This window comes from Burkholderia sp. JKS000303, from assembly GCF_002563755.1.
Lineage (GTDB): Bacteria > Pseudomonadota > Gammaproteobacteria > Burkholderiales > Burkholderiaceae > Burkholderia > Burkholderia anthina_B.
Map to the genome: position 1 here is coordinate 1 of NZ_PDBZ01000006.1, position 56553 is coordinate 56553.

The following is a 56553-nucleotide window of genomic DNA, read 5'->3' on the forward strand; positions in this document are numbered from 1 at the left end:
TGTTGACTTTCAACGAACGCTTCACCTGTACCCCGTTTACATTCCCGCTTGCGCCGGTGCGGCGACCATCTCGTCCGCTGGATAGAGCTGCAGCATCGCGCGCGGCTTCTACGTTCGACGTCGTCAACCATTCTTCCCAGTCGTCGGGCCGCAGGATCACGACCGACCGTTTCTCGTCGAACGGCTTGTGCATGTGGGACGCGAGCGGATACCTTCCACTGACGGGACCGCGTTTGCGAAATACGGAGAACAATCCACAAATGCGGCGGCCCAATCGATCTGAAGTCTTGAAGGAAAAAGCCCGCATTGAGCGGGCTTAACAGAGCCAACAGCACGATGGCGCTCACAAACCATTCGTTTACCCTACGCGATTATTTCTAATTTCGTACGGAATTGCGGGATGCATTCAACAATTATTTCACAATATTGTGCGGGGATCTATACTACGCATGCACCACCCTCGTGCCAAGAGAAGGTGCTTTTTGCCCCTACCACCGCCCCTCGTGTGGTAGGGGATTTTTTGGCTACGCGACTAGAATATAAGCCTTGTGGCAATTTGATGATGTAGACGAAAGCCTCCAAACGGGATTGGGGAGATTCCGGCGTAACGGAATCACTTGGGCTCCGCCGCCATATCCTCTGACGGATAGAGCTGCAGCATCGCTCGGGCAACCTCGACGTTCGGCGTCGTCAACCATTCTTCCCAGTCGTCGGGCCGCAGGATCACGACTGACCGTTTCTCGTCACCTGGCCGATGCATATGCTTCATGATCGGGTGCTCGTCGCCGTTGACCGTGATCATTGCCATGGTGTGCTGCTCGGTGCCATCCGGGTGCTGCAAAGTACGCCAGATGCCGGTGACGCACATCGTCGGGTTACTGACCACGCCGATCTTTTGCCACACGCAGGGACCGGGAATCCGCTTCCCGTCGTTGTCCTGCCGCGCCTCTGGATAAGCCGGCCCTATCACATATCGCGCTGGAATCAGATAGCGGCATCCTGACCGCCAAGCCAGCCCGTACAGCGGTGATTTTCAAAAAGTCTTCGTGCAAGGTAACTGTGTCCGCGCAGGGCCAGAACACTACTCCGCATCGAATATATGGTCGCCACGACCAGTGGATCGACTGGTGTACTGAATGCCTTGAGGGTGAAGGTGAAGCAGCGCCCGTGATTAACATAGTGCTCGACTGCTACGCTCTTCTGTTCTTCTGAGTACTTCGGCTTTACGCGAACATACTCTTTCTGCAGATCGCCACTCTTCTCGAATGCTTCACACCACGCCTTGAGAGAATTTTTCGTCGGGTAACCCAACTGGCGGATCGTGGCCTTGATGCGCTTGCCGAGTTTCAGGTACAGCTCGACCGCCCGAAGGCGGTCTTCGTATGAATACATGGACTACCTCCAAAGTAGTCCAAGATTTTGTCCGCATCCCCTTTGGGTCAGTTCTGCGTGGACATCAACATCCGGGGGCTTCAGCCATCCGCCGCGCTGCGCGCGACAACGCAATACACGCAGCGAGTCTCGCACCTACGCCCCCCGGTCCCCACCACGCCAACGACTCGACGCGGCGATTTGTCCACGTCGACTTGTCACAATGCGGGCGGCAGGAGTTTCCGGTCTATGAAAGACTGGAGCGCGTCGCAAAATGCGTCTCGGGTGTCGACGGCCGCATTGAATCCTGCTTTACGAAGCTTGATGGTGCTGACGAAAGCAACCGGGCCCGCCGGTGCGCCGTATGCAAACGCAAAGTCGGCATGCTGATCGCCCTGTCTGACGAACGCCTGGAGATCGCCGCTCGCAAGGCTGTACTTCTCGACGATCTTCGCCCACACGTCAGCATTGTCCCGAATGTATTGCGCGATGCTCACAGGTTCATCGGCTCCGACTTTCACGCCCAGCGTCTTCGCCATCGCGGGCCAAACGCTCCGCCATTCGAAGACATCTCCGTTGGTGACATTGAAGATCTCGTTTGCCGCCTGTCGGGATTGCGCCGCCCACACCATCACCTGGCCGACGAGGTCGGCGTCGGCCATTTCCCACACGAACGATGGGCCACCCGGAAAGCCGAATGCTTCGCCCTTTTCACGGCGGATAGCCGCGTAGACGCCGATGGCAGGCAGCACGTTGAGCGCGCCAGCCGTCTTCCCGGTGACAAGTTGCGGGCGTAGCACGGTGTAGGTGAAGCCGTACTTTTCCCCTGCGTCGCGGACATAGTCCTGTTGGTCGAAGAAGAAGTTTGCGTGATTGTCGCGTGGGTCGCTCTCACGCGCAGGAATAGCGATAGGGTGAAGGTGCACGCCGTATGCCTTCGTCCCCTGCAGGATAGACACGTGCTTGAGCGTCGACTTCCCTGCAACGAGAGGTTCGATCACGTTGCGCAGCATCGCAATGTTGACCTCGACCTGCCCTGGGTTCGACCAGCCGCTCACCAGATCTTCCGCGTTCTCGTAGATCGCCGCATAGGCAACGTGCGTGACGCCGTCGAGCGCGGACAGCGCTTCACGGGCGGCGTTCTCATTGCGCAAGTCCGCCGGGATAAAGTCGAAGTCGCGGCCGCTCGGCAGTTTCGGCTTGCGTCTGGAAATGCCTGCAACATCCCAACCTGCAGAGAGGAAGCCTTCGATAGCGGCTACGCCAATGAGTCCGCTTGCACCCACCACCAGAACCTTATTGCTCGTGTTCATTCCGTTGCTCCGATTCGATCGTTCATGTACTCGCTCAAAGCTTTTGCGCCGCATATCGTGCGCTATGTTTGAGTGACTTTCCGACATCCAGTCGGTTAAACGAAATTTAGTCTTGAGCCGGAGTTGGCAGTAGCAGGCGGCACGGAATTTCGGTTATTCCATTGAGCAATGGGTTTGGCCGATACGACTTGCTATGACGCCTGAGCGAGCGTCTCTTCCACGAAATCAACGAATGCGCGCGCTCTCGCCGTCACCAGCCGCCCTGACGGAAAGACGGCCCACAGATCGAGCGCGGGTAAAGTCCAGTCGGTCAAAACGGCTTTGACCTTGCCCGACGCCAGATCGGGAGAAAACATCCAGCGCGACGCAACGGCAAGCCCCATTCCGCTGAGGACCGCCGTCCGTATTCCTTCGGCCGCGCTCACGCGTATGCGTCCTGATACCGTCACGTCCACGTCGACACCGTTCCTGCTGAACGTCCACGATTCACCGCCGCCTCGCTGGGAATAAACGATTGCTTGATGCTGGCTCAGGTCGGCGGGCGTCGTGGGCACGCCGGCACGCCCGAAATATTCGGGCGTGCCAACGACGAGCCGGGGGCTACGGCCGATGCGCCGCGCCGTCATGGTGGAATCGGCCAGCGATCCCATCCGCAAAGCCAGGTCCAGGCCCTCTTCCAGCAGGTCGATGTTGCGATCGTCGAGCCTCAGGTCAATTTCCAGCTGCGGATGCCGGCTCATGAGGGCATCCAGTGCCGGTAGCACGTGAAGACACGCGAACGTCACCGCCGCGCTCACGCGCAGCGTGCCTGATACGCTATCGGACGCATCGCGAACCAGCTGCTCGGCCTCGTCGGCCTCCCTGATCGCGCGCTTCGCACGCTCATAGAAACGCTGGCCGGCGTCCGTCATCGTCAGACCTCGCGTCGAGCGCAAGATGAGCCGCGCACCCAGTCGCTCTTCGAGTTGCGCAACGGCCTTCGAAATGGCGGGCTGCCCGACATTCATCCGCTTTGCGGCCGCCGAAAACGATCCCGCCTCGGCGACGCTCACGAAAATTTCCATTGCAGCCAGTCGATCCATACTGGGCTTCCCTTACATGTTTCGCGGTAGTCATTTCGCCGCCCGCGGCATGCGCAACGACTAGTCAGTCGCCGAAAAATTCGATCGCCTGCCCGTTCAGCCGAGGATGATCGACGACCATGCCGAGGCAGTGCCCGCTTTCATAGTCGAACGCGATCACGCCATCCTGCGAGGTGCAATACAGATGGCCGTCCGGTCCGAACCGCAATCCGCGCGGACGGCGAAACGGCAAGTTGTCCGGAGCAGAAAACACCCGCGCCAGTGCCCCGCTGCCTGCGTCGTATTCTCTAACAGATGTAATAGCTGCGGGTGAGCCGAACGGAAACTCGCTCGACACCAGAATATTACCCTGAGGCGCGATAGCGAGATCCAGTGGACTCATTGTGTCGTCGGCTGCGAATGCCCCGATCCGTCGCATGTTGCCTGGCGCGAACCGCAGAATCGTATTTTCGCCGCGTCCGTCCGGTCCGACACCCGACGCGAGGAACAGCGCGCCATCGCAGGCGAACGCGAAGCCGCGCGGAAACGGGACAACGCCCGGCTGCAGTATGGGCGTGCCGATCCCGTCGAGATCGGGCGGGAATGCAGCAATGGTTCTTTCTGTGCGCAGTCCCACGTAGTAGCGTTCGTCCGGGCCAAGATTGCCGCCACCGGCGTTCAGGTTCGGGATATTGCACGTGTCGTACTGAACTTCGCCTCGCGGGTCGAGCGCGAGAATGCGGTCGTCGCCGCTGTTCACGTAAAGTAACTGGCGGTTCGCGTTCACGCGAAGTCCACGCGGATCGACAATACGCAAGTCGTTGCTGAAAGCGCCTTGCGCCGCCCCATCTATCGAGAACGCCAGAAGCTGACCGTATCCATCGCCGTTCGCGCCGCTGGCACTCGTCACCAGTATCTTCATGTCGCTGCTCCTTTTGCACATTGACCGCCGTAATTGCCGCTCAGCGCGCGACGAACATGGTGCGTCGACGGCAGACATCCGGCCCTGCACCGTTACATGACCCGACGCGCCGATCATGCCTGGATGTCCAGCTTCGCGACAGGCGCGCATCGGGAATAATTGACATTCCGCCGAGGCATGGCGATCCGGTCTTGGATCACGAGATGCCCGCGCGGAATGACTGTTATCGCTGGCAGTCGTCTTCCGCACCGCCACCCGGCGGTCGTGATTCGCTCATCTTGAACGCCCACCAGAGGGATGAACGAATGAACAAGCTCTTCAGTCGTATCCACGTCGGACCTTTCGAACTCAATCATCGTGTCGTTCTGCGCCTGTCGCCAAGCGGCACATAGCGGATAAGGTGGCGGCACGAGATGGCCGGGCGCCGCAAGTAGGTTGGGCGTGCCGACGCAGGTGATGGGAACGGGGATATTCTGCGGTGCCGAGGTCGCGGGTCCATTCCCGCGAGGAATGACAGTTATCGACACCGCCTGTCTTCTTGTTGCGTGCATTGCGCCTCATCATCTGCTCACCGTCAACCAACGAGGAGCAGATGATGACTTCCTTCGAATCTTTCACGATCGACACCGCACCTGCAGAGTCGAAGCCGACTCTTGAAGAAGCGAAGCGTACATTCGGTTTTGTGCCGAACCTCCAGGCGCACATGGCCGAATCACCGGAACTGCTCGCCGGCTATACGGCGCTATGGGATCTCTTTGCGAAAAGCACGCTCACGCCTCACGAGCAGCAGGTCGTCTATCTGACGTCGAACTTCGAAAACGACTGCCACTACTGCATGGCGGGCCACAGCACGCTCGCGAAGATGATCCAGATGGAGCCTGCAGTGGTCGCCGCGCTTCGCGCGGGCACGGCTTTGCCGGACGCGAAGCTGGAGGCGCTCCATCGCTTCACGACGATAGTGGTGCGCGAACGTGGATTCGTTCCGGACGCGGAAGTGGACTCTTTCCTCGCGGCCGGTTATACGCGCCGCAATGTGCTTGAGGTGGTTCTCGGTGTCGCGACCAAAGTCATGAGCAACTACACGAATCACATCGTCCATACGCCGTACGACGCTTTCATGAAGGGCAACGAGTGGACGAAGCCCGAGCATGTGTCTGGCAAGCAATCTGCCGCGTGAGCAGGACGCGCCGCAGCGTGGGGCGCTTCAATTTTTAAAGGGCATCTTATGAACAATCGGACCTTCCTGATCACCGGCGCGACCAAAGGCATCGGTCGCGCGTTGAGCGAGCGGCTAGCGCGCGCGGGCCATCGCGTCGTCGGACTGGCGCGCCAGAACGCTGCGTACCCCGGCGAACTTGTCTGTGTCGATCTGGCTGACCGCGATGCTACCGACGCAGTCCTCTCGGACCTGACACAGCGTTACCGCTTCGACGGTGTCGTCAACAACGTCGGTCTCGTCAAGCCCCAGCGTCTCGGCGAGATTGACCTGAGCGAACTCGATGACGTGCTCGCGGTCAATCTGCATCCCGCAGTTCAGACCGTTCAGGCGTTGCTCCCTGGCATGCGCTCGCGGGGCTGGGGCCGGATCGTCAACATCTCAAGCCTGACGATTCTTGGCATGACGCAACGCACGGCTTACGCGGCAGCGAAGGCGGCGCTGGTGAGCTTCGCGCGCTCGTGGGCGCTTGAATTGGCTGACAGCGGCATTACGGTAAATGCCGTTGCACCCGGGCCGACTGAGACCGAACTGTTCCGGGCGAACAATGCAGCGGGCAGTGAGGGCGAACGGCGCTACCTGTCTGCCATTCCTATGGGACGATTCGGCAAGCCCGAAGAAATCGCGGCGACGGTAGCATTCCTGCTGTCGGATGAGGCCGCGTTCACGACCGGACAAACGCTGTACGTGGATGGTGGCGCATCAATTGGCAAGAACGGTTTCTAACCGCGCTCCCATGCAATATCGGGAATGGTTTGCAACCCACTACGCGAGGGCCGTTCGATTAGGATATTTTCGAAGGAGGACAACGCCTCGTTCGGAGCATCATCAGGCAACGGATGTCCACCGGATAGTCCTTAACCCGCAATATGGATCGATCGTCAAACTGGCACATTCGGTACCGACCTCTTGTTGCGAAGATCGACACGCAGGCTGTTCTATTCCGGCGTAGCGTGTGATGAGGTGACGGCAACGAGCGAGGACAGAATGGCTTTTCCCGGTTGAGTTGCAGACGTTCAGATGTACCAGGCCGCGGCGGCATGAACGGCGCCTCATGGCCGGCTAGCTGCGCCCGACGCGGCGGACCGTCATCGACCCATCTCGGTCATACGGACTTTTTTTAGCAATGTCCGCTTCACTCCTTTGATCGGGTAACCGGATGGCCGATTCGAAGACGTTGGCAGGCGGCGTCATAGTGATCAACACCTAAAGGTACCCGGATGGGTCTTGGCGCGACGTTATAGGGTAGCGATCCGCTCAGACATCGAGCATGTCCCACTCGTCGCCGAGCCTGAGCGATCGGGTAACCCTTGTGCCAGCCGGCAGGCCCGGACGCGTCGTGCGTTGCTGTCCGGTCGCGCGAAGCGCAGCAGACGGGGTAGACCTGCTGGAGCGGTTTCGCCGGCCAGCTAGTCCATTGGGGTAGCCAAGATTTCATGCAGCTCAGTTTGTAAGCAAGGTCTTCGGTTCCAGGTAGGCGCTCATACCCCATCTGCCCATTTCCCGCCCGAGCCCTGAATGCTTGAAGCCTCCGAATGGCGCGCGCGGCTCATGGGCCAGCGTGTTGACGAGCACCCGGCCCGAATCAATCTGGCGTGCCACACGTTCGCAGCTCGCCGGGTTCTTGCCCAGCACCAGCGCACTCAGGCCATAGCGTGTGTCGTTGGCAATGGCGATTGCGTCCGCCTCGTCCTCGTAGGGGATGATCGTAAGCACAGGCCCGAAGATCTCCTCGCGCGCGATGCGCATCTGGTTGTTGACATGCGTAAAGATGGTGGGCTTCACAAACCATCCGGCGCGCATTCCCTCGGGCCGGCCTTCACCGCCTGCCAGCAGCGTTGCACCTTCTTCCTGTCCGATTCGGATGTAATCCTGTACCCGCTCCCATTGCTTGCGGCTCACCATCGGGCCGATGTCGGTGTCGGCATCGCGCGGGTCGCCAGACCTGACGTGCGAAACAGCCTCCTTTGCCACCCGCTCGAACTCGGCCAGGCGGCTGCGCGGCACCAGGATGCGCGTGCCCGCGATGCAGGCTTGACCACTGTTCATGAACCCTGCCTGAAGTACGAGTGGCATGACGGCCGCAAAGTCCGCATCATCGAGTACGACAGTGGGCGACTTTCCACCCAGTTCCAGTGTCACGCGTTTCATCGTAGCGGCGCCCGCGGTCACCAGATGTTGGCCCACGGCAGAGGAACCCGTGAACGAGATCTTGGCGATGCCGGGGTTGCGCGAAATCTCTTCGCCGACGACATCGCCGCGGCCATTGACGATGTTGAATACGCCCGGAGGCAGGCCCGCTTCGTGCAACGCTTCGGCGATGATCTGCGTCTGCATCGCGCTCATCTCGCTGGGCTTGATGACGGCAGTGCAACCGGCTGCGAGCGCGGTGGCCAGCTTGTTGCAGATGAAACCCGCGTTGCTGTTCCAAGGTGTGATCAGACCCGCAACGCCCACGGGCGTTTGGATCACCTTGGCCGCGCCGACGCACTCCTCGAATGCGAAGGATTCGAGGGCATCAATGGCTTGGGCAATGACGTCAGCAGGATAAGTTGCCATCCAGCGCCCCCGTACCAACGGCGCGCCGTATTCCGTCAAGATGGCTTCCATCAGCTCATCTTCACGCGCCGCTACGGCCCGTCGCATGCGCTGCAGCGCAGAGATACGCTCCTCGCGCGTAGTGCGTGACCAGGCAGGAAATGCAGCCTGGGCCGCCGCGATGGCGCGCCGCGCGTCCTGCTCATCGCCCAGCCGTACCTGACCGATGACTTCCTCGGTGCTCGGGTTGTGGAGGTCGAACCATTCCTGGCCGTGTGGCGTGACGAATTCGCCGTTGATGTAGATGTGCTCAATGCGGTGCATGTCGGCTTCCTCTGAGTGTGATGCAATGAAGTCTAGGATTGGTTTATTGTTCTGATAAGCCATCTTGTGACGGATGATATATCCGCAATTTCAGGACAATCCATGCACAGAACAGGAATGACCGAGCTGGAGGCAGTTCTGGCTGTCGCGCGCCGAAGCAGCTTCCGAGGCGCTGCGCAGGAACTGGGCATGTCCACCACCGCAGTGAGCAGCGCCGTGGCCGGGCTGGAGGCGCGCCTGAAGGTGCGTCTCTTCAATCGCTCGACGCGCAGCGTGGCCCTCACCGATGCGGGGCAGCGCTATGTGGAGCGCATCGCCCCGGCGTTGGCGGAAATCCGAAGCGCCGGCGAAGAAGCGGGCACCGGCCCCGACGTGCCGAGCGGTACCCTGCGCATCAATGCACCGCAGGGCGTCGCAACCCTGCTGCTGGAGCCGCTTTTCAACCCCTACGCCCAGCGCTATCCCGAGGTACGGATCGACATCATGAGCGAGTCACGCATGATCGACGTCGTGGCCGAAGGATTCGATGCAGGTATCCGCCTCGCCGAATCCGTGCCGCAAGACATGATCGCCGTGCCGCTTTCGCGCGACGTCCGCATGCTGGTGGTGGCAACGCCTGAGTATCTGGAGCGCCACGGCACCCCTGGACACCCGCGCGATCTGCTCCAGCACCAGAGCATCGGCATGCGTATGTCCCACGGTGGCATCTATCACTGGGAGCTGGAGCACAAGGGCCAGAAGCTCCAGATGGATCTGCCAGTGCGCATCGCACTCAATGAATTGCTGGCCATCAAGCAGGCGGTCCAGCTCGGACTGGGCATCGGCTTTATCTCCGAATGGTTCATCGAGGAAGAGTTGAAGACTGGCGCTCTGGTGCCCGTGCTGGTTCCGTGGTGCCCGTCGTTTGGCGGACTGAGACTTTACTATTCAGGTCATCGCTTCGTGCCCGCACGGTTGCGCGCCCTTGTTAGCCTGGTCCATGAGTTGCGCTTGGCTGAAGCGCCGTAGCGAGAGACGTATCGACCAAGCTGACGAGACAATTCGCCAAGCGGCGCCTTCTGCCCCATGCGCTCACTTCAGGACACGTCGTTAAATTCCCCTACTTCTGGCGGGCTAGTGTCCGGTCTTGAATTGTTGCCGGACGTCGACCTTCATTACGTCGATGGCTGTACCTGGCCGAGAGCCGACGGATTCCACCGCCCCCCGAGGAACACTGAGTTCAGACGGAAATCGTGGAGGCCAACGGGTTAAGCAGCGATCTGATTCAGATAGAAACGCTGCGTGAACATGACGGGCGATTGGTAGTTCAGACGCGCCTGCGTGCGTTGCCGGTTGTAGAAGATTTCGATGTATTCGGTGATCGCCAAGCGTGCCTGCTCGCGCGTGGCGAAGCGTTGATGATAGACCAGTTCGTTCTTCAACGTTCCCCAGAAGGATTCGATCGGGGCGTTGTCGTAGCAATTGCCGCGGCGGCTCATCGATGCCCGCATATCGAACTGGCTCACGAGCGATTGATAGGCCAGCGCACAATATTGCGACCCGCGGTCGCTGTGATGAATCGGGCCTGCCGGCGGCCGTCTGGTCGCGACGGCGCGAAACAGCGCCTGCATGACCAGATTTTTCGTCATCCGTTCGCTCATCGCGTAGCCAACGATTTCACCGCTGTATAGATCCTTCAGGCCGGCAAGATACAACCAGCCCTCGTCTGTCGCGATATAGGTGATGTCACCGCACCAGGCTTGATTGGGCGCCGTCACCGAGAAATCCTGGTTCAGCAGATTCGGCGCGATAGGCAGGTCGTGCCTCGAATTCGTGGTGGCCTTGAACCGGCGCTTCTGCTTGCAGCGCAGCCCCAGTTTTCTGCGCAGCCGCCTGATCCGGTGCACGCCGATTCGCACGCCACGGTCCTCGAGATGTTGCTGCAGGCGTTCGGGCCCGAAACTTTCCCGGGTTCGCTGATGGGCCGCGAGCACCTCTGCTTCCAGGCGAGGCTCCTGTTTCGTTCTTTCGGATGGCTTGCGATTGCGCCACGCATAGTACCCGCTCACCGATACGCCCAGCACGCGGCACATCGGCGGCACCGGATCGTCCCGTCGCATGTGTTCAATCACGCCGTACTTCACCGCGACTCCTTCGCGCAGTACGTTGCGAATTTTTTTAGGAGATCGCGCTCCATTTTGACCTCGGCCAATTCACGCTTGACTTGCGCCAGCTCGACTTCCATTTCCGTCAGTGGCTTCTGGTGCCGACCGACATCTTTCAGCTTGCCGGCCTTCGCCGCGCGCACCCAGTTCGCCAGCGTCTTGATCGGGATCGACAGCCGCCGGGAAGCTTCCGATACCCCAACACCTTCAGTCAACGCTAGCTTAACCGCTTCGTCGCGAAGCTCCTTCGTATAGACCGCTCTTGGAATTCGATTCATTCATGCCTCCGTTTCTCGATTTTACGAAACGTTGGCTTCCATTTTTTCCGGCTGGCCTCACGGAAAACCCGCATGCTTTCGATGTAATCCATGACCGCATCTCAATGACGAATTGAAATGGAATTGTCACGATCGCATCCTCTCGTCGCTGATGGTCAGGCGGCGACTGACAATGTCCGGCTTGTCGTTGGCTACCGGCTCCACTCGGGCAGCGTACGCAACCGGCAACATCGTGCCACATTCGAACGGGAGGGGTTTCGGAACGGGCCAGACTTCGAGAGCCGGCACTCAGGAAGTGCCAAGGCAACATGCCGATCTATAACGTTTCTTTGTCACGGTAAACGGAATTTCTTGTTGGACGCCGATTTTCGGCGATCGAACACTACGAGGCATCGCGTCGAAGGTCGACCGACTCAATACAAGCCCCCGATTTTCACCGCAGGAGACAGCCATGGCGGCAGCAGGAAGATCCATCAACGTCCGGGAGTTCATCGACGACCGCGCGGTCAGCCCATTTCAGTGGCTCGTCGGGTTCCTGACGTTCGTCGTGATCTCGCTGGACGGCTGGGATACCGTCATCATCGGCTTCGTCGTGCCCGAGCTTATCAAGGAATGGGGCGTCACCAAGAACGCACTCGCGCCGGTGCTCAGCGCCGCGCTGTTCGGCCTGGCGGCCGGCGCGCTGCTCGGCGGGCCGATTGCCGACCGGTTCGGGCGCAAGCGCGTACTCGTCGCCAGCGTGCTGATCATCGGCCTCGGGACCCTGGCCACCGCGCACGCGACGTCGCTCGGCACGATGCTGCCGATCCGGTTCGTCACCGGCCTCGGCCTCGGCGCCGTGATGCCGAACGTCGTGACGCTGTGGTCCGAGTACGTGCCGGAACGCCGGCGTTCGTTTCTCGTGACGGTCGTGTACAGCGGGTTCACGGTCGGTGCCGCGCTGTGCGGCTTCATCGCGGCATGGATCATTCCGGCTTACGGCTGGCGCACGATGCTCACGGTCGGTGGCGCGCTGGCCGTGGCATGCGTGCCGGTGCTCATGCTGTGGCTGCCGGAGTCGGTCGCGTTCCTGACGGTTCGGAACGAGCACCCTGAACGGATTGCGAAGATTCTTTCGGCAATCGGGCGCACGCTCGTGCCTGCCGATACGCATTTCTTCCTGCCGACGCAACCCAAGGTGAAAGGCGGCGCGATCGGCACCATCCTGTCGAAACGCTACATCGCCGGCACGGTCCTCATCTGGCTCTGCTATTTCGTCGGGCTGTTCGTGCTTTACCTGCTTTACAACTGGCTGCCCACGATGGCGAAGGACGCCGGCTATACGACCGCCCAGGGGGCGATCCTGGTCGGCTTCCTGAACTGGGGCGGCACGCTGGGTTCGATCGCGATCGGCTGGCTGATGGATCGCTTCGATCGATACCGGATGATCGCCGCGAGCTTTTGCCTGGCCGCCGTGTCGCTGTGGGCCGTGCACGGCATGCAGTCGACCTTCTGGGCATTGCAGGTCCTCGCCTTCGCGTGGGGATGGTTCGTGCCCGGCACCAATACCGGGATGAACGCGTTGACCGCGCGCTTCTACCCGACCGTTGCACGCTCGACCGGCCTGAGCTGGATGCATGCATTCGGGCGGCTTGGCGCAATCGGCAGCGCGTTCGCCGGCGCAGCCATCCTGAGCGCGGGACTGGGGCTCGGCCAGATCCTCCCGATCATGGCCGTCGCGCCGCTGACCGGCGCGGTGGCCGTGCTCGTCATCGCGCGGCTCGTGAAGCGCTGGGCGCTTGCCGACGAATCGGCGACGGCGGCCGAGCCTGTAACGGCAGAGATTTCGCCCAATACCTGACGAGACACCGACCCCGGGGCACCGGAAGCGCGGGCGTGCGCCATCGGTGCTCAAAATCGGAATTCCGGTCGCCCGCAAGATCCGTCAGCCCCCCGCACTCGACGCCGTGCAGGTCCGGCAAGGTAGCTTGCCACCGGTGTCTCGACCGAGATTCGAGGTGACGCCCTCAGCCTGCGGTCGCGCGCCGCCGGTCGCCCGCGCCGGGTTCAGCTCGCGCAGCACGCTGGCGCGGCCGCCATCGTCGTCGGGTAGCTGTGGTTGCCCGCGCGCAAAGGCCGGCGCGACCGCCGCCGCGAGCAGCGCGGCGATCGCCAGTCGGGAAAGGCCCATCATTGCCCGACTCCCGTTTCACTGCGCGCTGACGGCCGGAACGGCCGTCGACGCGGTCGCGGTGGCCGGTTCGCCGTGCGCGATCGCATACAGCTCGCGATTGCGGGCGACCGTTTGCGCGCTCGGCGGATAGTCCCAGTTCGGCGCCGGCACGGTGCCGTCGCGCTGCGCCTGCACCAGGTCGGCGATCACGTCGGCGCGCGTCAGGCCGGACGACGAGGTTTGCGCGAAAGCGGCAACCGGCGTGCCGATGACGACGGCGAGCAGCGCGGCGGCTGCGATCAGTCTGCGATTCATGATGAAACTCCCCAGAACGGTTCGATGAGGACGCATCGTCGATGCGCCGCCGGCGGGAGCGCGGATGCGTTTCGCCGCCTGACGCATTCATTCTGGTGATCGCGGCCGGCACGACGCTGACCGCCGGATGACGGTTTTGAAATCTGCGGGGCCGCGCACAGATAACGGTTTCGTAATCCTCGAGTCAGGGCCGGGTCAACGCGCCGCCGGCAGACTGCACGCACGTCGCATCGGTTGCGGCGCCCTTGCCCTGCTTCGAGGAAAACATCATCTGGATCGTCCGGCTGGCGTTGCGCAGACCCTATACGTTCGTCGTGCTCGCACTGCTGATCTTCATCGCGGGGGCGCTCGCGACCCTGCGCACGCCGACCGACATCTTCCCGAACATCAATATTCCGGTCGTCAGCATCGTCTGGTCGTACAACGGCTTCTCGGCCGAGGACATGGCCAAGCGCATCACGTCGAACTACGAACGCGCGCTGACTTCCGACGTCGACGACATCGAACACATCGAGTCGCAATCGCTGAACGGCGTGTCGGTCGTGAAGATCTTCTTCCACCCTGGCGCGGACATCAATCGCGCGATCGCGGAAGCCTCGAGCAACTCGGCGTCGATCCTGCGGATCCTGCCACCCGGCACGCTGCCGCCGAACATCATCACGTACAACGCGTCGACGGTGCCGATCCTGCAGCTCGGGCTGTCGAGCGATACGCTCGCCGAGCAGCAGTTGTACGACCTCGGCAACAGCTTCATCCGCACGCAGCTCGCAACCGTGCAGGGCGCGGCCGTGCCGCTGCCGTTCGGCGGCAAGGTGCCCGAGATCGTCGTTGACCTGAACATGCGCGCGCTGCAGGCCAAGGGGCTCGCGCCGATCGACGTGGTCAACGCGATCAATGCGCAGAACCTGATCCTGCCCGGCGGCACCGCGAAGATCGGCGCACGCGAACACAACGTGCAGATGAACGGCAGCACGCAGACGGTTGCCGCGTTGAACGACCTGCCGGTCAAGACCGTCGCCGGCAACGTCGTCTACGTGCGCGATGTGGCCCACGTGCGCAACGGCTATGCGCCGCAGACCAACATCGTGCGCAGCGACGGCAAGCGCGCGGCGCTGCTGACCGTCGAGAAGACCGGCAGCGCGTCGACGCTCACGATCATCGGTCAGGTAAAGGCGATGCTGCCGAAGATCGCGGCCAGCCTGCCGAAGGCACTGCACATCACGCCGCTCGGCGATCAGTCGGTGTTCGTGAAGTCGGCGATCCAGGGCGTCGCGCGCGAGGCCGTGATCGCCGCGTGCCTGACCGCGCTGATGATCCTGCTGTTCCTCGGCAGCTGGCGCGCGACGCTGATCATCGCGGTGACGATTCCCCTGGCGGTACTGACATCGCTGTGCGCGTTGTCCGCGCTCGGCGAGACGATCAACATCATGACGCTCGGCGGGCTTGCGCTCGCGGTCGGGATTCTCGTCGACGACGCGACCGTCGCGATCGAGAACATCACGCATCACCTGGAGCGCGGCGCGCTGCTCGAGGAGGCGAACTTGACCGGCGCGGGCGAGATCGCGGTGCCGACCTTCGTGTCGACGCTGTCGATCTGCATCGTGTTCGCGTCGATGTTCCTGCTGACGGGCGTCGCGCGCTACCTGTTCGTGCCGATGGCCGAAGCGGTGATCTTCGCGATGATCGCGTCGTACTTCTTCTCGCGCACGCTGATCCCGACGCTCGCGATGGTGCTGATGCGTGCCAAGGGTCACGGCAAGCCGCCGCGCGGCGTGTTCGCCCGCTTCGCGCGCTTCCAGGCCGGTTTCGAGCACCGCTTCGAAGCAGTCCGCGCGCGCTACCGTGCGCTGCTGTCGGCCGCGATCGAGAATCGTCGCCGCTTCGCGGCCGCGCTCCTGCTCGCGTGCGTCGCTTCCACCAGCCTGTTCGCCATCGCCGGGCAGGATTTCTTCCCGTCGGTCGATACCGGCGAGATCAGGCTGCACCTGCGCGCGCCGACCGGCACGCGGATCGAGGAAACCGCACGCCTGACCGACGAGGTCGAAGCGCGGATTCGCGCCGTGATCCCGCCGAACGAGCTGGCCGGCGTGCTCGACAACATCGGCGTGCCGGTCAGCGGGATCAACCTGACCTACGACTCGTCCGACCCGATCGGCTCGGGCGACGCCGACATCATGATCACGCTGAAGCCGAACTACCGCCCGACCGCGCAGTACGTGACGAAGCTGCGCAACCTGCTGAACCAGGCGTTCCCGAGCGTGACCTTCGCGTTCCTGCCGGCCGACATCGTCAGCCAGATCCTCTACTTCGGGCTGCCCGCGCCGATCGATATCCAGATCGTCGGCAACAAGCTCGACCAGAACCGCGCGGTCGCGAACCGGCTGCGCGCGCAGCTGCGCGGCGTCGTGGACGCGCAGATCCAGCAGCCCGGCGACGAACCCGCGATCAACGTGGACGTCGATCGCACCAAGGCGATCCAGGCCGGGCTCCAGCAGCGCGACGTGTCGCAGAACCTGCTGATCGCGCTGTCCGGCAGCTCGCAGACCACGCCGAACTTCTGGCTGAACCCGGCCAACGGCGTCAGTTATCCGGTGCTGGTGCAGACGCCGCAATACGACGTGAATTCGCTGCAGTCGCTCGCGAACATCGCGATGCCGACCGCCACGCAGTCGCCGCAGACGCCCGCCGGCGGCCCGGCGGCCGGCGCACCCGCGCAGAACCTGCTCGGCACGCTCGGCACCTTCACGCGCGCCGAGCAGCAGGCCGTCGTGTCGCACTACAACGTGCAGCCGGTGCTCGACATCTTCGCGTCGGTCCAGGATCGCGACCTCGGCGGCGTCACGGCCGACGTGACGAAGCTCGTCGACGACGCGCGCGCGCAGTTGCCGCCCGGCTCGTCGATCGTGCTGCGCGGCCAGGTGCAGGCGATGCACCAGTCGTTCGCCGGGCTGCTGAGCGGCCTCGTGCTCGCGATCGCGCTGGTCTACCTGCTGATGGTCGTCAACTTCCACCCTCATACGCAGGAGGACAACGACGCCGGAAACCCATACACTTATCCACAACCGGTCCTGCTTTAGACCGGTCTCCACCCCGGCTCAAAATTCAATCGGCCCGGTGGCTCAAAATTCCGTCGGCGCGGACACTCGACGACCGCTCGGACAATTGCACCGGCACCATGTACGACGTCGCCACGCTAAGGTGGCGCGAGACCCTCGGCGGTGCATTCGCGTACGAGGGGGCCCTCGATATGGACCTGCGCTTCCCGCTCGATCCAAAGCAACTCGCGACCGACACGTCGGGCGCGCCCTGGTTTGGTACCGTCTCGGCCAGCGGCGAAGTCCGCGTGCGTGCTGATTGGCGCTGAGAGGTCAGTTCAAAATGGGTGCTCGATACGCCTGAGGATGTTCCGGCAGACAAGCGATCAACCGAGTTTCAGGAGTGCTTTGTGAATGTCGGCACGTCTCTCGAAGCGTATGCGTAGACGACGAAAATTGTGGAGCAACGAGTGGGTGCGTTCAACGACCTAACGATATTTTCCGAGTCCGCTGCCGTGTTCGGCCCGGCGCTTTGCGATCACCGGTTGGATACCTCGATTGCGCAGGGCTCGCCGATGTCGCTCGGAGTCATATCCGCTATCAGCATAGACCACGCGAGGTCGTTGAATCGGGTGGCCGCGCAGGCCGTGAACCGATGGAATCGCGTCGATCAGCGGCAGCAACTGCGTAACATCGTTGACGTTCGCGCCAGTCAGGATCGCGGCGAGCAGTGTGCCGTTGGCGTCGGTGACAAGGTGATGCTTGGAACCGGGTCGTGCGCGATCGGTGGGGTTCGGGCCGGCTTTTGGCCCGCCCCAACGGCGCGAATCGATGATGAATCGGGAGCGGCTCGCGAGAGGTCGACCTGGTCTGCTGCGCGCAGCTTCGCGAGCAGCAGCTCGTGCAAGCGGTCCCACACGCCGGCAGCCTGGCAATCGCGTAGTCGTCGCCAACATGTCACGCCCGAGCTGCACCCCATCTCGGCAGGCAGGTCACGCCAACGCAGCCCGGTCTTGAGAACGAACAAGATACCGGTCGGCGCGGCGCGATTCGAAACAGGCAGGCGGCCCGGGTTCATCTCGCGCGGCGGCTTGGGCGGCGGCAGTAACGGCTCGATCAGTGTCCACAATTCATCGTCGATGATCGGCTTGCCCAATTGCTCAGCCTCGGTTGTTCCGATGCCTGAGGTTAACGGCTCGGCGCGAAAGTTAACAGCCCCAAAGCATCTTTTTGAAACAGTTTCTTAGGTATACGTCAGGATGTTGCGGCGAAGCTCGAGGCGGGCGAGCTTCCACTCATTATTTATCCGTTCCCACGTCTCGTGGTAAAAGCCATATCCATGCATCGTCTTCGACGGGTTGCCATCTTTTGCCGCATAGACGTGCCAGTCCTCCATGGACCAGATCGCAGTTGCTTCGGTAGCAGATTTGAACTCGATCTCGGCGTTGTGCGTTTGATGGATCGTCCGCGCATTGGCGAACAATTTGCGAGACATTACCGACAGCTCGGCGATCGAGTTGAACTCAGCCATCACCGAGTTATCGAGATTGTAGAAAGTGATCTTTGCGTCGGGCTTGAAGATACCCTCCCAAGCATCGAACTGCTTTGTGTCCACATAACGACAGTATTTAGCTTTTTGCTGCCGAATCTGCTCTGCCGCCTCTAAATCAAATGCCATTTTTAATCTCCGGTGTCATCGCACGCAGGTCACCAAGGCACGCTTGCGCTTGTTCGCGTCATACCCGGCTGCGTAACGTCGTAACCATAGTACGCGTGCAACGTCGATGGATAAATGGCCTTTCTCAATACAGATTGTGCAATACAATTGCACAATCAGACACTCGGATCGCGAGGACTCACGATGGACAGATTCGACAGCATGCGTGCCTTTGCTCGGGTCGTCGAGTTAGGAAGCTTTACCCGAGCAGCCGACTCGCTCAATCTACCGAAGACCACGGTTTCCGCCCAGATTGGCGCATTGGAGCGCAGGCTCGGTGTGCGCCTGCTAAACCGGACGACGAGAAGCGTGACGGCAACGCCCGAGGGAGGCATCTACTATGAGCGGGTCGTATCGCTGTTGTCTGACCTAGATGAAACAGAAGCTGCGGTAACAGCGTCCAGGGTCGAACCGAAGGGTCGGCTCCGCATAGACATGCCTCCTGCGATTGGCCACCGCATCGTCATCCCGGCCCTCGGATCGTTTATTGAGCGTTACCCAGGCATCGTTCTGGAAGTGGGATGTACGGATCGCCCCGTCGATCTTGTCGGGGAAGGCATCGACTGTGTGATTCGCGGCAATCTCATTCATGACGAGGGACTCGTCGCGCGACCGCTCGGCGTCTTCGATATCGCGACCTGTGCATCACCAGCCTATTTGGAGAAATACGGTACGCCAGCCACGCCCATGGAAATGGAAAATCATCTGGTCTGCCGATTGTTTTCCCCGAAGAATCGACGCTTCTTCGAATTCGATTTCACGAAGAACGGCGTCCGGACAAACGTGAAAGGCCGACACGTTGCCGCATATAACGACATAGAATCATCACTCACCGGCGCCCTCTCGGGACTCGGCATTGTCCAGTTGCCCCTCTACATTCTGGAGGAGCATCTCGCTACAGGCCGTCTGACAAGGATCCTCACGGACTACGCGACTGAAGGTGTTCCCGTCAACCTTCTTTACCCTGAGAACCGGATGCTCTCCGCGAAAGTAAAGGCGTTCGCGTCGTGGTCAAGAGATCTGTTTGCTTCGACCAAGCACGTGAACGTCGCTGGCTAACGGAGCAATACCGCTTTACAGAAACCGTTATTAATTACGAATCAACTGCTTACCTAAATGGATCACCTCAAATTACCATCCGTCCACAAAATGCTCACGTCAGCACGGTTGCGGTTCTGGCACATTTATTGCGAACAGAGGTGGTCTCGCTCGTTCGGACAGGTTTTCGATATTTTTAAGTGGAATGTCCGAGGCAGTCATGCTGCCGATTTGATCGCAGGCAGCGTCGCGAAGTATGCTTCATCCGGCGTCTGATCCGCCAGGCTCGAATGGGGCCGTTTCCGGTTGTACAGCTCGATGTATTCGCCAATGGAACGCCGGGCATGGCTGACCGACTCGTAGGCCTTCAGGTAGACCTCTTCGTACTTGATGCTGCGCCATACCCGCTCGACGAACACGTTATCGCGCCAGCTTCCCTTGCCGTCCATCGACAGCCGGATGCCCCGGCCCAGTACGGCCGCGGTGAACGCGCCCGCCGTGAACTGGCTACCCTGATCGGTGTTCACAATGTCCGGCAGCCCGTAACGGGTGAACGCTTCTTCCAGTGCCTCGACAGCGTGTACGGCTTCCAGCGTGATGGCGACCCGGTGCGAGAGTACCTTGCGACTCGCCCAGTCCACCACCGCCGTCAGATACACGAATCCGCGCGCCATCGGAATGTATGTCGCGTCGAGTGCCCAGGCCTGGTTGGCCCTCTCGATCTTCAGGCCACGCAGCAGATACGGCCAGATCTTGTGCTGCGCGTTGCGGCGGCTCTTGTTCGGCTTGCAGTACAGCGCCTCGACACCCATGCGTTTCATCAGCGTGCGCGCGCGTCGACGGCCAATCTCGTGCCCTTCCCGGCGCAGAAGGCATGCCAGCATCCGCGCCCCGGCAAACGGAATCGAATCGGTAATCCCCCCGTTTTCCACGGGGTTCAGAAGTAGAAACTAAGCGGCCATGGCCAACCGCTGCTTTGGCGTAAATCCGCCCAGGGCCATGTTCGGGCGGTCATGATTGTAAGTCCACATCCAATCGGTCGCGAAGCGCTGCACGTGGTCCAAGTCTTCCCAGTGGTACTGCGACAGCCATTCGTACCGTACGGTCCGGTTGAATCGTTCGACATACGCATTCTGCTGCGGCTTGCCCGGCTGGATGTAGTCGAGCCTGATGCCGTACTGTCGGGCCCATTCGATGATCGCCGCGCTCAGGTACTCGGGCCCGTTATCGCACCGAATCGCTTTGGGCCTGCCGCGCCAACCGATGATCTGCCGCAGCGCACGGATCACGCGTTCGGACGGCAATGAGAAGTCGATCTCGATGCCGAGTGCCTCGCGGTTGAAGTCGTCGATCACGTCAAACAGCCGGATGCTACGTCCGTCGGCAAGTTGGTCGTGCATGAAGTCCATCGACCAGACCTGATTGACGGCAGACGGCACCGCCAGCGGTTCCGGGACCTGCCTGACCAGTCGCTTGCGCGGCTTGATTCGCAGGTTCAACTCCAGTTCGCAATAGATCTGGTACACGCGCTTGTGATTCCAGCCGAAGCCTTTCACGTTGCGCAGGTACAGGAAGCACAGTCCGAAGCCCCAGTTCCGGTGGTTGTCCGTCAGGCGCAGCAGCCAGTTCGCAATCTCGTCGTTCTCGGCGCTGCGCCGACCGACGTACCGATAACAGGCCTGGCTGATCCCAAATGCCTCACATGCCAGCCGGATCGATACGCCCCGGCTGCACACCGCATGCATGGCCATCTCACGCCGGCAAGATGGCCTCAATCTTTTTTTGCGAGCGCCTCCGCTACGATCTCGGCCTTGATCTTCTCCTCGACGTACATCTTGCGCAGCCGGGCGTTCTCGGCCTCCAGTTCCTTCATCCGCGCGATCAGCGAAACGTCCATGCCGCCGTACTTCGAACGCCATTTGTAGAACGTCGCCGTGCTGATTCCCAGCTGCCGGCACAGGTCCGGCACCGACAGCCCCGATTCCACGCGCTTGAGCGCGTCCATGATCTGGCTGTCCGTGAATCTCGATTTCTTCATTCGGTAGAACTCCCTCAACAAGAAAATTCTACTTCTGATCACACCGGTTTCTCGGGGGGATTACCTCATCCAGTGCTCGCGCGCGTAATTGAGGTAGAGGTGCATCTGTCCGGCGTCGGCATAGCTGAAGCGCCCGACCTTCAGGTCAATAATGAGCAGACATCGCAGTCGTCGGTGAAAAAACACCAAGTCGACACGGAACCAGGTGTCATCGATCCGGAGGCGCCGCTGCCGACCGATGAAAGCAAAATCATCGCCGAGCTCCAGCAGGAAGTCGGCGAGATGCTGGATCAAGCCGGCCTCGAGATCCGACTCCGAGTACTCGTCCTTCATATCGAGGAACTCAAGGACGAATGGATCGCGAATCGCCTCCTCAGGTGTGAGTAACTCTCCCGGTTGCGGTTCAGCGGCTTTTCCGAGCAGAGACGCCTTGTTGCGGGACAATGCCAGTCGCTCGTAGAGCTGACTGCTCACCTGGCGGTCGAGTTGACGCACGGACCAGCCTTCACGCAGCGCCTCGGCTTCATAGAAATCGCGCGCAGCGGCCGCCTTCACCGAAAGCAGGCGCACATAGGCTGACCAGGGCAACGGAAACGCCTGCGCGACCGTGCTGAGTTCAAGCGGCGTGGCCTCGGCCCCTGCAACGGACAATCGCTTGGTCGATTTTGCAGACGGTGTCGGGACAATTTTGGGGGCAGTGGATTGTGCAGACAGCGTCTGCACAATCCGATCGGCCGGCCATGCCAGATAGAAAGCACGCATCTGGGCAAGGTTGCGCCACCCGAAGCCGCGGCCGAATCGCTGCGACAAGTCTGCACCCAAGCGCCGGATCACAGCCTCGCCGTAGGCCGCCCTTTCGTCACCACCCTGCTCGAACAGCACGATCCGCCGCCCGATTTCCCAGTACGTGGCCGTCATCAATGCGTTCACGCTGCGGGCCGCGGCCGCGCGGGTGGACGCGACCACCTCAGCAATCTCACGGTGCAGGCCCGCGTAAGTGGCTTTTTCAACCTCTCGCTGCGTCACGACGCGTTCACCACATCCTTAAAGGCCTTGCCGGCAGTGAACTTCACCGTGTTCGCTGCGGCGATCGCGATCTCAGCCCCCGTCGTCGGATTGCGACCGGTCCGCGCCGCGCGCTGCCCCCGCGAGAACGTGCCGAAGCCGATGAGCTGCACCGCCTCGCCACGGCTCACGGCCCCTGTGATGACGTCCAACGCCGCCTGGACCGTCTTACTTGCTTCATTCTTGCTGACGCCGGCACCTGCGGCAACGGCGTCGATGAGTTCCTGCTTGTTCATGAACACTCCTGCTCACCAAGTCAAAGCCGAACCCTACCGCACACCACGGCCGACACGCAAACCCCGGAGAGTCAATACGGTCGTGCCGCCGGTGACCGCCTGCCATACAGAAGCCAGGCTTGCGCCTCACGCTTCGCGACTTGGCCGACACCCGGTGCCCGCTGTTGCAGATATCGAGCACGCGTCGTCGGCCTGCGCTCGCCGCCCCACCGCCGACAGCGCAGCCCAAACGGAGACGATCACCATATTAGTCAGACCCCAATTAATTTAACCGTGATAAGTCCTATTATTAGGGTTACGCTTAATGGCTTTAAATAGGGGGAAGATTCGTTGCGCCTTGCCGGTTAAGTGATCACCGACTGTTGATTTGCACGGAATCCCCCGTGGGTCAGGATTCCGTGCAAATCAACAGACAGTGGTCATCGTCGCGCAAAGCGGAAGTCCAACGCGCGAACCACATTCCCATCCTTGATCGGTTGCCAGCTAACCATGACGTTGGTTTGCAGATTGAATTTTTCGACAGCCGGATCGATCGCGCACGGCCTGATCTTGTGAAAACGATAGTTCGCCGGCATCCGCAGCATCGCACGCAAACCCTCAACGCTGACTTGCCACCGCCCGTGCTCGGCTTCACGCACCAGGTATTCAAGAGTACGCGCCGCGTACGTTGACGATGATGGATCGGGCCCCAGGCGGACGTCGTCGTCCTTCTTCGGCGGATGGCGCCGATTGAAGCGATATCGATTGAGCCCGTTCTTTACGCGGCAACGCAGCCACGCCTGCTTGCATAGCGTGTTCAATGCAACACGCACTCGTTTCATTTCCCCCGATTGGGGATCGACATCTCGTGCGTACAGCATTGTTGCAATCTCTCGGCCGGTACTTCCCGGATTCTCGATGACGAGATCGACAATGAGTCGCATGACAATGTTCGGTCTTGCCAAGACAACCTCTTCTCCCAGGTGAACGACAGAAATGCTAACCCTGGCGTCGCTATTTCAGAAATATCACGCAGGATCGCATTGACTGCGCGCCCAGGAGAAGGCTGACATCGGGCCGATAAGAACGCAACTAACGATCAACCGCACTCCACTCTTCGACAAATCCCCTCGCACTTCACAGCCCCTGTCTACAAAAACGGGGGCCTCTGACTGCCAGGCGCCCCTCACCCTAGATTTGCTCGAATCGGACGCGTCTGCATGAAGACGTAGAGCGAAAACGCCGCTCGCAGCGACTCATGTTGCGAAAGCAAAGCCTCATTCAAGTCGGCCATTGGATCGATACTCAACCGACGCATCGTCAGCTTCGCAGCAGGAGACCGTTTGTAGTTGCGACGCCAATCCTCTCTTTGTTCCGGCGTCGCGGCCTCGTACGCGTCCCAGCCCTGCCGAACCTCATCGCCCATCCGCTCCTGCGCACTCACCTCCTGTGCTGCGGCCTGCAGTGCCACGCGGTTTTGAGCTTGTGCCTTTGCTTCGGTCTCTTGTTGCTCACGCTCAATGAGAGACTGCTGAACCTGCACCATTTCGCGCTCAGCATCGGAGACTGCCCAACCTTCTTTGAGAGCCTTCATGAAAAAGCCAGCCGGACTCTTCGTCACCTTGCCCAACTTCAAGCTGAATCGAGTACGGTCAATCGCTTGCTCGAGACGTTCATCGGTGTAGGTGTCTCGATCGCCAACGATCTGATTGAACTGCGCTGTCGAAAGCCCAAACTCCTGCTTCAGGGCTTGATAGATCTCCTTGGCGTGCTCGTGCGTATGCAACACCCGTTCGGCGAGATCTTTACGGCTGATTCGGAACCGGAGACTGCCAATTTTTCGCGAGCCCGGCAGGTTCCGCGTTTCGTACGCAAGGGAGAGGTCAGAAACTTCGTTGATCTGCTGTACGGCCGGTTCGAGCCAATCTCGTTTGAAGTACTTGAACACCTGCGCATTCGCGCCCATCTCTCCCTGCCATCCACGCAACTCGTCGAGTGGGATCCAGTCGGTCTGCCCTTCATCCGCGTGCGGAAGCAAGTGGTCGTACATCACCCGCGCGTAGGACAAGGTGAACATCGAGGTGATGCGCAGACTCAACCAATGCGACTTACCCTTCCCTCGAATAATTCCAATCAGATCGGGCGGGACGCGGAATTGAAAGCGGCCACCCTGGTAGGAGATACGGCCGATCAGTTGCGTCGAACCGAAAGGCCGCTCACCGTCAGCGTCCGCGGGCGCCGTCGCCTGGATAAGGGCTTTTTGCGCCTCGGTGATGACCTGCTCGAGGTGGGTGTTGTTGCGGCTCGAGTAGCGCATGAGCCATTTGAAATAGTCCAACTCCACGTCATAGAGGTCACGGGGCCGTTCGTCGTAGGCGACAATGAAGTACGCTGCATCGATCAAGCGGCGAGCGGCCACACCTAGGTCGACGATTCGAATGAGGACGTTGTTACGAGAAAAACCAATATCTGACCTTGCGCTATCGACTGGCAGCCCTTCTGCCGACGCATCATCGAACAGGGCAAGCGCCAACTGCTGAGACGTCGCCAATTGCCCTCTTTCCGCCATGCCGCCCTCCGCCATCTCGCTGCATTTGTCATATTGGAGCGTAATGTACCGGCGGCAAAGTGACCCGTCAACACACACTACCTCACCTTCGGCATGCAACGCCCACATTTCACCTCACCTTTGAGCCCATTCGCCTCACCCCCGCGCCCAAAAACCTCACCTTAGTCGCCAATTACTCTCACCATTCTGTGGACTTTTCCTCACCTTCGGTCTCAATCCACAGCGCCTTCAGCACACAACCCCTCACCTTTCTAACCTAACGCATTGATTTATAAGGAGTCTGCCTATGCTGTTTGTGGTTGGTGGGTTTTCTTCGTTTACAACAACAACCAACCCGGCAAACAAGAGAGGCGGCCGGGTGAGAAAGCCTGTGTGCGACGGTCGAATTCCACAAGGGCTCAAGGCGCTGTACTCCCTGGTACTTCCAAGGTTCTTTTAGCCTAAAGACCGCGAACGATGGTGAGGTGAATTGTGTATTCCGCCTAAACGATGCCAATTCACCAGGGGCATGGATCGCCTAAGGTGAGGGAAATTGTGTGTAGGGGCGCTGCGAACAAGGCCATACGGCGAGTTCCCACCGCACAATTCACCTCACCTTTCGCTGCCCCGATGCTTCTGCTCCCTGCGAAAAGCCGATGGGCGCCGGTATTTGGAGCCGAGCGGGCGAATAATCAGATCCCGACGCGAATTACATAGCGATTCTTCGGTCTTACTAGTATTCTACGGTTCGTGTTTAAAAACTGCAGAACCGTATAAATCTGCGGTGAGCGTGAAAAAAGCACCTCACCGTTGAACTCAAGAGGAAGCGTCTAATGAAAATGAGCGAGTTGCCAGCAGTTGCGCGGCAGGTGAAGCTATCTCAGCTTGGCGAGTTCGCAAAGCGGTTATCTGTGATGACCGACGAGCTTCGTGAGGACATCTTGGCCCCGCGGCCTCGTAAGAACCCGCCGGTATTTACGATCGGCGAACTGAGCGAGATGTGTGGCCTCGATCGCCAGAAGATCAACTATATGGCGACGAAGGAAGGCGGCGATCTGCCGCCTGGCGAAGCTCACGGCTCGGGCCGCGCTCGCATCTTCACGTTGGCTGAAGCGCGCACGTGGGTGCAGAAGGCTTCGAACATCTTTCAGACCGCTCTCGTCACTGGTAAGGGCGAGCATCGCGGCCGGGTCCTGATCACGGCAAACTTCAAGGGCGGCTCGACCAAGACGACAATCACGATGTGCGAGGCCCAGGCGCTTAGCTTGCGTGGCCGCCGGGTCCTCGTCATTGATCTCGACCCGCAGGCTTCGCTCTCGGAGCTTTGCGGGCTGTATGCAGAGAAGGATGTGACGTGGGAAGACACAGTGCTTCCGTTTATCTACGATCCCTCCATGGAGGGGGGGCTTGCGTCAAAGGTCCAGTCGACCTATTGGGATGGGATCGACGTCATTCCGGCGCACAACTATTTGCATGACGCGGAATTCCACCTGCCGACAGCTCAGGCGGAAAATCCGGGATATGAATTCTGGTCAGTTCTGCGTCGCGGCATTGAACCGCTTCGTTCCGAGTATGACTACATCATTCTCGACACCGCCCCCTCCCTGTCCTATTTGACGCTGAACGGGCTCATGGCTGCTGACGCGATGGTCATGCCGCTTGTTCCGGAAAGCCTCGACTTCATCTCGTCGGTGTCGTTCTGGTCACTGTTCTCCGAAATTGCTGCAGGCTTTGTCGACCACGAACTCGACAAGACCTATGACTTCATTTCGGTATTGCTCTCGAAGGTTGACTATGGTGCGGTGTCGTCCGCACCAGCGGTCCGAGTCTGGGCTCAACGAGCGTACGGCGACTGGCTTTCGGCGACTGAAATCCCTGCGAGCTCGGTAATGAGCAATGGTGCGCTGGCGCTGTCGACCGTCTTCGATCTTTCTCGATCCGACGGCGTCGCGAAGACCTTGGCGCGGGTGAAGCAACCGTTGATGGACCACTGTAAATGGATCGACGACCAGTCGGTCGCACGCTGGAGGGCGGAGGCATGAGTAACTTGCGAGAACGGATGATGAGCAAGACAGCGGGCTTGCGCGCGGCCAAGGACATCGAGCTCGCAGCGCAGCCTGAGAAGCCTGCTACCCCAAGAACTGCACCTGGAATGGCGGCCGCACTCGCGACCGCTCAGGCTCGGATCTTGGACCTCGAGCGGAGCACCACTTCGCACGAATTGGCGGTTGCGGATATCGTTCCCAATCCGTGGCAACCTCGCCGGATCTTCAACGAGGCTAAGCTCACCGAGCTCGCGGAGTCAATCCGCGAGTCGGGTTTGATTCAACCTATCGTCGTCCGAAAGACGGCGTCGGGTTACCAAATCGTGGCGGGGGAACGACGCTGGCGTTCCCACAAGATGATCGGGAAAGACACGATCAAGGCCGTCATTACCGACATCTCAGACCAGGATATGGCGATGCTTGCCTTGGTCGAGAACGTTGTGCGCGACGGCCTCACCGACTACGAGATCGCTCGCTCGGTACGCGAAACAGAGAAGGAGTTTCCGAATCGGAAGCGGATGGCCGAGGGCCTCGGAATTTCTCGTTCCGAGCTCTATCGGTATTTGGCGTTCGCGGAATTGCCCGCCTTCATCATCAAGGACCTTGAGCTTCAGCCTCGGCTACTCGGTGCCCATGCTGCAGAGGCTGTTGTCGCCGTGCTTCGAAATCGTGAAGGGCGTGCGATTGAGATTGCCCAAGAGCAATGGGCGCAGGTGGTTGCCGGTGAGCTCGATCAGACGAAGCTTGCGAAGGCGATGAAGCTCGCGATCGAAAGCGATGGTAAGGGCGGCGCTGTGAGCGATCGCCAGATCGATAAGATTTTTGCGGGAAAGAATCAGGCGGGCTCCATCACAAGGGACGCGGGCAATTTTACGGTGAAGATCAAGGCAGGAATGCTCACCGTAGAAAAGGAAGAGAAGATCCGGGCTCTTATTTCGCAGCTATTTTCCGCTCCAGACTGAGGCCCCGCGACGTCCAGCCAAGCCCGCGATCCGCGGGCTTTTTTTACGAGCTTTCACGTGTCCCCATTGGGGACACGTGCGGTCTCAGCGGTCATCGCTCGAGAAGGAAACTGGGCAGTGTCCCCAATGGGGACACCCAATACTTGGGCCGCTTCGCGCTAGAAACCTCGAATATTCACGCGTGCGGGAAAGCATCGCACCGCCGGGAATGCACTTGAATTCCCGAATTCGGCAGGCGACTGGGCTAGGCTGCCGACCTCACTCGCCCCTATGGCTCTTCCTCGCACCCCCTACTTTGATCGAGTTTTGCGGATGCCGTACGATCGTCTGCGCGCATCCGATCTCGCGACCCAATATCTCTCCGGCGTGTTTCGTCAGGACGGCGTCCAGTTCGACGCCACAACCCAAGTGACACTCGATGGCGTCGACATCAGCAGCGCTGAATACGCGCAGTTGCTGATGATATTCAATGGCGCCCGTGTACATGCTCAAGCCGAGTACGAGCTTGGGAGCGATCTCTCACCGCCGTTCAGCCAGCGGTCATTCAACACCCTCACAAAAATCGCATCGGTATGTATAAAGATGTCGAGGGTGGCCTGTCACTTCACCTTGAAGATGGCATCGATAGCGTCGATGAAAATGAACAGGAACTAGCTGGTGATATCGAGGAAGCGGGCCGACAAGCGTTGCACATCGATCATGTGTTCCTCCGCCGCCAAGCCCCTGACTATCTCGGTACAGTCGCGTTTGCGTTGTGCGCGATAACTGCACATTGCCTTGGCTATCGTCGGATTACCCTTCTCGCCGGAGGTGGGGAGGGTTACGACGAACACCTGATTGGTTACCGCTACTGGCCTAAAATTGGCTTCGACGCCCCTACAGAGCCACATGAGCGGGCGATTCCAGCGTTTGCAGATTGTTGGACCGCGCAGGATCTCATTGCCTGCGATCACCCTTGGTAGGAAGTCCATGGGTCGCAACGGTTGATGGAGTTCGATCTTGGCTCGGGCAGTCGATCCTGGGCAAAGCCGCTAGACTATTTGCTGGAGAAGGATCTGATATGAGCGAAGTCACGAAACCCGAAAAGGCCGCTACCAAGCTCGCTGCGCGCAAGGTTGTAGTGGAAGTCGCGCTTCGGAAGAAGAAGCCATCCCCGCTCACGGCGGAGACAAAGGCACATTTGCGTCTGGCTGCGAGAAAGAAAATCGTGCGCTCTGCGCCTGAGCTGCCGGAGTGGCGAAAGTCGACCTAATAGCAGGACGGGCCTTCTGGCCCGTTTCTTTTTGGAGTGACGAGACCTATCGGTTTTCCAGCGAGGCAGTGCTTTGGACATCGCTGTGCGCCTATCACCCTTTCTGGTCCTCTCACACGCTTGCGCGGGGTAGGCGGAACCCGCTCACCATAAACTCGCGGGTAGTGAACTGCGTCCGCCGATTATCTTGTGCGGGTCGACCCGTTCGAGAGCCGCAAACGTATCACGATGCTCAGATGGGGCCGAGTGGGTTAGTGGTGTCCTCGGCCTTTACGTTTCGCCGACGCCGAGTCAGTGCCCGCACTTTTCCCGCATGCAGGAAAAATGTTCCTGACAATCAAACGCCGTGATTTGTAAGCGATGCTGCTGCGTCTGCGCAAAGCGCTGGCTGGCCGCATCGTCAATATCTCAAGCGCGGGGGCACTCGCGCTGAAGGACAATTCGGCGGATTGCTCACGTGGGTATATTGGCGTCGACTAGGCATCGAAAATCTCACTCGCCATCGAACTCGATGGCACCAACATCAAAGTCAACGCAGCGTGCCCGGGCTTCACGGCAACCGATTTGAGCAACTACGCTACCGCGGCGCGGGAAGCGTTGAGGAAGCGGCGCGCAAGCCGATCCGCCTGGCTCTGCTCGGTGCGGACGGCCCACTCCGTTGGAGAGGTGTCCAGTCCGAGCTTTGACAGGAAGCGGACCGTCCGACGGTAGACGAGCGGCGACTGCGGCAATACTACGGATACTCTCGCTACGCGTGGCCTGCACCATCTTGAATACGCTGGGCTCGACTTGGCCGGATCCGCCACAGGTGAACTAGACCACGCGAAAGACCGCCGGCATTTGAATGGCACACGCTTTCACCCACGATAACCCGGCTGCGGCTTGGCCTTTCATGGGCGATTCAATGTTGTATACAGATATATCTCCAAACAGCATTGCGCCTGATCCGCCATCAGGTATAGACGCTTAGGCTTCGCCGCGTCGTCCCGGCCGACTGGCGGTACGGATCTCGCCGGCCGCCTCTGCGGCCGCCGCCGTGAACTGCTGCCAGGCGCTCTCCAGCTCTACCATCCGGGCCTCGGCCGCGGCCGCCAGCCGTTCCCGGTGGAGCGCCAGCCAGGCGGCCAGCGCCGCGAGATCGGCTCGATCGTTGGCCCGGCGGCCGGGCGTGGCGAAGTTGCGGTGCAGGTCGTTGACCGAGACCGCGTGACCGAACAGCGCGTGCATCAGCTGCCGCGTGGTCGCGATCGTCGTATCGGGCGGGGGCGGGGCGATCGCCTGGACGAACGCGATCACCGCGCGCGCCCGGGCGCGGCGCTTGATGCCGCTCATCAGGCCGCGCAGGTGACGGCTGCCGATCTCGGGGTGGTCGAGCATGGCCTGCACGGCCGCGTCGTGATCGGCCGAGGTGAAGAAGGGCATCATCCCATCGGGCTGTATAGAGATATATCTTTATACAGCCCGATGTTCGCCGTGTCGAACCGGGGGCAAAAGTGCCACATCTGATAGCTCTACTTACGAGACGCGCCTCGGCGATGATTGCGAACTGAACCAAACGAGGATATGCTGTGGCATATGCCGTTTCGTTTGAATAGGAGTTGTCCCATGCCAACCCATGACACCCGCCACGCGCGCCTGTTTCGCAATGGGCGCAGCCAGGCCGTGCGGATCCCGCGCGAGTTCGAGTTGCCGGTCTCGGAAGTCACCATCCACCGGGAAGGCCGGCGCTTGATCATCGAGCCCGTGGAGGCCGCGCCGTTGCGTGAGCTGTTTGCCCAATGGACTCCGCTGGACGAAACGTTTCCCGACATCGATAACCTGCCGGCTGAACCGGTCGACATCGAATGACGCTGTATCTGCTCGACACTAACATCTTGTCGAACGTGATCCGCGACCCACGCGGCGCCTGCGCCACCCGCATCGGACAGACGTCGCCCGAACAAGTGTGCACCTCGATCATCGTGGCCGCGGAGCTGCGATTTGGCGTCTGGAAGCGTGGTTCGTCGACGCTCGCGCAGCGGGTCGAGCAACTGCTGGCGAGCCTGACCGTGTTGCCGTTGCAGCCCGACGCCGACCGATGCTACGGGCGGTTGCGGGCCGACCTCGAGAAGCAAGGCCAACTGATCGGCGCCAACGACATGCTGATCGCCGCGCACGCGCTGGCGGTCGACGCCGTCCTGGTCACGGACAACACGGCCGAATTTACCCGTGTCGCCGGCCTGCCGGTCGAAAACTGGTTGCGGCCGACGACGTAACGCCCACGCCGGCGGGCCGGTGGATTCGGCCGGCGCGATAGTCCACCGTGTGAACCCAAAGGAACTCGACGATGACCCTGGTAGCGATGCAGTTCAAGAAAGGCGGGTGGGGCAGGGGCCTGGCGGCCGCAGCGTGGTTGATCGCGTTGGCGGCCGTCGACCGCGGGCTGTCGTCGCTCTGGCCGGCCAGCTATGGGCTGGTTCACCCGCTGGCGGCGATCGCCGCCCTGAACATGCCTTGCTGGCGGTGTACCTGATCCTGTGCGCGTGAACGCGCTTGGGCAACCCGGCCGCGGCCGGGTTTTTCAGGCGCGTCGCTAAGTCCGCTAATTCGTATTAGCGGACTTGCAGTTAATGGCCTAAAATCCGCTATGACCCGATTACGACTCGGCGAGGAGGGGGCAGAGGGGGCGCGTTCATCGCCGGTGCCCGCGCTCGCTCCCGCATGCGGGAAAGCGGCCGGGCGAGCGTGGCGGCCACGCGGTTTGTGTGCGTTTTGAACACCTATAGCGGCACCTTGGACCTCAAAGGAGTCGCTATGCGCCCCCACTGGCGTCGCCGAGCCGTTTGGCTCGTTGTGGTCGGTGTGGCTTGCCTGCTGGCCAGCTGCCCGCTTCACTAATCCAACGCGCCCGCCCCCTGAGGGGCGGGCTTTTTGAAGGGACGCACGATGGTGTATTGCACGGAGGCGTGGTGCGGGACCGCTGCCTGGTGGTGTGCCGCCGGCGGGCTGCTGGTCGGCCTGGCCGCAGCGCTCGCCTGGGTCTGGTCGACCCACGTGCCGCTCGATCCGATGGAGGACAATCCGGGCGGCATCATGCCGGTGATTCCCGAACTCGAGGCCCTGGCCTGGCGGAGTGCCGCATGGCGACAGAATGAACGGGCGGGCCAACGCAACCGCATCGCGGCCGCGCTCACCGCCGTCGCCGTGGTGCTCAGCTCGGCGGCGTCGCTGTTGAGCCTCACGCCCCACGGATGATTTTCCTGATAAACGTGAACTCGCCGGACACCGGCGCAACAACCACATGGACAAGCCGATCAACGCCTTGTTGGCGCAACGCCAGCGTCTCGAGCAGAAAGCAGTCGTACTGCTGGAACGCGTCGAAACATTGATCGCCGATTTGACGGCGGCGGTTGGCCAACACGCGATCAGCGCCGTGAGCGACATCGCGAACCTCGATCACTGGGGGGAGGACGATTGGGTTTACGGCCGGCTTCACTTCGCGGATGGCCGCTTGAGCGTGGACTTCCGGTATAGCGGGGACGACCAGGCAGACGATTACCACGGCGTCGAGATGGACTGCAGGCCGTGGCAGCGTGTCGACCTGACAACGTGCGACCCGGTTTGGCGCGAGAAGATGATGGAAGACGCGATCCTCGCTTCGCTCTTCAAGCAGATCGCGGAGCAGTTCGGCGCACGGGAGACCCGCATCGACGGCTCGTTGGCCGCAGTAAAAAAGGTTATTGAAGACGAGTCGACTGTGATCGACGCCGAAATGACTTCGAGCCTCGCGGCCGTCGGTGACGAGAATCTGGGGCGGCTGTGGCAAGACGCGGTCGAAGCGACGCACCACGACACCGCCGATGCGCTGACGCGTTGCAGTCGATTCCTTGAAGCGGTCTGCGTGAAGGTGCTGCGAGAGCGAGGCGTTGAACTGCCGGACGACAAATCGATGGGCCCGCTCGTCAAGGGGTGCCAAAAGAGTCTGGATTGGCCGGACTCGCGGGAATTGAAGGGCGATGTCGAGCAGATGCTCGGTGGCATCCGGTCGATCTGCGGCGGGATCGGCGCGCTCCGCACCCACTTCGGCACCGCGCACGGCGCGTCGAGCCACTTGCCGCCGCTCGATCGCGGGTACGCCGTCTTCGTGAAGCAGGCGACCGTGGCGGCCGCGACCTTCCTGCTGGATCGACACCAGGCGAGCCCGCCGGCGACGCGCGGGGACGACGCGTCGACCACGCCGAACGCCCCTCGTCCGGCGCCGACCTCCTGAGCCGCGACGTCGACGCGTGCACGCTGCGTGGGTGCAGTGAAGTGCCGCATGCCATACCTCCAATGCCGCAAACCATCCATCACAGGAGTCACCGGTGACCGTTACCTTCAAAAACAAGCGCACGGCAAAGGGTTTCGGCGAGGCCCGCGACCTTGCGACGTTCCTGGACCTCGTGGATCGCTGGACCCAGGGGATTCCGGATCTGGGCTACCGCATTTCGCTGTTTCGCGGTCAGGAAGACGAGTCTTGGTTGCTGAAGCCGGGGATCGCGCGCCCCCAGTACGTCAACCGCGTCAGGTCCGATACCGAGCAGCACATGCTGCGCGAATTCAAGCAGCGCGGCATCCCGCACCTGGAGTCGACGGTCGAACTCGCGGATGCAGACTGGCTGGCGATCGCGCAGCACCATGCGATGCCCACGCGGCTGCTCGACTGGACCGGCAGTGCACTGGCCGCGCTGTGGTTTGCGATCAAGCGGCCAGCCGTCAAGGGCGAAGATGGCATATCGAAGGCGGCCGCGGTGTGGCTGCTGGCGGCGACCGACGCGGACATGATCGATCCAGGCGAGCGCGCGAACCCGCTCGAGATTGCCGAGACGAAGCTGCTGAAGCCACGGCACGTGTCACGACGGATCGCGGCGCAGGACGGCTGGTTCAGCGTTCATCGTGGCGTTGAAGACGGTCTGGGAATGAAGTACGTCTCCCTCGACACCAACGCGAATTTCAAAAAGCGCCTGAGCTACATCCGGATCCCGCCCGACGCGTTCGGTCCCATGCGCGCGCAGCTGCAGACGGCCGGCATCAATCGCGGCGTGCTGTTTCCCGATCTCGACGGGGTCGCCGGCCGGATCGCCGACGCCATCCTCTACCCCGACGATCAACCGACGCCGGGCGCCGGCAACCTCTAAGGAACCCGACACCGTGGCAAATCGTCCTCAGCAGCTCGACCTGCCGCCGCCGCGCACCTACACGCGCACGGAATTCACCGCGCTGCGCGCCCGCGTGAAAGGCCTGCCGATCGCGACGATCGCGCGGCTCTACTTCGACCCCGACGAGCTCGAGCCGCTGGACGTCGAGCGCCTGCTGCGCACCATGCGCGACGACCTCGTGTCGATCGCGCTGCGCGAGGGCTCGCCGGTCCTGCAGGAGCACCTGCAGACGTCGATCCGCAAATACGGCGAGCCTCGCCTGACGCCTGTGTCGCTGCAGATGATCGAGCAGGCCGCCGGCAGCTGGGCCAAGGCGGCCCCCGCAGCCGACCACGCAATCGCGCGCTGGTTCCGGTCGATCGTCGCGCAGCGCCTGGCCGATGTCGAGGTGCGCACGCTCGGCGAACTTATCGCGTACTGCAACCGGCGCGGCGGCAGCTGGTGGCGCTCGGTACCGCGCATCGGCGTTGGCCGCGCCCGCGCGATCGTCGCCTGGCTGCGCCGGCATGCCGACACGCTCGACGCGACGATCGCTGTCGACGTCGACGGCGTCGATCCGCTGGTGGCCGCGCCGGACGCGCGTGTCACGCCGCGCCGCGACCAGCTGGTGCCGATCCACCGGCTGCGCATGCCGCAGGAGCTGGCCGGCGCGCACGGCGCCAATCGCGCGCCGGCGTTTCCGTACATCGCCGCGGCGCACGATCTCGACGCGGTGTTCGCCTACCTGCACCGCTATGACGGCCAGCCGGCCACGCAGCGCGCGTACTGGCGCGAGCTCGAGCGCTTCGTGCTGTGGTGCGTGCTCGAGCGCGGGCGCCCGCTGTCCTCGGTGCTGATCGACGACTGCGAAGCGTACAAGGCATTTCTGGCGTCGCCGGCCGATGCGTTTCGCGGGCCGCCGGCGTCCCGCGCGTCGGGGCGCTGGCGGCCGTTCTCGTTGCAGCCGCTTTCGCTCGACAGCCAGCGGTATGCGGTGCGCACACTGCGCGCGGCATTTGACTGGCTGGTGAAGGTCCGCTATCTGGCGGGCAACCCGTGGGTCGGCGTGGTGGATCCGAAACCGCTGAAGCGGGCGACCGCGCTGCAGGTGCAGCGGGCGCTGCCGATCGACGTGTGGGCGACGGTGCGCGCCGAGCTCGCCGCGCGCGCGGACGGTTACGGGCCGTTGGGCCCGGACTGGCGCATCGCGCGCGCGCTGATCCTGCTGATGGGCGATGCGGGGCTGCGCATCGAGGAGGCGGTGAGCGTCGCGCGCGAGGGCCTGCAGTGGTGGCCGGCCGAGGATGACACGCCGGCGACCTGGCTGCTGCGCGTGATCGGCAAGGGCCGCAAGGAGCGCTTCGTGCCGGTCACCGACGACATCGTCGCGGCGTTGCGCGCGCACTGGGCGGACCGCGGTCTCGACTTCGACGCCGGCGCGACCGACGGGCCGCTGGTCGCGCCGACCGTGGTGCCGCCAACGCCGGCCGGTCGCGCCAAGTTCGGCGTCACGGAGGCGGGGGAGCTCACGCGTGTGGCGGGCTACACGCCGCGCGCGGCCAGGCGCGTCGTCACGCGCGCGCTCGCGCGGCTGCTCGAGCAGTTGCCCGAACTCGCCGAGGCGAGCCGCCGTCAGCTGGCCCGGACCTCCCCGCACGCATTCCGCCACACCTTCGGCACGCAGTCCGCGGCCGCCGGCATGGCGCTCGAGGTGCTGCAGCAGGTGCTCGGCCACGCGTCGTTGCAGACCACCACGATCTACGTGAACGCGGAACAGCAGCGGATGCGCCAGGAAGCGGCCAAGTATCACGCGCGGCTGGCGGCCCGCCGCGGCGCGTAACGGCGAATCGGGTGCCCCATATCGCACTGATCTATGATCGAAAGCGGGTCGCGGTGGGGCAAGAAGGAAAACGAGACGATGGGGACCGGGGCGGGCGTGAGGCCCGATCCAGACGCGCACCTTCGAACACAAACAATGCACGGGTCATGACGATGACAGCACGACCGAAACCGATCAGGGAGCTCTATGCGTTCTTGGTCGAGCACCACCACGTCAATGCAGCGATCCAACAAGGCTTCCTCGGCGAGTCGCTGTCGCCGGCGACGGTTGCCGATCGCGCGTTGCTATTGATGCACCGAGCGCTGCAGACGCAGTCCAAACCGAAACTTGACCCGATCTGTGAATTCTTCCAAGGGATTCGAGATCAGCGAGCGTATGAAAGCTTCGCCGCCTTTCACCATCTCATCACTGCCGGTGGAAAACTCGGCCTGGTCGATGGTCTCGCCTTGCAACCGGGGTGGGGCCCGAAGACCGCGGCGCTCTTCGTACGTAACCTGGCGTATATCGAATCGACGCCGAAACTGAGTGCGAAGTTCCTCGGGAAAGTTTCGCTCGACGTCGCTCATGAAACACCTCCTCAGGAACTGTGTCCCGGCCCTTCCGCGACGCAGTCGACTAAGCCGCCGATCACCGCCATCCCTGCTGTAAGCGCCGCGGCCGTCAGCAAGACAGTCGCAAACAGCGGCCCGAGCTCCTCACTAACGACTTCGCACACGCCGGCGGTCAAAAGTAGCGCGGCCGTCGCAGCGAGTTGGACCTTCGTGAGAGTCGACAGCTTCATGGTTTCGCTCCTTGCTAGAGACGTTGGCTACAAGGTACCGACGCTTCTCGAAATGCAGAAACCGAGGAACTGGCTGCCGATCTTGTAGGCGCCGACGTTGGCCGATCCCTGAGCGCTGGATGATTTCTGATAAACGCACACGTCCCGTAGATTCGGCGTGCTCGGTAATCGACGCTGAGCTTCAAGATCGGGCGCATGGCAAGTTCCGCGACCCGGAATAGTCAACTGCATCGACATACGGAAGGACAGACATGTCTACGGAACTCTTCTCGCGCGAGCTCACGCTCGAGCGCATCAACAAGATCCTCCAAAGCACGGAAAGCGCCGGAAATGACAAAGCGGGGTTCGTCCTCGAGTTGATCGATCGGTCGGACATCTTCGACGAGGCGGCACTCTCAACCGTCAGTATTCGGTTCTCGCGCGAGAGTGCCCGAGAAGCACTCTCGGCAATCTTTGGCGTATGGGATCGCCTCGGCGCCCACTACGACCTGAAGAAGGTGGTCGATGTCCTGACCAGCAGTGCGCTCCTCGCCGACCTCGAAGACGCCGCAACCAGAGCGATCGGAAAAACCGATCCCGTGTACCTTCGGTTCAGCCAATGGCATGCGTTGTACCAGCGCGTGTCGCGCCCGGGCGATCCCGTAGCGGGCCGCACTGACACACAGAGGGTACGGATGGTGCTCGAACCCTACTTCGAGGCATTCGAGATCATCGTCGGCGCGCCCAGAAACACGTCGGCGCGGGGCGAGCCGAGCCCCGCAAGCCCGCCGGCGCCCGTGGCCGCCGTGGCCGCGAAGACGCAAGCGCCGAAGAACCAGATGTCGAAGCAAAAGAAGCTGGTCGTCGCGCTGCTTGTGCTTGGCGTCGCAGCGGCATGACCAGCTCGAAGCCGCGTTCGCGCATGCCTTCTATCCAGGTGGCTTTGGTCTTCTTGTCGGTTTCCGGGGTATCTGAGTCGAGCAACCAAGGCGTGCCCCTGAGGCTGCACGAAAATTCGCCGCGGCATACGCCGTACATGCCGAAGTTGAGTTCGTGAACGTACCCGAAACCCTCGTGCCTCCACCAATTATTCAGGCGCTCTGCGATGTTCTTGATGGCGTGCTGCGCAGCCTCAGGTGAAAGCGTCGCGCCGATCTGCGCTTCGAGGTCGCGGATGCGCAGATTGGCCTTTCGCAGTTCGGCGTAGCGCTGCTCGCGCTCTGCAGCGCTGAAGGTTTCGACGCCGAGCGCTTTGCACAGGTCCGCGAGGTTGAATTCGGCAACCTTGACGCAATTCGTTGCGAGTTCCGCGTCAAGCTCGCGGCCATCTTTTATGATGGAATAGATCGTCCCGACTGCATGGTGCAGATCGGTGATCTTCTTTTGTGCGACTGCTTGCTGATCTGCGGACAGGGTAAGGGTTGCTTCGGTGGTCACGGTATGTTCCTCGGTGGTCAGGCAGCAGGGGGCAGGGTCAGGGCGATGGCGATCGGGCGCACCCAGACAGGCGTTGCGGAAAGCTGAAACGTCTCGCCGGACTCGGCCAGCAGCAGCGTCGTGCCCATCACCTCCGCGATTGCCTCCGCCGCGTCCGGAGGTACAGCGTTGCCGATGCGCTCACGCGTGAACAGATCCATCAGAGTGCAGTCGGCCCCCACAAGACTCTTGAAATCACGACACGCGGCCGGATCGTTATCGACACCCCCGATGCAGCGCCACGTCGCAACCTTCTCGCCAACGCGAGACTTCGCCTTCCGGAAGCCCTTTGCGCCACCGCCAAGGCCACTGCACATCGTGAAGACTCTGTATTCCCGACGAATCATTCAATCACCTGTTGGTTCGTGCGCACCGTCCTAGAATCGGCCCGTCGCCTTACCCATCACCCGCCCCGAAAAAATCGCTGGCCCGTGCTGGCGCCAGCTTCAAAACTACCGAGGCACTTAAGCGCATCCCGTAGGGTGCAAGGACGATACTATTAATCGTTTAATAGTTTGTCAAACGTTTTGGTGATGGACACCCCCAGCGAGCAAGCTCAGTTGACGAGTGCGCGCTTCAGTTGCGCGGGCACGCAGCGCGTCCGGGAGCACCGCCAGTTCTTCATCGGTCAGAATTCGAATGCCGGCACGACTGGGATCTGCACCCGCACCTGCCTGCGATGCAGTTGTCGCCACCTCCCGCGCGCGCCGGTGCAGTTCGCTTTCGCGGCCAGCACGAATTGCGAGGCCCAAGCTTGGCTCGAACGTATTTGATTGATGTACCGAATTGATCATCCCGCGCGCGTAGGCGACCGTGCTGCGCCGGATCGTGCCCGGTTTAGCGAGGGCGCCGGCGATTTCGTCGAGCACCATCTGTCGAGCAAAGGGCGGGCAGTCCTGGATCAGGGCCTTCAGTGGCTCAAGTTCGTGCGCGCGCAGCGCGCTCGGGAAGACGAGCGCAGAAACATCTGTCGAGGCGGGGTCTGCACCATGTACGTTCGCTTGGACCGCCCCAGACGCGACCGATGCGGTTGATCGGTCCGATGGGGTTTCGGGGGTAAACGAATTTTCTCTCTCACCACAACCACGGTTTTCACAGTCGGCCGACACCACAGCGGCGTTATCCACAGTCGGTTCGCTGTGCGGCACAGTGGTTGTTGTTTTTATATCTGTAACTAATCTCTGTTTACATATTAGAGCACCTGCCGAAAGGGAATTTCCTGGAGATTCCCATTCGGCATCTGCAATAAAATCAGCCACTTGCAGCGGATTTACTGTAAATGCCCTTTCGGCATCTGGAGCAAAATCAACGACTTGCGCGTCGGCTGCGGCCGTCCCCACCTGTGGATAACTTTGGGCGACTTCTCCGGTTGCGGAGGGTGCATTTACAGGAGATGCCGTTTGGGCATCTGGAATAAAATCAAGGACTTGCGCGAATCCCTCATTTTTCCCAGTCGACGTCGACGACGCAAGCAGGCCCTCTCCAGCATCGACGTTTTTCAGCATGTCAGGCGTCACAGGAGCCACGCCTTGCGTCGGCGCCGCACCGCCAGATCCGTCAGGCATCGCCCGACCGCGCGATGCCGGCGCGTCGTGCATCAACGTGTCGAGCGCGGTATCCACGAGCGCGTGATTTCGGAAGTACCAGGTCGTCCCTTCGCGCTTGTCGGTGTAGCAGGCGTAGAACTTCCCCTTGAATTCGCCCCCAGCCGCAATCCAGTCGGACTTCGAGTTGTAGCGCACGCCGATGTTGTCGAAGGCGGTCCGGAATTCCTTGACGCTGAAGCCGAGCTCTTCGGCCCAGCTCGTGCCGGGCTTGTACCAGGGGTGCTTGGGGGCGATGTCCTGGAATTTCCAGAACCCTTCGGGATACGTACTGAACCAGTAGTCGAGTTGTTGCATCAACAGGCAAGACGTCACTGACTGCGCAAGCGGCATCAATTCCTTCACGTAAGGAATTGTGTTTCGTGTGATTTCGAGTATGCGATTTTTCATTGCGGACGAGGCGCGCCTCAGAGCGAAAGATCCAGCTGCACTGGGGCCAGCGGCGGACTTTCCGGCTTAGGTGTGATCGCAGTTGCGCCATAGCGAGCGCGGATCGTATGTGCCATGCGATTCCGCCGCGGGCCCGTGATGGCCAACTGCATGGCGAGATAGGCGACTGACGCCGGGGTGACACGAAAAGGCATTTCGACGACCCTCTCCGGATCCACGCCGACCGATTCGCACAAGGTTCGATCGGGCGGCGCCATGGCTGCGAGCGCGGCGGGCGTGATGAGGTAGTACTGGACACACGTCATTCGGCCGTCTGGTCGCCTCGCTCCGCGACGGCGACCATCCTTCTCGAGTTCCTCGGACTTCAGCAAGGCGGAAACCGCATGCGCGATCTGCCCGGTGTCGTAGACACCCTTGGGGCACAGGCGTTTGTCTGGTATGGGCGCTGACGCGGTGCCCATAGCGCGGTGGCCGAGGTCGCCATTCCACGCTCTCGCATGCATTTCTTTCCACTATGACTTCTGGCCGATGGCCAACACTTGGAGGAAATCCATCATGCGTTTCAAATCCGACATCCCAATCGGGCGATTGCTGGGCCGGATCGTGCGGGTGTATCATGCCCTCATGGAACGGTTCATTTCAGATAACGGCGAAGAAGTGGTCAAGGTCGTGACTCCCTCAGGAGTGACGGGCTATATCGCTGCGTCCGTTCCGGCCGAAGCATTGATCGGAATGCGGGACAAGATGATTGCCAAGCTCGGCATGACCCTGCCGGAGTTCCGAAAGAAGTACGGGCTCGATCGACTCAACGAACCGGCTACACCCTCCCGATAAGGCCTGCTCATGAGCTCCTCGCCATTTGTGCGAGGCGCCGTGTTGAAGTGCCGCTTTCCTTACGATTCCCACCCGAACCAACCTGGTCCACGGCCGCACTATTGCCTGTCCGTCACTCAATTCGAGTTGTCGGGCACGCTGTATGCCGCTGTGTGCTACGGCACGTCGAAGCTGGATGAACCGCTGCTCCGAAAGCATGCCGGCATGATCCTTAGCGTTCCCTCGAGCTTCATTCGAGGGGAGATGCCTGGGCCCGTGACGCATTTCATCGGAGATCACATCGCGTTCGTCCCGTACAACAGCAAGTGGTTCTACATGGACTTCCAGGCCCGCCTGGATTACGTCCGTGAGAAGGATCGGCAGGGCGACTTCAAACGTCAGCGCCTCTATCAGGACTTTGTCCGTTTCGAAGAAATCATGGCTGCATCAGTCGGCCAAGACGTGGACTTCTGGGCTCAAAACGAGAACAGACAAGTCCTCGGATTGCCCCCGGGCAAGAAGCTTCGTTGATCTCAAACCCTCGCATTGCCTTTTGGTGATCGAGGGTTTTTCTTTGTCTCCGGAGGTTTCTGCATTTTTCGCTGGGTCGCGATACTACCGCGACGACGTCACCTCGACGTCGATTGAACCCAGGAGGAAGCGCATGCGCAAACTGCCCGACAACAAAGTGCTGAGCGCCGACGAGATCGCCGCCGAACTCGCCGGGATCAACGCGGCGATCGACGCGTTCACGGTCGCGATGAAGGGCGCGATGTCGCGCAAGGTCGCCGAGGGGCGCGTGGGCTGGGACGATCCGGCATTGTTGCCTGACATTGTCGACAACCTGCTCGCGCACGGAATCCAATGCGCAAACGATCCGAGGCTTGCGGTCCACGTCGGCAACTTCGCGATGATGGTCTGGTATGCGGCGCAGCGGCGCGAATCGACCCGCACTCCGGCCACTGCTGCCTAACGTCGGGAGCCGATGCCATGCTTTACGCGATCAGGTATACGTTCAACGCGGCTTCGCTGCTGTGCAGGAGGAAGATCCGGTGGCGGACGTTTTTGCGCGCGGTGCGCGAGCGTCCTATCGCAGTTTGCGGACCCCGAGGGTCCTACATCGTTGATCCCGACTTCGAGAAGGGATGGTAGATGGAATGGACGTGATGACTTCGCAATGCTGAGCAATGCTTGCGGGATCGGCGCAGGATTGACCGGATCGGTCAGTCGTCGCCTTCGGTCAGCAGGACGATGACATGGCGAGCCGGATCGACCGGTTCGCCCAGCGCATCGGCGGCGTTTCCCTTGAGGCCGAGCGAATCCCAGTTCGATTGCGATGGGTCAAACGGATAGACCGCCTGGGCGAGTCGCCATCCAAACGGATTCGCACTCATCGCTTCCGGTGGTGTCCACGAGAGTCCCAGTGCATGAATTGCATGAATGTAGGCCTGAACCGTGGAGTCGTCCGGCGTATCCAGCGAGGTGTTGTGCAACGACAGGTCGTGACGCCAACCTCGCTCAAGATTGACCCCGTGCCAGTCCGTCGCTTTGAGAATCTCGATCAGTCGGTTGCGCGCCACAGGGAGCGGGAGGACGTTAGCCTCGAGCTGCCCGCATCTCATGCCGTCGACTTGTTCGTTGGTCCGTATCCAATGGCAATTGGATCGCTCGACCGACGGGGGGCGGTGGTACGCGAGCAACGCGACGAACCCATTTGCGCGGTCGCCCTCGAAAATCCAATCCTGCTTGTGAATGCTCAAGGTGATGCACCATTTCCATTCAGCGCTCGCCGATCCTACAGCGTGGCAGGTGCCGGATCTCGACGAGTCCGGCGCCTGCCTCCTGTTTGAGGACCGAGATAGTTATTGCGTCACTTCCGCCGGCTTCTCAATCAGGAACTGTGCCGGATTGTCACCCAGCCAGCGCGGTCGTTTGCCGCGGCCGCTCCAGGTCGCGCCGGTATCCGGGTGTCGATACTTCGGCACCGCCGGTTGCCCTTTGCGGCCGCTGGCTTTCACGCGGATCTCGTCGATCGAGATGTCGTAGAGCCGCATCGTTTCTCGAATCGATTCGATTTGCGACGCGCGCTCCTGGTCGCGTATCGATGCAATTTGTTGATCGAGTTGTTTTCGTTGCGCCAGAAGCTCCAAATACCCCGCCATGTGGTTTTCTCCTCGTCGTTGGTGAGTGACGAAGTGATATTGCCACCTGTCTTAAAAATCGAGAAATGGAGTTGCGTCGAAAGCCTGTACGTTACGAATGAGCAGGCAAAAAAAATCCTCCCGGCCGCAAGCGACGGGGAGGAGGTTGGATCAAATTGATCGACGAACAGCTTCGATCACGCATCGCGGAAGTTCAGCGTGGCTCTTTACGACAGACATCTGTCCCGCGTAGCCGCCCGACTTCATCGCGGCCCGTGTCTGATTAATTCCACTGGTGCTATTGCCGATAAATATCGTCACGACCTCAACGTCGGCAGACTTCGCATGCGCATACGCGCTGGCCAGCATCTCCGGATCGCCCGCTTCGCCATCCGTCAATACGATCAGGAGACGGCGTGCCTCATCCCTTAGGTAAAGGCGAGACAGCGCAATCGTCATCGCCATCCCGGTCGCCGTTGCGCTGGCACCAAGGGCGACGGCGTCGCTGCGACCGGACGTCGAAGACCACGTATCGTCGAAAGATTTGATGATCTGATAAGCACGACCGAAGCCAATTACTTCGTTTGGTATCTCGAACTGCTCGAGCACTTCACCAATTGCCATCGCCGCTCCACCCGAAACATCCATCCGTGTAACGCTATACCGCGTGGTCGCGATGACCGGGGTATCACCGACGTAGCCAGATCCGGAATGCGGAGCTGCTTGCACGCTTACCCGATCGACTACACCCATCAGTCCACCCATGCTGGACGATACGTCGGCGAGTAGCGTGACGGCCGTGTCTAGCTCATAGGTGTCGACACGCTTTCGGAAGACACGTCCATCACCGAGTCGAAGGCGAAATAGCTTTCCGGTTGCAAGCTCGCGCCCGGCATAGCCATACGACCGGTGGCGAGAGACGAGCGTGTCGAGCTCGGCAGCAAGGTCGCCCGCGAGACTGTTGCGCAATCTGGTCGCGAGGATCTGCCAGCTGTACGGCACCGCCTGCGTTCCCTTCACTGCCTTGGGAACTTGGAGGGCCACCCGGCCGCGAGCATCCGTCGAGTGCGTATTGACAGCGGCGCCGGCCAGATCGCCTAGGTCCGTCTGAGGCAAGTCTTTATCGGCGGAGTCAACTGCTGCGGAGGCGGCGGCTCGTTGCTTGGGTGTGAGCCCCACTCCAGACTGCCCGTCCGGTGTGGTTGGACCGGTCGCTTCTCCCTCGTCAGCGGGCCCACTTCCGCTACCTGCCTCGCCATCTTCCTGCTCGGAGCCAGCGCTTCCATTCCCGACACCCGGCGGTTCCGGTGCATCTGGCTTAGTGGGCAGCTTGAATGACTTCACGATGTCGGCCGCCAGCTTGCATGCCTCCATCGTCGATGTGAGCTTCGGCGCACGCTGAGCCAGTCGCCATGCTTCTGTCCAAAGCATCCCGAAGCGCTGCTCCGCTGCGCGACCGGAGGCCGCCGCGAGCATGCCAAGGTGTTCGTCCTGTCCGGGTAGAAACTTCGCGCGGCAATTCAGCAACATCGCATTGCAGAGGAGCGCGCCGGGGTCCAAGTACGGAGACATCAACAGCTCGGCGTTTCCGAACACACCCCAGCGAACCAGAACGGCGACCATGCGAGCCAGATTGCGCGGAATGCCAGGCCAATCGACGCCGGCGGCCAGCTCGATCCGAATGTCTTCCAGGATATTTTCCATCCGGTTGACGATGGGGGTTCGCGAGCGACGTGCGTGGAAGTCGGTGTGCCGGCCATGGCCCGCCGCCTCGTGATCGATAATGCCGTCCATGACGATTGCGACATCTTCGTTGTCGGCAAGCATCCATGCTGCGGGGTATGTAATGCGGTCGCCGTCAGTCGAGGCTGTGCTCGCCTTGGTGCTAACGACAAGTTCCTGTTGGTACCGCCCGGAAAGAATTCGGGCGACCAACAGCTGGTTGCGGTAGCGGGTAACAGCCGTGTTCATGGTGATCTCCTATGTGGAAAGGGCAGAGCACCAAGAAATGACGACTGGCGCGAGGAATGGCGTCACTTCTTCAGATTGAACGGATTGCCGACAGGTTTCGCTGGCGGGGGCACCGGCGCGGCGCCTGGCTTGGGTGCCTGCGTTGCGCCCTTCGGGGCCCCAAGTACGAACGCGTGACCGCGCGTGGTTGCTGCAGCAGAAGAGGGCGCGGGCGGGCGGCTCGAACCGCGTTGCGGCTGTGCGGGCGATTTTCCGGCGGCCGCGGCCGACGTCCCGGGCGCAGGCTTTGCGCGAGGCTTGCGAGGTGCAGTCGACTTTGTACCGCCACGGTTGCGCTTCACGACGACAGCCGCCGGAAGGTCCTGCGGCGTCGGCATCGCGTTCGCAACGGACCCGTCCTTCATCCCGGCTACGAGGCGTTGCACGTAGCGGCGCCCGTAGGTATCGAAGTCCGTCTTTGAAAGCGAACCATCCGCCACCTCGCCCAGTTTGTCCTCGAGCCAGGCGGTAAAGTCCGGTTTGATGAGGTCCGACGGCAGCGCACGGGCATACGCCCGTGCTTTCGGCGTCGGAACAAGCACCTTGTTACGTCCGTCTTTCACCTCTTCGAAGAAGTGTGCATGGACCAGCTCGTCAATCGTTGGGCCGCGGGTCGCGGAGGTGCCGAGCCCGCGCTCCTTCAGAACCTTCTTGATGGCTGGATCCTGAACGAACAGGTGAACGTTCTTGATCGCGTCGAGCAGCGTCGAGCTCGTGAAACGCGGAGGGGGGGACGTCACCTTACTCTCGATTTGCACGGTGTCCATGCGCACTGCTTCGCCAACCACTAGAGGCGGAAGCGCCGTTGCGCCGCCGTCGTCAGCGTCGTTCGGGTAGAGAGAGCGCCAGCCAAGCGATACAGGCACGATGCCGCGGGTCGTGAAGCGCTCGCCTTCGACAATGACCTCAATGGCGGTTGAATCGTAGACGTAGTCCTCATGGAACTGCGCCATGTAGCGCCGGACAATCTCGCCGTACACGAGCCGCTCAGGCCCGGGCAGATCCGCAACCCGCGCACGGGTCGTCGTTGGCAAAATCGCAAAGTGCTCGCCGAGCCGACTGTCGTCAAACGCGCGGGACCGGCGCGTGGCGTCGGCGTTGGTGCCCAGGCGCCAATCCGCGCCGAAGTTTTCGCGAACGGCATCGAATACCTGAGCCGCCTCCTTCCACATGTCGACCGGCGCATACTGGCATTCGACTCGAGGGTAGGTGGTGAGCTTGTACTTGTTGTAGAGGTTCTGAGCAGCATCCAGGGTTGCTCCCGGCGACAGTCCAAACGCGGTGCCCGCGACCTTCTGCAACCATGCTGAGGGCGTTTCGCGCCGAACTGCGGGTCAATACTGACCCGAAGCGACTGTTCTGGAAGAAGAAGGGCGAGAGCGTCGCTGCCGACTATGCGGCCGACGTAACCGGTAGCGGATCGGGGACGAAGATCGCGATCGCGGGGATCCGCGATACCGCCGCGAGCGGCAAGTTGTACATCCGTCTCGCGTTTGTTGCGGGAGAGGGCGTGAACAAGACCTACTTCCGGGGAAACCTGTTCGACAACGATCGCAAGGTCGATGGCCGGAACCACCCGGATTACACGGGTGACCTGCTGATCAACTCGGACACAGGCGACAAGCTGCGGCTCGCCGCGTGGATCAAGTTCGACGACCCGAACGACGAATCCACGGCCTTCCTGTCGCTGGACGTGAGCGAATACCGTCGTGCCGCCGGCGAGGCAGCGCATCCGAAGGCGTAGGTGACGGACGCAGGGCCCGAAAATTTTTTTTCGAATCACGCCATTCTACTTTTTCACGTGCATCTCTGTTTGCTATGTCAATTCCCCGAGCCACTCGGGAACCATTTCTTACGCCCTCAACCGGGCAACTCTCTGAAGGAGAATCACCATGGCTATCCGTCAAAACGCAGGTGCTTCGAAGTCGATGTATCTGGAATACAGCTCGACGCCTGGCGTCCTTCTGATCTCCAACGAAGCAACTCGCGCGATCGTCACCAAAGCACGCGAATTGGTCGGTGAGGAAGCTTGGAAGCGCGGCTTCGACGGGTTCGCAGGCAAGACGGTTGCCCGTCAAGTCCGCAAGTTCTTCGAGGAAAACGGCATTCCTTCGAGCACTACGCTCGATGGCGAGATCACCTCGGCGTACTACTCCGAGCGCGAACACGACAACGGTCTCTACCAAGACATCCGCGTCAAGTTCGTCGATCCCGACACGAAGGAAGGCTATCTCGTGACGCTGCCGCTTTACAGTGGTGCGGCTCAGATGTTGATCCGAAAGCTCGCGAACGACACGGTCACTCGTGGCACCTACGTCAAGGCCTTCTCGGTTTTTCCGGGGCAAGGTCGTGAAGATCAGGCTACGAATCGCACCTACTACGATTCGACCGTTCAGCTCAAGGGCGAAGACGGCGAAATCAAGCAGGCAGGCGGAATCTTCGAAGACGCGGTTGACGCCGTGAACTCGAAAATCGAGGCAGCAAAGGCCGCTGGCCTCAAGGATCGGCAGGTGCTCCGCACCGTACGCTCGAACGCAGTGATCGAGTTCTACAAGGAAATCCTGCAGAACCAGATCGAGCCGAAGTTCAAGCTCGAAGACGAAGAGAAAGCAGACGACGAACAGGTCGGCCGCCGCGTCGAACAACCGCGTGCTCCTGCAGGTGGTTTCGACGAGATGGATGATGATATCCCGTTCTAAAACGATGCATCGAAAGATGTAATTTCGTGATCTAAAAGACCCACTAATCCTCGGATTTTTGGGTCTTTTTCTTTTTGTGTCTCGAGGAGATCAACGCTATGACCTGCGACCATCAATCGCCGGAATGTGATTGCCCGTTTGCGTTTACCGAGATGTCCGAGCGGGCCCAGAACTACGGCTGTCTGCCAACGCCGCACGAGATCGTCGTGATGCGTGTCGATCACGGCAAAACGTGGGCGTGTCACGACGAGCCGACGAAGCCGTGCATCGGTGCTATCAAACATTTGAAGGACGAGGGCTTACCGTACAAGGTGATCGATCCGGTCCTGCTGACAGAAGCCAGCGACTGGGGCAGGTACGCGAATCCGATCGCACCGGCATGATCGGTCGATCGGCATATAGGACCCAAACACCCATGCATCTTCGGATTCCTGGGTGTTTTTCTTTTTCAGGGTGGCGAATCAAGGAGCACGATGATGGCAATGACCTGCCCTGGAAATTTCGGACCAACTGAAACTTGAGAGAATGGCTTCCAACGGAGAAAAAGGAAGTCATGAAGAAGAGCCGATTTACCGACGAACAGATGGTGACGATCCTGCGGGAGGCGGACAAGGCGCCAGTCGCCGAGGTCGCGAAGAAGCATGGGATCAGCGAGCAGACGATCTACAACTGGCGCCAGCATTTCGGCGGGCTGGAGGCGGCCGACGTCAAGCGGCTCAAGCAACTCGAGCAAGAGAACGCGCGGCTGAAGAAGATACTGGCGGAACGTGATCTGGAACTGGACGTGATGCGCGAGATCAACACAAAAAAGTGGTGAGCGCGCCCGCCCGACGCCAGCAGGTCGCTTACGCGAAAGCAAGGGGCCTGTCGGAGAGACGTGCGTGCGCGCTGATGTTGGTGGCACGATCAGCGCTGCATTACGAATCGAAGCTTACTGTGCGGGATGCGCCGGTGCTGGCGGCGATGGGCATTCTGTCGGCGCAGTATCCACGCTATGGGTACCGGCGAATCCAGATCTTTCTGGAGCGGCAAGGCCATCCGATGAGCGCCGACCGGGCCTGGCGGCTTTGGCGTCTTGCGGGGCTGCAGGTGCCTCGCAAGCGTCCGCGTAGACGCGTGTCGGTCAGTCGCCCGCGGCCACAGCCCGCGACAGCGGCTCGACATGTCTGGGCGTATGACTTCGTGTTCGACGCCTGCGCCAACGGCCAGCAACTGAAATGCCTGACGGTGATTGATGAATACACGCGTGAGTGCCTGGCCATCGATGTTGCGGGATCGATCCGCTCCGGACGGGTCATCGAGGTTCTGTCGAAGCTGGTCAGCGTCCACGGTGCGCCACGCTACCTTCGCTCAGACAATGGTCCGGAGTTCGTGTCGCGCGCCATCCTGAAGTGGGCAGCGGATAGCGGGATGGAAATGGCGCTCAGTGATCCCGGCAAGCCTTGGCAAAATGGTGCGGACGAGAGCTTCAACGGTAAATTCCGCGACGAGTGCCTGAGCCTCGAATGGTTTCGGACGCGCACCGAAGCCACGGTCGTGATCGAGCAGTGGCGGCGTCACTACAACGCCGTGCGGCCGCATTCAAGTCTGGCATACCTGACGCCCGACGAGTTCAAGCAGCAGTATTGTTCAACTGACGTAACCGAGGTCGTTCTCCAAGATTGAAATGGCCCGAAGAAATCAGGCAGGTCAGCAACGATGCGGTATTTCAGTGACTGGAACGGTCAGTCCGTGTTGTTGAAGGGCATCACCACGATGCCGAATAAGGAGTTCGCGGCGCGATATCCGGACGTGAAAGGTATGCGTAGTGACGGGTACTCGAGGTACGCGGGGTGGGCCGACGACGGATCTGGTGTTGTTTCTCAGAAAAGATGTCCGCAGTCTCAATTTGTTGTCTTTGAACAATTGACCGCATCCGATCGCTTGAATGGTGTGTCTGGCATCGCTCAAGGGGGGAAAGAGTCACGGAATATTTATCTGTATAGACTCGTGGCGCAATGTTTTCTCAACAGTGTCAGATCGTTGTTGCCGCGTTGGCGGCGCTTAAACCGCAAATTCACCGTTGAGACTTGCGCGTACGAACTTGCGGCTAATTTGATGCTCCGCACGGCCCTTTTAGTCGGGGTGGCATGCACTTGCACTTCAAGGAGGTGCGATTGCGGCGTACGAGAGAGACGCGTCCAGGTTGACACTAATACGATTCCTCAAGGCATGGGTCCTCGGTCGACTGGGAACGACGATCTGCAACTCGGCTCAACTTGCACTGAAAGTGTAACTTTGGCGCAACGGACGCTTGTCGGCCAATCGGCGCTGTTCATCTGTCGCCGACAATCGGTGTGATGTTTGAATATCTATAGATCAATTTTTCGCGATTTCTCCGTGGGCTATGCCCAGAAGTTTGACGAATGAATCGGGGTAGGAAACATACCGTGGAACGAGGTCAAGTCCAGTATGTCTCGTTCCCTGTTTGGGGTCGTCAAGTATGGACGTATCACAACAACGGTCGCATTGAGCGGCTTACGCTTTAACGCGGCGCGCTACCTGTCCACGCGTCGTGAAGCAAGGATAGGAGCGGTTCATGTTCGATCGGGCGTGGGTTCCAGTAGGGGTTTGCCAGCGCGATTTCGCACGCTCGTTCGAGATCGGATTCTTGCATTCCGATCTCGCGCAATCCGGTGGGAATGCCGAGGTCGCGCCCGAGTTCGAAGACACCCAGCGCCGCGCTTTCACTACCGAGCGCCCTGGAAATGCGCCGCATCGCGTCTGGTGCGGCATCGCTGTTGTAGGCCAGCGCATGCGGCAGCACGATGGCGTGGGTTTCTGCGTGCGGGAGATTGAAACTTCCGCCCAGAGTGTGACAAAGCTTGTGATGCAAGGCCATCCCCACATGGCCGAGGACGTTGCCGCACAACCATGCGCCATAAAGGCACTCGCTGCGTGCGGCGAGACTCAGGGAGTTCTCCTGGAGGCCACGCAATCCTGCCGCCATCGAGCAAATTCCATCCTCGGCCATTAACGACATGACGGGATTGCCGTCGCGCGCATAGAGCCCTTCCGCAGCGTGCGCGATAGCGTTGATGCCACTGACAAACGACAGAGCTAGCGGAAGGCTCAACGACAACATCGGATCGTAGATCACCGTCTTCGGCAAGACTCGCGCATCGCGTCCGGTTCGTTTAAGTCCGTCTTCCGTCACACCGTAGATTGGCGTCATCTCCGAACCGGCATACGTAGTCGGAATCGCGATGATCGGCAAGCTCGACTCGAGCGCGATCGCCTTGCCGAGGCCGACCGTGGATCCTCCACCGATCGCCACCGCACAGTCGGCGCCGACCTCGCGTGCATGGACGCGCGCCCGCCTCGCGGTTTCAATCGGCACATGCATCCTTGCTTCGGGGAAGACGCCTGCACTCAGCGGGCCCAGCAGATGCGCAACCTCCGTGGCCTGCGCCTCCTGCTCCGGAGTGCAGAGAACCAGGGCCTTTCGCGCGCCCAGTGCCTTAACCTCTTCCTCGACGCGAGCGAGGGAGCCCGCGCCGAATATCACCTTTGAAGGCTGGGACGTATAAATGAAATCGTACATGGATGCATCCTTGGCTTTCGTTATGCGCCGTCGGTCATCGACCGGTGAGGGCAGCCTTGTTCTTGCGCGCGGCAACCTCGAGAAACTGTTGCCGGGTCGTGTCGAACGCGCGGGTTGCCATCTCTTCAAGCGGTAGCTTGCGCAGCTCGGTGGAAATGATTTCGACTCCGTACCATTCGCCTTCGAAGCCGGAGTCTTGAACCGCTTCAATGAAGCCCGGCGTGTCGAAATCGCCTTCACCGCAAAGCTTGCGGCGGAACACCGTGTCTTCGAGCAGGGTGCCCTCGATCGTCGAGCTGGCGTCGTCGAGTTCGACGCCCTTGATGAAATGCGACGGCAACTTTGCGATCGCGCCGAAATCGATACCGCCGCGCACGATGTGCCAGATATCGAGCAGCAGGCCGCCGTTCGGCTGATTCGCTTGCTGCACGACGGCCAGACCGTCTTCGAGTGTCCTGACGATCGAGAACGGCATCACTTCGAGGGATACGTTCGATCCGACTTCGGCGGCTTCCTGGCACAGCTTCGCGAATTCGTCGGCCATTCGCGTGAAGTCCGGGGCGCGCTGGTCCAGAACGCTAGCCGCAACTTTCACGTTCTTCATACCCAGTCTGGCACCGAACTCAAGGATTGCACGGCGAGCACGGTCCGATACCTCGCGCTCGGTACCGTCTCGATACCAGTCGACGAGGAATTCGAGTTCGAGATGGCGGATTCCATTGTCTTCGAGGATGTGCTTGACCGTGTCGATGCCGACTTGATCGATCGTCGCCGCTAGGTCCTCGTGGATCACACCGATGCCCCGCCAGCCGGCCCTGGATGCCGCTTCGACCCGTGCCTGCAGCGAGTAAGGGCTGATGGTGGGACGCAGCGGATCCACGTCTCCGGCGAGAGTCCAATACGCGGCCAGCAGATCTGTGTCACTTGTGTTCACTTGAGGTGCTCCGGAAGCAGAATTTGAATGTGTGTGGCGGTGCGTGACGGCATGCAAGCCGTTCCGGGTCTTTTCACGACCCAGAAAGTCGACGCGCGACGCCGGCCGGACCGACAGATGACGCGCCTCGCCATCCGTTCCGTCGGCTCCGCCTCGGCGCAGGAAGCCCGTCAGGCAGGAGCCAGCTCCGCGAAGCGGTTGCTGATTCGCCTGCCCGACGCATCGAGTTCGTCGAGACGTTGTTCAAGGTGAGTGTAAAGAAGCTTGCCCGCCCGTTTCCGGATGGCGCCCGCCACCAGCACGGTATCAACATTCGCGGCACTACCTTGCATCAGCACGGACGCGACGGGATCGTGCACCGGTCTCATGCTGAGCCCGTCGGCGCGGATCAAAACGATATCCGCCTGCTTGCCCGGCGTGAGGGAGCCGACACGATCCTGTAGGCCGAGCGCCTCGGCACCGCGAATCGTGATCCAGCTGAGCGCCTCGGAGGTGGAAATCGTGGAGTGAGCGGGCAGTTGCCCGCTGTCGGCTCGGGCCTGTGCATTGTCCAGCGCGCGCTGCGATGCCAGCGCAACACGCGCGACCGTGAACATGTCGCCTGCAATCGCTGACTCGAGATCGACGCCGAGCGAGGGTGCACCGCCGACATCACGTAGGCGGCCCGTGATCGGGTGGCCGTGTCCTTGGGTCATTTCCGTCTCGGGTGCGACCGAGAACGTGACGCCGCGGCCGATCATCATGCGAAGCTGTGCCTCGCTCAGGTTGTTGCCGTGGACGATGTTGGTACTCGGGCCGAGCAATCCGCGCTCGGCCAGGCGCTCCCAGCCATCCGGTGTCTTTGGTTCGAGTCCGGCGCAGTGCATGCTGGCGATCAACCCATACTCCGCCGCGAGCTCGAAGTCGTGCTCCGAAACATCGTAGGTCGAGTAGTGCGGACCGAGGATCGCCATCCCGAGCGTGACGAGCGCATCGCTCCGGGTGAATCGGTCCTTCAGCAGCCGTTCGATTTCACTACGCGGATGCGGAATCTCGCTGAAGTGCTTCTGACCGGGTTTGGGGTCCGGCTTCGGCGAGCCATGAAAATAGACCGCGCGGATCCCCGATTCGAGCAGCCCGTCGATCGCGCGATCCGTGTGCTCGGGCGTCGGATTGTTGTGGCACCAGTCGCCAAGCGTCGTCGTTCCGAGATTCAGTTGATTGAGCGCGCCGACCAGGGTGCCGATGTACAGATCGTCCGGGTTGAACAACGTCGCGAGCCCGGCGTGAACGCTTCGGAAATACGTCGGTAACGTCCAGTTTGCAGTGACTCCGCGCAATGCGGTCTGCCACGTATGCATATGTGCGTTGACGAGGCCCGGAATGACGATGCAGCCGGTGGCGTCGAGTCGTTGCGCATCGTTCGCCAGAATCTGCGGCCCGACTTCGACGATCAGGTCGTTTTCGATCAGGATATCGAAACGGCCATTGCCGATGACCGGGTCCATCGTGATCACATGACCGCCTGTAATCAGCAGCTTCATCAACGCGTCTCCTTTTTATGAATTGGGGGAGCTGAAGGGCGACCGTGCTGCTTTCGCCCCGCCATCGTTACGGCATCACTTGTTCAGCAGTTTGCGCTGCGCGGCAAAGAGTGCAAAGGCCTTCAGCTGGGCCGAGACGATCTCGCGTGTCGGCGCGTCCGAAATGGTCTTGCCTTCGACATCGACCTTGTTCGCGGCGCCGCCGATCATTACTTCCGGCTTGTTCAGCACCTGTGAGTCAAGGAACACCAGGCTCTGACGCAGATGATATTGCACGCGCGCGCCACCGAAAATGCCGGGCGATGCCGACTGGATCGCCACGGGTTTGCCCACGAACGGCGTTGTCGGTAAACGCGACAGCCAGTCCAGCGCATTCTTGAGCGCGCCCGGAATCGAGTAGTTGTACTCAGGTGTCACGATGATGACGCCGTCAGCCTCGGCAATTGCGTTACCGAGATCGAGCACCGTTTGCGGAAAGCCTTCCGCCTGTACGTCAGCATCGTAGTGGGGAAGCAGGCCGACCGACGGCAACCGAGTGATCCGGACATTGCCGGGCGCAAGTTCCTGAAGAGAGTCGGCAACGGCGGCATGCAGCGAGAGGCGGCGCAGACTGCCGACGAGGGTGACGAAGCGCAGCGAGTTCTGTTCGGACATGATGTTCCTTGGAAAGTAATCACGCGAGACCGCTGTCGGGGTCGCGTGCATTAAGACAATGGGTAGAAATTCACAGCCACGGGTTTTCACGCGGGCTGGCTTGCGTGGCGCGCACGTTGATCAGCCGGGCTGACTCAATGTGTCGACACGCTTCAGGGAGGGGCGGATTTCGATACTTTTCCACCCCTCCGCCTTGTTGAACGGGTCTTCATCGACACAACGCCGCAGCACGTCGATCCGATCGGTCTCGTACAGAAAGAACTTCCGATCATCGTGTTGCCGTTCCGGATCATCTGTGGGCCGGATATCAGCGCGCTGCAGGTACGTCTTGTGCGTCGTATTGTTCCAGGCGCTGCTGCAATGCCCCCTGGGTGGTCATGACCATAGACCGTGAAATGCATACGCTCCTTCGCGCGGCCACGGGCCTGAAGTGTCGATAGTCGAACACGCGCCCAGGAATATGCTCGTGCACGGGTTCAGGATGTGGTGACAGCGGTCGCGAGTCGCTCGGGATACGCGTTCGTCTCGACGCTGTAGTCGACCTGGAAGCGGGCCGTCCTGATGTCGCCCAGTAGCGCTCGAACGCGCAGGTGCTCGGGGTGCGTTGCATATGCGTCGAGTGCGGTCTGGGAGTCGAATTCCGTGACAAGGACGACATCGCATGCATAGTCGACCTCGCTCGAATCGAGCCCGATCTCTAGCTTGCGCATGCCGGGGATCCGCCCCCGCAGTCCCTCGAAGCTCTCCTTGACGAGCCGCCGCGCTTCTTGGCGTTCGTGGGGCGTTTCACCTCTAAGCCGCCACATGACGATATGCCGGATCATGCAGGCACCTCCGCGGGGTTGAGCACGAAGTCGTAATCAAGCGTGTAAAACGGCTCCTGAACTATCGAGCCATCAGGCGCGACACCGGCGTCATGCTTGATCCAGTCGGTGATCAGCGTCGAGCGAACCCCGAACACCGCGTCCGAATCGAGGTACTGATCGCCGTCACGGAATACGTGAGTGATCAGCGTCTCGTAGCCGGGTGCCTTGATCATGAAATGCAGATGCGCTGGGCGCCACGGGTGCCGTCCCAGCGCCTCCAGCATCCGGCCCACCGGCCCGTCATGCGGGATCGGGTAGGCCTCGGCCAGGATCGAGCGGAATCGGAAGCGGCCGTCCGCATCGCTGCGCAGTCGGCCGCGTGCCTGATGAGCAGGCTGAGCGGGATCGTCGGACGATTTCTGGACATCGTAAAATCCGTCTTCGTCGGATTGCCATACATCGATCCGGGCGTTCGCCACCGGCGTGCCGTCCGGGCCGCGCACCTGACCGCTGACGAAACACGGCTCGCCGCGTGCGCCGTTCGCGATGTCGGCGCCATTTTCATACTCGGGTGCACCCTCGATGTAGAACGGACCGAATACGGTGGCTTCCGTA

The 56553-nt window shown here is 61.0% G+C and carries 52 protein-coding genes and 7 pseudogenes (1 of these 59 only partly in view); 26 read left to right on the plus strand and 33 right to left on the minus strand.

Going from position 1 to position 56553, the window contains the following annotated elements; all coding sequences use genetic code 11:
* Window positions 1-36 precede the first annotated feature (36 nt).
* The 6 genes and pseudogenes from BX604_RS37705 to BX604_RS37730 form a co-directional block, all read right to left on the minus strand.
* Window positions 37-208: pseudogene (locus BX604_RS37705) on the minus strand (SOS response-associated peptidase family protein); the annotation flags it as partial.
* A 405-nt stretch (window positions 209-613) separates the two neighbouring features.
* Window positions 614-1033 (minus strand): annotated as a pseudogene (locus BX604_RS37710) (SOS response-associated peptidase family protein); the annotation flags it as partial.
* 65 nt (window positions 1034-1098) lie between these two features.
* Window positions 1099-1392, minus strand: a pseudogene (locus tag BX604_RS37715) (IS3 family transposase); the annotation flags it as partial.
* A 197-nt stretch (window positions 1393-1589) separates the two neighbouring features.
* Window positions 1590-2684 (minus strand): NAD-dependent epimerase/dehydratase family protein, encoded by a 1095-nt coding sequence (locus BX604_RS37720; RefSeq protein WP_098557181.1) that lies wholly within the window; start codon window positions 2682-2684, stop codon window positions 1590-1592.
* 191 nt (window positions 2685-2875) lie between these two features.
* Window positions 2876-3766 (minus strand): LysR family transcriptional regulator, encoded by an 891-nt coding sequence (locus BX604_RS37725; protein WP_098557183.1) that lies wholly within the window; start codon window positions 3764-3766, stop codon window positions 2876-2878.
* 64 nt (window positions 3767-3830) lie between these two features.
* Window positions 3831-4667, minus strand: coding sequence for a hypothetical protein (locus BX604_RS37730; protein ID WP_143748206.1), 837 nt, complete (start codon window positions 4665-4667; stop codon window positions 3831-3833).
* Between the two features lie 595 nt (window positions 4668-5262).
* On the opposite strand from BX604_RS37730, the gene BX604_RS37735 reads away from it, so the two are divergent.
* Together BX604_RS37735 and BX604_RS37740 are read left to right on the plus strand one after the other, a co-directional pair.
* Window positions 5263-5844, plus strand: coding sequence for a carboxymuconolactone decarboxylase family protein (locus tag BX604_RS37735; RefSeq protein ID WP_098557363.1), 582 nt, complete (start codon window positions 5263-5265; stop codon window positions 5842-5844).
* Between the two features lie 48 nt (window positions 5845-5892).
* Window positions 5893-6609 (plus strand): SDR family oxidoreductase, encoded by a 717-nt coding sequence (locus tag BX604_RS37740; RefSeq protein ID WP_098557189.1) that lies wholly within the window; start codon window positions 5893-5895, stop codon window positions 6607-6609.
* A gap of 717 nt (window positions 6610-7326) precedes the next feature.
* Here BX604_RS37740 and BX604_RS37745 read toward each other — a convergent pair.
* Window positions 7327-8745: an aldehyde dehydrogenase family protein gene (locus tag BX604_RS37745; RefSeq protein WP_098557365.1), complete on the minus strand. Its 1419-nt coding sequence runs from the start codon at window positions 8743-8745 to the stop codon at window positions 7327-7329.
* Window positions 8746-8847: 102 nt separating this feature from the next.
* On the opposite strand from BX604_RS37745, the gene BX604_RS37750 reads away from it, so the two are divergent.
* Window positions 8848-9753 (plus strand): LysR family transcriptional regulator, encoded by a 906-nt coding sequence (locus BX604_RS37750; protein WP_179894969.1) that lies wholly within the window; start codon window positions 8848-8850, stop codon window positions 9751-9753.
* 239 nt (window positions 9754-9992) lie between these two features.
* Here BX604_RS37750 and BX604_RS37755 read toward each other — a convergent pair.
* Window positions 9993-11167, minus strand: a protein-coding gene (locus BX604_RS37755) for an IS3 family transposase (RefSeq protein WP_098557195.1) whose coding sequence is annotated in 2 segments (ribosomal slippage) — window positions 9993-10897 and window positions 10897-11167 — 1176 coding nt in all. Because the reading frame shifts where the segments join, the coding sequence is not laid out codon by codon here.
* Window positions 11168-11618: 451 nt separating this feature from the next.
* Between BX604_RS37755 and BX604_RS37760 the strand changes: the two genes are divergently transcribed.
* Window positions 11619-13007, plus strand: coding sequence for an MFS transporter (locus BX604_RS37760; protein WP_098557198.1), 1389 nt, complete (start codon window positions 11619-11621; stop codon window positions 13005-13007).
* Between the two features lie 84 nt (window positions 13008-13091).
* On the opposite strand, the gene BX604_RS37765 is transcribed toward BX604_RS37760, so the two are convergent.
* On the minus strand, window positions 13092-13340 hold the full coding sequence (locus BX604_RS37765) for a hypothetical protein (RefSeq protein WP_098557201.1): 249 nt from the start codon (window positions 13338-13340) through the stop codon (window positions 13092-13094).
* Between the two features lie 15 nt (window positions 13341-13355).
* Window positions 13356-13634: a DUF4148 domain-containing protein gene (locus tag BX604_RS37770; RefSeq protein ID WP_098557204.1), complete on the minus strand. Its 279-nt coding sequence runs from the start codon at window positions 13632-13634 to the stop codon at window positions 13356-13358.
* 269 nt (window positions 13635-13903) lie between these two features.
* Here BX604_RS37770 and BX604_RS37775 point away from each other — a divergent pair, with 269 nt between their 5' ends.
* Together BX604_RS37775 and BX604_RS37780 are read left to right on the plus strand one after the other, a co-directional pair.
* On the plus strand, window positions 13904-16711 hold the full coding sequence (locus tag BX604_RS37775; RefSeq protein WP_257146520.1) for an efflux RND transporter permease subunit: 2808 nt from the start codon (window positions 13904-13906) through the stop codon (window positions 16709-16711).
* 98 nt (window positions 16712-16809) lie between these two features.
* A complete protein-coding gene (locus BX604_RS37780; RefSeq protein WP_098557207.1) occupies window positions 16810-16998 on the plus strand; it encodes a hypothetical protein in 189 nt (62 codons plus the stop codon).
* A 57-nt stretch (window positions 16999-17055) separates the two neighbouring features.
* Here the strand turns inward: BX604_RS37780 and BX604_RS37785 are convergent.
* A pseudogene (locus tag BX604_RS37785) lies at window positions 17056-17825 on the minus strand (IS5 family transposase).
* A gap of 87 nt (window positions 17826-17912) precedes the next feature.
* Window positions 17913-18347, minus strand: a complete 435-nt coding sequence (locus tag BX604_RS37790; RefSeq protein ID WP_098557209.1) for a nuclear transport factor 2 family protein — start codon at window positions 18345-18347, stop codon at window positions 17913-17915.
* Window positions 18348-18530: 183 nt separating this feature from the next.
* On the opposite strand from BX604_RS37790, the gene BX604_RS37795 reads away from it, so the two are divergent.
* Window positions 18531-19445 carry a LysR family transcriptional regulator gene (locus tag BX604_RS37795; protein ID WP_098557212.1) on the plus strand — a complete coding sequence of 305 codons (915 nt, stop codon included), beginning with the start codon at window positions 18531-18533 and terminating at the stop codon, window positions 19443-19445.
* A gap of 197 nt (window positions 19446-19642) precedes the next feature.
* On the opposite strand, the pseudogene BX604_RS37800 reads toward BX604_RS37795, so the two are convergent.
* The 6 genes and pseudogenes from BX604_RS37800 to BX604_RS37825 form a co-directional block, all read right to left on the minus strand.
* Window positions 19643-20326: pseudogene (locus BX604_RS37800) on the minus strand (IS3 family transposase); the annotation flags it as partial.
* A gap of 48 nt (window positions 20327-20374) precedes the next feature.
* Window positions 20375-21462, minus strand: a protein-coding gene (locus BX604_RS37805) for an IS3 family transposase (protein ID WP_098557217.1) whose coding sequence is annotated in 2 segments (ribosomal slippage) — window positions 20375-21201 and window positions 21201-21462 — 1089 coding nt in all. Because the reading frame shifts where the segments join, the coding sequence is not laid out codon by codon here.
* A 63-nt stretch (window positions 21463-21525) separates the two neighbouring features.
* Window positions 21526-22428: pseudogene (locus tag BX604_RS37810) on the minus strand (PDDEXK nuclease domain-containing protein); the annotation flags it as partial.
* Window positions 22429-22484: 56 nt separating this feature from the next.
* Window positions 22485-22763 carry an HU family DNA-binding protein gene (locus tag BX604_RS37815; protein WP_098557222.1) on the minus strand — a complete coding sequence of 93 codons (279 nt, stop codon included), beginning with the start codon at window positions 22761-22763 and terminating at the stop codon, window positions 22485-22487.
* Between the two features lie 419 nt (window positions 22764-23182).
* Entirely contained in the window at window positions 23183-23686 is a 504-nt protein-coding gene (locus tag BX604_RS37820) for a replication initiation protein (RefSeq protein WP_098557225.1), read from the minus strand.
* A 242-nt stretch (window positions 23687-23928) separates the two neighbouring features.
* Complete coding sequence (locus BX604_RS37825; RefSeq protein WP_098557368.1) at window positions 23929-25311, minus strand: replication initiation protein; 1383 nt, start codon at window positions 25309-25311, stop codon at window positions 23929-23931.
* Window positions 25312-26123: 812 nt separating this feature from the next.
* Here BX604_RS37825 and BX604_RS37830 point away from each other — a divergent pair.
* The 4 genes from BX604_RS37830 to BX604_RS37845 all read left to right on the plus strand — a co-directional run bounded on the left by BX604_RS37830 (window position 26124) and on the right by BX604_RS37845 (window position 29549).
* On the plus strand, window positions 26124-27332 hold the full coding sequence (locus tag BX604_RS37830; protein WP_098557228.1) for a ParA family protein: 1209 nt from the start codon (window positions 26124-26126) through the stop codon (window positions 27330-27332).
* Window positions 27329-28297 (plus strand): ParB/RepB/Spo0J family partition protein, encoded by a 969-nt coding sequence (locus tag BX604_RS37835; protein ID WP_098557230.1) that lies wholly within the window; start codon window positions 27329-27331, stop codon window positions 28295-28297. The genes BX604_RS37830 and BX604_RS37835 overlap by 4 nt, the downstream gene beginning before the upstream one ends.
* Before the next feature lie 312 nt (window positions 28298-28609).
* Window positions 28610-28951 (plus strand): hypothetical protein, encoded by a 342-nt coding sequence (locus BX604_RS39870; RefSeq protein WP_257146512.1) that lies wholly within the window; start codon window positions 28610-28612, stop codon window positions 28949-28951.
* Between the two features lie 406 nt (window positions 28952-29357).
* Window positions 29358-29549: a hypothetical protein gene (locus tag BX604_RS37845; RefSeq protein WP_098557232.1), complete on the plus strand. Its 192-nt coding sequence runs from the start codon at window positions 29358-29360 to the stop codon at window positions 29547-29549.
* Between the two features lie 966 nt (window positions 29550-30515).
* Here BX604_RS37845 and BX604_RS37855 read toward each other — a convergent pair.
* A complete protein-coding gene (locus BX604_RS37855) occupies window positions 30516-30971 on the minus strand; it encodes a hypothetical protein (protein WP_257146513.1) in 456 nt (151 codons plus the stop codon).
* 183 nt (window positions 30972-31154) lie between these two features.
* On the opposite strand from BX604_RS37855, the gene BX604_RS37860 reads away from it, so the two are divergent.
* The 8 genes from BX604_RS37860 to BX604_RS39875 all read left to right on the plus strand — a co-directional run bounded on the left by BX604_RS37860 (window position 31155) and on the right by BX604_RS39875 (window position 37414).
* Complete coding sequence (locus tag BX604_RS37860) at window positions 31155-31397, plus strand: antitoxin (RefSeq protein ID WP_006029598.1); 243 nt, start codon at window positions 31155-31157, stop codon at window positions 31395-31397.
* A complete protein-coding gene (locus BX604_RS37865; RefSeq protein ID WP_098557237.1) occupies window positions 31394-31804 on the plus strand; it encodes a type II toxin-antitoxin system VapC family toxin in 411 nt (136 codons plus the stop codon). The genes BX604_RS37860 and BX604_RS37865 overlap by 4 nt, the downstream gene beginning before the upstream one ends.
* 71 nt (window positions 31805-31875) lie before the next feature.
* On the plus strand, window positions 31876-32061 hold the full coding sequence (locus BX604_RS37870) for a hypothetical protein (RefSeq protein WP_257146514.1): 186 nt from the start codon (window positions 31876-31878) through the stop codon (window positions 32059-32061).
* 398 nt (window positions 32062-32459) lie between these two features.
* Entirely contained in the window at window positions 32460-32783 is a 324-nt protein-coding gene (locus BX604_RS37875) for a hypothetical protein (protein WP_257146515.1), read from the plus strand.
* Window positions 32784-32829: 46 nt separating this feature from the next.
* Entirely contained in the window at window positions 32830-33798 is a 969-nt protein-coding gene (locus BX604_RS37880) for an abortive infection family protein (RefSeq protein WP_098557242.1), read from the plus strand.
* 94 nt (window positions 33799-33892) lie between these two features.
* Window positions 33893-34705: an FRG domain-containing protein gene (locus BX604_RS37885; RefSeq protein ID WP_098557245.1), complete on the plus strand. Its 813-nt coding sequence runs from the start codon at window positions 33893-33895 to the stop codon at window positions 34703-34705.
* A gap of 13 nt (window positions 34706-34718) precedes the next feature.
* Window positions 34719-36545, plus strand: coding sequence for a phage integrase family protein (locus tag BX604_RS37890; RefSeq protein ID WP_098557248.1), 1827 nt, complete (start codon window positions 34719-34721; stop codon window positions 36543-36545).
* A 146-nt stretch (window positions 36546-36691) separates the two neighbouring features.
* The gene (locus BX604_RS39875; protein ID WP_257146516.1) at window positions 36692-37414 is read left to right on the plus strand and encodes a hypothetical protein; all 723 of its coding nucleotides are present in this window, start codon (window positions 36692-36694) and stop codon (window positions 37412-37414) included.
* Between the two features lie 620 nt (window positions 37415-38034).
* Here the strand turns inward: BX604_RS39875 and BX604_RS38835 are convergent.
* The 4 genes and pseudogenes from BX604_RS38835 to BX604_RS37915 form a co-directional block, all read right to left on the minus strand.
* On the minus strand, window positions 38035-38742 hold the full coding sequence (locus BX604_RS38835; RefSeq protein WP_143748208.1) for a hypothetical protein: 708 nt from the start codon (window positions 38740-38742) through the stop codon (window positions 38035-38037).
* Window positions 38743-38759: 17 nt separating this feature from the next.
* Window positions 38760-38945, minus strand: a pseudogene (locus BX604_RS40065) (DNA cytosine methyltransferase); the annotation flags it as partial.
* Window positions 38946-39299: 354 nt separating this feature from the next.
* On the minus strand, window positions 39300-40775 hold the full coding sequence (locus tag BX604_RS38840; protein WP_143748209.1) for a hypothetical protein: 1476 nt from the start codon (window positions 40773-40775) through the stop codon (window positions 39300-39302).
* A gap of 17 nt (window positions 40776-40792) precedes the next feature.
* Entirely contained in the window at window positions 40793-41278 is a 486-nt protein-coding gene (locus BX604_RS37915) for a hypothetical protein (RefSeq protein ID WP_098557259.1), read from the minus strand.
* 52 nt (window positions 41279-41330) lie between these two features.
* Between BX604_RS37915 and BX604_RS37920 the strand changes: the two genes are divergently transcribed.
* From BX604_RS37920 to BX604_RS37930, 3 genes are all read left to right on the plus strand, one after another.
* Window positions 41331-41609, plus strand: a complete 279-nt coding sequence (locus BX604_RS37920) for a hypothetical protein (protein WP_143748211.1) — start codon at window positions 41331-41333, stop codon at window positions 41607-41609.
* A 9-nt stretch (window positions 41610-41618) separates the two neighbouring features.
* Window positions 41619-42119, plus strand: a complete 501-nt coding sequence (locus BX604_RS37925; RefSeq protein WP_143748212.1) for a hypothetical protein — start codon at window positions 41619-41621, stop codon at window positions 42117-42119.
* Between the two features lie 133 nt (window positions 42120-42252).
* A complete protein-coding gene (locus BX604_RS37930) occupies window positions 42253-42561 on the plus strand; it encodes a hypothetical protein (RefSeq protein ID WP_098557268.1) in 309 nt (102 codons plus the stop codon).
* A 250-nt stretch (window positions 42562-42811) separates the two neighbouring features.
* On the opposite strand, the gene BX604_RS38845 is transcribed toward BX604_RS37930, so the two are convergent.
* The 4 genes from BX604_RS38845 to BX604_RS37945 all read right to left on the minus strand — a co-directional run bounded on the left by BX604_RS38845 (window position 42812) and on the right by BX604_RS37945 (window position 47040).
* Complete coding sequence (locus BX604_RS38845) at window positions 42812-43348, minus strand: hypothetical protein (RefSeq protein ID WP_143748213.1); 537 nt, start codon at window positions 43346-43348, stop codon at window positions 42812-42814.
* Between the two features lie 102 nt (window positions 43349-43450).
* Window positions 43451-43750 (minus strand): H-NS histone family protein, encoded by a 300-nt coding sequence (locus tag BX604_RS37935; protein ID WP_098557271.1) that lies wholly within the window; start codon window positions 43748-43750, stop codon window positions 43451-43453.
* A gap of 150 nt (window positions 43751-43900) precedes the next feature.
* Window positions 43901-45700: a VWA domain-containing protein gene (locus BX604_RS37940; RefSeq protein ID WP_098557274.1), complete on the minus strand. Its 1800-nt coding sequence runs from the start codon at window positions 45698-45700 to the stop codon at window positions 43901-43903.
* Window positions 45701-45762: 62 nt separating this feature from the next.
* Entirely contained in the window at window positions 45763-47040 is a 1278-nt protein-coding gene (locus BX604_RS37945; protein WP_098557278.1) for a DNA topoisomerase, read from the minus strand.
* A gap of 2 nt (window positions 47041-47042) precedes the next feature.
* Here BX604_RS37945 and BX604_RS37950 point away from each other — a divergent pair, with 2 nt between their 5' ends.
* From BX604_RS37950 to BX604_RS37965, 4 genes are all read left to right on the plus strand, one after another.
* The gene (locus BX604_RS37950; protein WP_098557281.1) at window positions 47043-47483 is read left to right on the plus strand and encodes a hypothetical protein; all 441 of its coding nucleotides are present in this window, start codon (window positions 47043-47045) and stop codon (window positions 47481-47483) included.
* A gap of 148 nt (window positions 47484-47631) precedes the next feature.
* A complete protein-coding gene (locus tag BX604_RS37955) occupies window positions 47632-48438 on the plus strand; it encodes a hypothetical protein (RefSeq protein WP_098557284.1) in 807 nt (268 codons plus the stop codon).
* 98 nt (window positions 48439-48536) lie between these two features.
* Window positions 48537-48821 carry a hypothetical protein gene (locus BX604_RS37960; RefSeq protein ID WP_143748214.1) on the plus strand — a complete coding sequence of 95 codons (285 nt, stop codon included), beginning with the start codon at window positions 48537-48539 and terminating at the stop codon, window positions 48819-48821.
* A 170-nt stretch (window positions 48822-48991) separates the two neighbouring features.
* A protein-coding gene (locus BX604_RS37965; protein ID WP_098550017.1) for an IS3 family transposase occupies window positions 48992-50103 on the plus strand; the annotation gives its coding sequence in 2 pieces (ribosomal slippage) (window positions 48992-49241 and window positions 49241-50103; 1113 coding nt in all).
* 859 nt (window positions 50104-50962) lie between these two features.
* Here the strand turns inward: BX604_RS37965 and BX604_RS37970 are convergent.
* The 6 genes from BX604_RS37970 to BX604_RS38000 all read right to left on the minus strand — a co-directional run.
* Complete coding sequence (locus tag BX604_RS37970) at window positions 50963-52021, minus strand: maleylacetate reductase (protein ID WP_098557290.1); 1059 nt, start codon at window positions 52019-52021, stop codon at window positions 50963-50965.
* A gap of 34 nt (window positions 52022-52055) precedes the next feature.
* Window positions 52056-52955, minus strand: coding sequence for a sugar phosphate isomerase/epimerase family protein (locus BX604_RS37975; protein ID WP_098557292.1), 900 nt, complete (start codon window positions 52953-52955; stop codon window positions 52056-52058).
* A 170-nt stretch (window positions 52956-53125) separates the two neighbouring features.
* Window positions 53126-54478 (minus strand): amidohydrolase family protein, encoded by a 1353-nt coding sequence (locus BX604_RS37980; protein WP_098557295.1) that lies wholly within the window; start codon window positions 54476-54478, stop codon window positions 53126-53128.
* A 75-nt stretch (window positions 54479-54553) separates the two neighbouring features.
* On the minus strand, window positions 54554-55132 hold the full coding sequence (locus BX604_RS37985) for an NADPH-dependent FMN reductase (protein WP_098557298.1): 579 nt from the start codon (window positions 55130-55132) through the stop codon (window positions 54554-54556).
* Window positions 55133-55608: 476 nt separating this feature from the next.
* Window positions 55609-55956, minus strand: a complete 348-nt coding sequence (locus BX604_RS37995) for a Dabb family protein (RefSeq protein ID WP_098557301.1) — start codon at window positions 55954-55956, stop codon at window positions 55609-55611.
* Window positions 55953-56553, minus strand: the 3' portion of a protein-coding gene (locus BX604_RS38000; RefSeq protein ID WP_098557371.1) for an intradiol ring-cleavage dioxygenase. 284 nt of this gene lie beyond the right edge of the window; 601 of the gene's 885 nt are visible here — the last part of the coding sequence; the start codon falls outside the window, past its right edge — the gene reads right to left on this strand; the stop codon is at window positions 55953-55955. The genes BX604_RS37995 and BX604_RS38000 overlap by 4 nt, the downstream gene beginning before the upstream one ends.

What these genes read in the sequence shown, in the direction of transcription:
- BX604_RS37995 (WP_098557301.1), bottom strand. Translation starts at nt 55,956, where the DNA reads ATGATCCGGCATATCGTCATGTGGCGGCTTAGAGGTGAAACGCCCCAC.
- BX604_RS37865 (WP_098557237.1), top strand. Translation starts at nt 31,394, where the DNA reads ATGACGCTGTATCTGCTCGACACTAACATCTTGTCGAACGTGATCCGC.
- BX604_RS37730 (WP_143748206.1), bottom strand. Translation starts at nt 4,667, where the DNA reads ATGAAGATACTGGTGACGAGTGCCAGCGGCGCGAACGGCGATGGATAC.
- BX604_RS37940 (WP_098557274.1), bottom strand. Translation starts at nt 45,700, where the DNA reads ATGAACACGGCTGTTACCCGCTACCGCAACCAGCTGTTGGTCGCCCGA.
- BX604_RS37950 (WP_098557281.1), top strand. Translation starts at nt 47,043, where the DNA reads ATGCTGAGGGCGTTTCGCGCCGAACTGCGGGTCAATACTGACCCGAAG.
- BX604_RS37720 (WP_098557181.1), bottom strand. Translation starts at nt 2,684, where the DNA reads ATGAACACGAGCAATAAGGTTCTGGTGGTGGGTGCAAGCGGACTCATT.
- BX604_RS37860 (WP_006029598.1), top strand. Translation starts at nt 31,155, where the DNA reads ATGCCAACCCATGACACCCGCCACGCGCGCCTGTTTCGCAATGGGCGC.
- BX604_RS37915 (WP_098557259.1), bottom strand. Translation starts at nt 41,278, where the DNA reads ATGCATGCGAGAGCGTGGAATGGCGACCTCGGCCACCGCGCTATGGGC.
- BX604_RS37735 (WP_098557363.1), top strand. Translation starts at nt 5,263, where the DNA reads ATGACTTCCTTCGAATCTTTCACGATCGACACCGCACCTGCAGAGTCG.
- BX604_RS37960 (WP_143748214.1), top strand. Translation starts at nt 48,537, where the DNA reads ATGACCTGCGACCATCAATCGCCGGAATGTGATTGCCCGTTTGCGTTT.
- BX604_RS37985 (WP_098557298.1), bottom strand. Translation starts at nt 55,132, where the DNA reads ATGTCCGAACAGAACTCGCTGCGCTTCGTCACCCTCGTCGGCAGTCTG.
- BX604_RS39870 (WP_257146512.1), top strand. Translation starts at nt 28,610, where the DNA reads ATGCCGTACGATCGTCTGCGCGCATCCGATCTCGCGACCCAATATCTC.
- BX604_RS38840 (WP_143748209.1), bottom strand. Translation starts at nt 40,775, where the DNA reads ATGAAAAATCGCATACTCGAAATCACACGAAACACAATTCCTTACGTG.
- BX604_RS37920 (WP_143748211.1), top strand. Translation starts at nt 41,331, where the DNA reads ATGCGTTTCAAATCCGACATCCCAATCGGGCGATTGCTGGGCCGGATC.
- BX604_RS37795 (WP_098557212.1), top strand. Translation starts at nt 18,531, where the DNA reads ATGGACAGATTCGACAGCATGCGTGCCTTTGCTCGGGTCGTCGAGTTA.
- BX604_RS37935 (WP_098557271.1), bottom strand. Translation starts at nt 43,750, where the DNA reads ATGGCGGGGTATTTGGAGCTTCTGGCGCAACGAAAACAACTCGATCAA.
- BX604_RS37930 (WP_098557268.1), top strand. Translation starts at nt 42,253, where the DNA reads ATGCGCAAACTGCCCGACAACAAAGTGCTGAGCGCCGACGAGATCGCC.
- BX604_RS37790 (WP_098557209.1), bottom strand. Translation starts at nt 18,347, where the DNA reads ATGGCATTTGATTTAGAGGCGGCAGAGCAGATTCGGCAGCAAAAAGCT.
- BX604_RS37970 (WP_098557290.1), bottom strand. Translation starts at nt 52,021, where the DNA reads ATGTACGATTTCATTTATACGTCCCAGCCTTCAAAGGTGATATTCGGC.
- BX604_RS37880 (WP_098557242.1), top strand. Translation starts at nt 32,830, where the DNA reads ATGGACAAGCCGATCAACGCCTTGTTGGCGCAACGCCAGCGTCTCGAG.
- BX604_RS37725 (WP_098557183.1), bottom strand. Translation starts at nt 3,766, where the DNA reads ATGGATCGACTGGCTGCAATGGAAATTTTCGTGAGCGTCGCCGAGGCG.
- BX604_RS37925 (WP_143748212.1), top strand. Translation starts at nt 41,619, where the DNA reads ATGAGCTCCTCGCCATTTGTGCGAGGCGCCGTGTTGAAGTGCCGCTTT.
- BX604_RS37820 (WP_098557225.1), bottom strand. Translation starts at nt 23,686, where the DNA reads ATGCGACTCATTGTCGATCTCGTCATCGAGAATCCGGGAAGTACCGGC.
- BX604_RS37815 (WP_098557222.1), bottom strand. Translation starts at nt 22,763, where the DNA reads ATGAACAAGCAGGAACTCATCGACGCCGTTGCCGCAGGTGCCGGCGTC.
- BX604_RS37780 (WP_098557207.1), top strand. Translation starts at nt 16,810, where the DNA reads ATGTACGACGTCGCCACGCTAAGGTGGCGCGAGACCCTCGGCGGTGCA.
- BX604_RS37830 (WP_098557228.1), top strand. Translation starts at nt 26,124, where the DNA reads ATGAAAATGAGCGAGTTGCCAGCAGTTGCGCGGCAGGTGAAGCTATCT.
- BX604_RS39875 (WP_257146516.1), top strand. Translation starts at nt 36,692, where the DNA reads ATGACGATGACAGCACGACCGAAACCGATCAGGGAGCTCTATGCGTTC.
- BX604_RS37765 (WP_098557201.1), bottom strand. Translation starts at nt 13,340, where the DNA reads ATGATGGGCCTTTCCCGACTGGCGATCGCCGCGCTGCTCGCGGCGGCG.
- BX604_RS37760 (WP_098557198.1), top strand. Translation starts at nt 11,619, where the DNA reads ATGGCGGCAGCAGGAAGATCCATCAACGTCCGGGAGTTCATCGACGAC.
- BX604_RS37955 (WP_098557284.1), top strand. Translation starts at nt 47,632, where the DNA reads ATGGCTATCCGTCAAAACGCAGGTGCTTCGAAGTCGATGTATCTGGAA.
- BX604_RS37770 (WP_098557204.1), bottom strand. Translation starts at nt 13,634, where the DNA reads ATGAATCGCAGACTGATCGCAGCCGCCGCGCTGCTCGCCGTCGTCATC.
- BX604_RS37980 (WP_098557295.1), bottom strand. Translation starts at nt 54,478, where the DNA reads ATGAAGCTGCTGATTACAGGCGGTCATGTGATCACGATGGACCCGGTC.
- BX604_RS37845 (WP_098557232.1), top strand. Translation starts at nt 29,358, where the DNA reads ATGAGCGAAGTCACGAAACCCGAAAAGGCCGCTACCAAGCTCGCTGCG.
- BX604_RS37855 (WP_257146513.1), bottom strand. Translation starts at nt 30,971, where the DNA reads ATGCCCTTCTTCACCTCGGCCGATCACGACGCGGCCGTGCAGGCCATG.
- BX604_RS37745 (WP_098557365.1), bottom strand. Translation starts at nt 8,745, where the DNA reads ATGCACCGCATTGAGCACATCTACATCAACGGCGAATTCGTCACGCCA.
- BX604_RS37740 (WP_098557189.1), top strand. Translation starts at nt 5,893, where the DNA reads ATGAACAATCGGACCTTCCTGATCACCGGCGCGACCAAAGGCATCGGT.
- BX604_RS37870 (WP_257146514.1), top strand. Translation starts at nt 31,876, where the DNA reads ATGACCCTGGTAGCGATGCAGTTCAAGAAAGGCGGGTGGGGCAGGGGC.
- BX604_RS37825 (WP_098557368.1), bottom strand. Translation starts at nt 25,311, where the DNA reads ATGGCGGAAAGAGGGCAATTGGCGACGTCTCAGCAGTTGGCGCTTGCC.
- BX604_RS37750 (WP_179894969.1), top strand. Translation starts at nt 8,848, where the DNA reads ATGCACAGAACAGGAATGACCGAGCTGGAGGCAGTTCTGGCTGTCGCG.
- BX604_RS37835 (WP_098557230.1), top strand. Translation starts at nt 27,329, where the DNA reads ATGAGTAACTTGCGAGAACGGATGATGAGCAAGACAGCGGGCTTGCGC.